The following is a 56,485-nucleotide window of genomic DNA, read 5'->3' as shown; positions in this document are numbered from 1 at the left end:
GCGTCCGGCGTCGGGGTCTTGGTCGTCTCGGTCATGTGATCACGCCCTGTCCGCGACGCGCTCGCCGAGCAGGCCCTGTGGCCTGAAGAGGAGCACGAGGATGAGGAGGCCGAAGGCCCAGACGTTGGCCCAGCTCTGGCCGCCGAGCTGCTGCATGCCGGGGATCTCGTCGATGTAGGCGGAGGCGAGGGTTTCGGCGACGCCGAGGACGACGCCGCCGAGCATGGCGCCGTAGATGTTGCCGATGCCGCCGAGGACGGCCGCGGTGAAGGCCTTGAGGCCCATGAGGAAGCCCATGCGGTAGTCGACGTTGCCGTACTTGAGTCCGTAGGCGACGGCGGCGACGGCGGCGAAGAAGCCGCCGATGGCGAAGGCGATGACGATGATGCGGTTGGTGTCGATGCCCATGAGCTGTGCGGTGTCGGGGTCCTGCGCGGTGGCCTGCATGGCGCGGCCAGTGCGGCTGCGGCGCACGAAGAAGGCGAGGGCGGACATGCAGAGGACGGCGGCGAGGATGAGGAAGATGTCGGCGTCCTTGATGGTGACGGAGCCGATGTCGTGGGTGGCGTCGAGGCCGGGGAAGGCGCGGGCGCGGTCGGCGCCGGGGTAGAAGTTGCGTACGACCTCCTGGAGGGCCAGGGAGAGGCCGATGGCGGTGATCAGCGGTGCCAGGCGTGGTGCTCCGCGCAGTGGTCGGTAGGCGAATCGTTCCGCTCCGACGGCTATGAGGATGGCCACGAGGGCTCCGCCGAGGAGCATGAGGGGTACGGCGAGGGCCATCGAGGTGCCGTCGGGGAGGATGTAGAAGTAGACCGTGAGGGCGCCGAAGGCCCCGGTCATGAAGATCTCGCCGTGCGCGAAGTTGATGAGCTGGACGATGCCGTACACCATCGTGTAGCCGATGGCGATCAGCCCGTACATCGAGCCTAGGAGCAGCCCGTTGGCCAGCTGCTGCGGCAGGGTGTTCACCGCGTGGCCTCCATGTCGCTGGTGGTCGTGTGCACTGGATGCGTGCGTGGTCGCGTTCTGTGTGGGGGTGTGAGAACGGGCCGCGCGGTCGGGGTCCTCCTTCCGCGCGGCCCGTGGTGAGGCTTGCTGGGGGGCCGGTGTTACTGCAGGTCGGCGGTGCCGGTCTCGACGGCCTTCCAGGCGCCCTTCTCGACCTGGTAGACGGTCAGCTGCTTGTTGGTGGTGTCGCCGTACTCGTCGAAGGCGATCTTGCCGGTGAGGCCTTCGAAGTCGGCCTTCTGGACACCGTCGACGACCTTGGAGCGCAGGTCGTTGATGTCGGTGGGCACCTTGCCGCCGTTGGCGTCGGCGGCGGCCTTTACGGCCTTGATGATGGCGGTGGTGGCGTCGTAGGCGTAGGCACCGTAGGCGCCGTAGTCGCCCTTGTAACCCTTGTCCTTGTACGTCTGAATGAAGGTCTTGGCGGCGGGCAGGGTGTCGGCGGGGACGCCGATGGCGGTGGCGAGGTCGCCTTCGGAGGACTTGCCGGCGGCCTCGATGTAGGTGGTGGCGAACATGCCGTCGCCGCCGAACAGCGGGATCTTGACGCCGGCGTCCTTGAGCTGCTTGGTGATCAGTGCGGACTCGTCGTACTGGCCGCCGTAGTAGAGCAGGTCGGCACCGGAGTTCTTGATCTTGGTGACGAGGGAGCCGAAGTCCTTGTCGCCGGTGTTGACGTGGTCGGTGCCGACGACCTTGCCGCCGAGCTTCTTGTACTGCTCGTTGAAGATCTTGGCGAGGCCGGCGCCGTAGGTCTGCTTGTCGTCGACGACGAAGGCCTTCTTCTTCTTGAGGCCGTTGTAGGCGTAGCCGGCCGCGAAGCTGCCCTGCAGTTCGTCGGTGGTGGCGGTGCGGAAGTACGTCTTGAAGGGACGCTTCTTGTCCGTCTGCCAGTTCTTGCCCTGGGTCAGCTCGGGGGCGGTGTTCGCGGGGGAGATCTGGACCATGTTGGCCGAGGCGAACACCTGCTGCATCGTCTGGGCGACGCCGGAGTTGAGCGGGCCGACGGCGCCGACGGCGGTCTTGTTGCCGACGATGTTGGTGGCGTTGGTCTGGCCGGTGGCGGGCTGCGCCTTGTCGTCCAGGGCCTGGAGCTTGAATTTGACGCCCGGGACCCAGTTGTTCTTGTTGGCGTCGTCGATGGCTATCTGGGCGCCGTACTGGATGCCGAGGCCGGTGGTGGAGTTCTCACCGGAGAGGGGGGCGTCGACGCCGATGGTCAGCGTGGTGCCGCTCCCGTTGTCTCCGCCCTTGTCACCGCTGTCGTCTCGGGAGCCGCAGGCGGTGAGAGTCAGAGCTCCGGTCGTGAGCACGGAGGTAAGAATCACCAAGGAACGCTGTCGCACAATCAGTCCTTTCACAGGCAGGCCCCGCCCTGGTCGGGGGGTGAGTGCCGCGCTGGTACCGAACTCCCGATGGAGGCGGTGACTGGCCGTGACTCTAAGCCCGGGGTAAGGGCAGGGGCAGCGGCGTGGGCTGGCTTGTGACTTTCTTGTTATGACGGGGTGGATGTCCGGTCTCGGCGGCGGGCCCTCTCGACGGGTTTGGGGGATTTTCGCCGAGGTCCGCATTCTGAGAACTCGCACTTCCGGTTGGCCATGGCTGAGATCGTGCGGTACTCGGGCCGCGCGCGGCCGGGGAGGGATCGGAAAGGTCCCGGGCCATGGGCGCGACCGTGAATGGATCTGTGGCGTTGTTTTGCGTGCGCGTTACGGAGTGTTACGCCGAGAATTGGGACGGTCGGCGGCCGGGGGAAGTGCCGGGAAACGGAAACGGCGGTGCCCGGGGTGAATGCCCGGGGGTGTGGCGGCCGGTGCGGGCGGTGATCCCGGCGGTAGCGGCGCCGGGCGTGTCCGGTGGTCGGGCGAACCGGAACGGGCCGGCCTTCCAGGGGAGTTGAGAGGGCCGGAGCGGTGGCGCGCGGTGAGGCAGGCCGCCGCGGTGACGGCGAGGGCGCGTACGGAGGTCAGGACAGACCCTGGCGCGGGTGGGAGGGGTCTTCTCCCGTGGTGGGGGGGGGCGCCGGTGAAATGCCCGGGGGCGGTCGCGACAAGAACGCGACCGCCCCTCCTGGTTTTTCCCTGCGTCCGATCAGCCCGCGGAGCTGATGAGTTCCTCGTCGCCCGGCCGCACGTCGCGCAGCATGCAGGTCAGCCGGGCGGTGCAGACCCGCTTGTCGTCCTCGTCGGTGATCACGATCTCGTACGTGGCCGTGGAGCGCCCCCGGTGCACGGGTGTGGCCACGCCGGTGACCAGTCCGGAGCGCGCCCCGCGGTGGTGGGTGCAGTTCAGGTCGACGCCCACGGCGATCTTGGAGCTGCCGCCGTGCAGCATCGACCCGATCGAGCCGAGCGTCTCGGCCAGCACCGCGGAGGCCCCGCCGTGCAGCAGCCCGTAGGGCTGGGTGTTGCCCTCGACCGGCATCGTCCCGACGACCCGGTCCGCCGACGCCTCGGAGATCTGGACGCCCATCCGGTTGCCGAGGTGGCCCGCGGAGAACAGGGCCATGAGGTCCACGCCGAGCGCTGCGTACTCGTCGATGACCTCTTGCGGGAACTTCACATGCTGCTGCTCACCCATCGGGCCCGGCTCCGTTCGTCCTCGTCACTCGGCTGCCTGTGTCACTGAGCGAACGCTCAGTCGGTCGCCGATTGTTCCAGACGCACCACGACGGACTTGCTGGCCGGGGTGTTGCTGGTGTCCGCGGTGGCGTCCAGCGGCACCAGCACGTTGGTCTCCGGGTAGTAGGCGGCGGCGCAGCCCCGGGCCGTGGGGTAGTGCACGACGCGGAAACCGGGGGCCCGGCGCTCCACGCCGTCCTTCCACTCGCCGACCAGGTCGACGTAGGCGCCGTCCGCCAGCTTCAGGGCCCGCGCGTCCTCGGGGTGGACCAGCACCACGCGGCGGCCGTTGCGGATGCCCCGGTAGCGGTCGTCGAGGCCGTAGATCGTGGTGTTGTACTGGTCGTGCGAGCGCAGCGTCTGCAGCAGCAGGCGGCCCTCGGGCAGCCGCGGGTACTCCACGGGCGCGGCGGTGAAGTTGGCCTTGCCGGTGGCGGTGGGGAAGCGGCGCTCGTCGCGCGGGGCGTGGGGGAGCGCGAAGCCGCCGGGGCGGGCCACGCGCGCGTTGAAGTCCTCGAAGCCCGGGATGACGCGCGCGATGCGGTCCCGGATCGTCGCGTAGTCCTTCTCGAACTCCTCCCACGGCGTGCGGCTGTTCTCGCCCAGCACGCGGCGGGCCAGGCGGCTGACGATGGCCGGTTCCGACAGCAGGTGCCGGCTCGCCGGCTCCAGGCGGCCCCGGGAGGCGTGCACCATGCCCATCGAGTCCTCGACCGTCACGAACTGCTCGCCGCTGCCCTGCAGATCGCGCTCGGTACGCCCGAGCGTCGGGAGGATCAGGGCGCGCGCGCCGGTGACCGCGTGCGAGCGGTTCAGCTTCGTCGACACGTGCACGGTCAGCCGGGCCCGGCGCATGGCCGCCTCGGTGACGTCCGTGTCGGGGGACGCCGAGACGAAGTTGCCGCCCATGGCGAAGAACACCTTCGCCTCGCCGTCGCGCAGGGCACGGATGGCGCGTACGACGTCGTAGCCGTGCTCGCGCGGGGGCGCGAAGCCGAACTCCTTCTCCAGGGCGTCCAGGAACGCCGGCGCGGGCCGCTCGAAGATGCCCATCGTGCGGTCGCCCTGCACGTTCGAATGCCCGCGCACCGGGCACACGCCCGCACCCGGGCGGCCGATGTTGCCGCGCAGCAGGAGGAAGTTGACGACTTCCCTGATCGTGGGGACCGAGTGCTTGTGCTGGGTGAGGCCCATCGCCCAGCACACGATGGTGCGTTGCGAGGCCAGGACCATGCGGAGGGCCTTGTCGATGTCCTCCTCGGTCAGGCCGGTCGCCGTGAGCGTCTCGTCCCGGTCGGCGGCGCGGGCGGCCTCGGTGAACTCCTCGTAGCCGTGGGTGTGCTCGCGGACGAACGCCTCGTCGACCGCGCCGTCCGTCTCCAGGATCAGCTTGTTCAGAAGGCGGAACAGGGCCTGGTCGCCGCCGATGCGGATCTGCAGGAACAGGTCGGTGAGCGCGGCGCCCTTGACCATGCCCTGCGGCGTCTGCGGGTTCTTGAAGCGCTCCAGGCCCGCCTCGGGCAGCGGGTTGACGCTGATGATCTCGGCGCCGTTGTCCTTGGCCTTCTCCAGCGCGGACAGCATGCGCGGGTGGTTCGTCCCCGGGTTCTGTCCGGCGACGATGATCAGGTCGGCCTGGTAGAGGTCTTCCAGCAGGACACTGCCCTTGCCGATGCCGATCGTCTCGGACAGGGCCGAGCCGGACGATTCGTGGCACATGTTCGAGCAGTCGGGGAGGTTGTTCGTGCCGAACTCGCGGGCGAAGAGCTGGTAGAGGAACGCGGCCTCGTTGCTGGTGCGGCCGGAGGTGTAGAAGACGGCCTCGTCCGGGGAGGCGAGCGCGGCGATCTCCTCACCGATGATGTCGAAGGCGCGCTCCCAGGTGACCGGCTCGTAGTGCGTACCCCCCTCGGGGAGGTACATGGGGTGGGTCAGCCGGCCCTGCTGGCCCAGCCAGTAGCCGCTGCGGCCGGCCAGGTCGGCGACCGGGTGCGCGGCGAAGAACTCGGGCGTGACCCGGCGCAGGGTGGCCTCCTCGGCCACGGCCTTCGCGCCGTTCTCGCAGAACTCCGCCTTGTGCCGGTGCTCCGGCTCGGGCCAGGCGCAGCCGGGGCAGTCGAAGCCGTCCTTCTGGTTCACGCTCAGCAGGGTCAGCGCGGTGCGCTTCACACCCATCTGCTGCTGGGCGATCCGCAGCGTGTGCCCGATCGCGGGGAGCCCCGCGGCCGCGCGCTTCGGCTCGGCGACCTGCGGCGCGTCCTGAACCGGATCGCTCTTGGGCGGCTTCGACGCCATCGCACACTCCCCTTCGACTGCGCTGTGAGGTACGTCTCCGATCCTCGCACGGGCAGGTGACAACGGGCCCGGGCGGGACAGGGGGACCGGACGGAATCGGTGGTGCGCGGTGTCCCCGGCGAGGATGTGCCGGGCCCGGCACCCGCGGGACCGGGACCTACTGTCAGTGGGGCGTGGCAGGATCGGGGGCGTGGCAGAGACAGCATCGAAGACGACCGACCAGACCTCCGGCGGCAGCCGGCCGCGACTGATGCTCATGGACGGGCACTCGCTGGCCTACCGAGCGTTCTTCGCGCTGCCCGCGGAGAACTTCACCACCGCGACGGGCCAGCCGACCAACGCGATCTACGGCTTCGCGTCGATGCTCGCCAACACGCTGCGCGACGAGGCGCCCACGCACTTCGCGGTCGCCTTCGACGTCTCCCGCAAGACCTGGCGGTCCCAGGAGTTCACGGAGTACAAGGCGAACCGCTCCAAGACCCCCGACGAGTTCAAGGGCCAGGTCGAGCTGATCGGCGAGCTTCTGGACGCGATGGGCGTCGCCCGCTTCGCGGTGGACGGGTTCGAGGCGGACGACGTCATCGCCACGCTCGCCACCCAGGCCGAGGCCGAGGGCTTCGAGGTGCTGATCGTCACCGGCGACCGCGACTCGTTCCAGCTGGTCAGCGAGCACACCACCGTGCTGTACCCGACCAAGGGCGTCTCCGAGCTGACCCGCTTCACCCCGGAGAAGGTGTTCGAGAAGTACGCGTTGACGCCCGCGCAGTACCCCGATTTCGCGGCCCTGCGCGGCGACCCCTCCGACAACCTCCCCGGCATCCCCGGCGTCGGCGAGAAGACCGCCGCGAAGTGGATCAACCAGTTCGGCTCCTTCGCCGAGCTCGTCGAGCGCGTCGACGAGGTCAAGGGCAAGGCCGGCCAGAACCTCCGCGACCACCTGGAATCCGTCAAGCTCAACCGTCGGCTCACCGAACTGGAGCGCCGGGTGGAGCTCCCCAAGGGCGTCACCGAACTGGAGCGCGCGGCCTACGACCGCAAGGCCGTCGCGATGGTCCTGGACACCCTGGAGATCAGAAACCCCTCGCTGCGCGAGCGGCTCTTCGCCGTCGACCCCGGCGCCGAGGAGGCCGAGACCACCCCGATCAGCACCGAGGGTGTGCAGCTGGACGGCACGGTGCTCTCCACCGGCGAGCTGCCGGCCTGGCTCGCCGAGCACGGCACCCAGCCCCTCGGCATCGCCACGGTCGACACCTGGGCGCTCGGCGCCGGTTCCGTCGCCGAGGTCGCCCTCGCCGCGTCCGAAGGCCCCGCCGCCTGGTTCGACCCGTCCGAGCTGGACGAGGCCGACGAGCGGGCCTTCGTGGCCTGGCTCGCCGACGCCGCCCGGCCCAAGGTCCTCCACAACGCCAAGGGCGCCATGCGCGTCTTCGCCGAGCACGGCTGGAGCGTCGAGGGCGTGCGCATGGACACCGCGCTCGCCGCCTACCTGGTCAAGCCGGGCCGCCGCTCCTTCGACCTGGACGCGCTGTCCCTGGAGTACCTGCACCGCGAGCTGACCCCGGCCGCCGCGGCCGACGGCCAGCTCGCCTTCGGCGCGGAAGACGGTGCCGAGGCCGAGGCCCTGATGATCCAGGCCCGCGCCGTCCTGGACCTGGGCCAGGCCTTCGAGAGCCGCCTGGAGGAGGTCGGCGCCGCCGACCTGCTGCGCGACATGGAGCTGCCCACGTCGGCGCTGCTCGCCCGCATGGAGCGGCACGGCATCGCGGCCGACCGGCCCCACCTGGAGGCCATGGAGCAGATGTTCGCCGGCGCCGTCCAGCAAGCGGTCAAGGAGGCCCACGCGGCGGCCGGGCACGAGTTCAACCTGGGCTCGCCCAAGCAGCTCCAGGAGGTCCTCTTCGGTGAACTGGCCCTGCCCAAGACCAAGCGGACCAAGACCGGCTACACCACGGACGCCGACGCCCTCGCCTGGCTCGCCGCGCAGACGGACAACGAGCTTCCGGTGATCATGCTCCGCCACCGCGAGCAGGCCAAGCTCCGGGTGACCGTCGAGGGCCTGATCAAGACGATCGCCGCGGACGGCCGCATCCACACGACGTTCAACCAGACCGTCGCCGCCACCGGCCGCCTGTCCTCCACGGACCCGAACCTGCAGAACATCCCGGTCCGCACCGACGAGGGCCGCGCCATCCGCCGCGGCTTCGTCGTCGGCGAGGGCTTCGAGTCGCTGATGACGGCCGACTACAGCCAGATCGAGCTGCGAGTCATGGCGCACCTCTCCGAGGACGCGGGCCTGATCGAGGCGTTCACCTCCGGCGAGGACCTGCACACCACGGCAGCCTCCCAGGTCTTCGCTGTCGAGCCGACCGCGGTCGACGCCGAGATGCGCCGCAAGATCAAGGCCATGTCGTACGGCCTGGCCTACGGGCTGTCGGCCTTCGGCCTGTCCCAGCAGCTGAACATCGACGCGGGGGAGGCCCGCTCCCTGATGGACGCGTACTTCGAGCGGTTCGGCGGAGTACGGGACTATCTGCGCCGGGCGGTCGACGAAGCCCGGGCCACGGGCTACACGGCCACGCTCTTCGGGCGCCGCCGCTACCTCCCCGACCTCAACAGCGACAACCGCCAGCGCCGCGAGGCCGCCGAGCGGATGGCCCTCAACGCGCCCATCCAGGGCACTGCGGCCGACATCGTCAAGATCGCCATGCTCAAGGTCGACGACGCCCTGAAGGACGCCGGCCTCGCCTCCCGCATGCTCCTCCAGGTCCACGACGAGATCGTGCTGGAGATCGCCCCCGGGGAGCGGGCCGCCACCGAGGAACTGGTCCGCCGGGAGATGGCGAACGCCGTCGACCTCCGCGTCCCGCTGGGCGTCTCGGTGGGCTCGGGCCCGGACTGGGAGTCGGCGGCGCATTAGCCCGCCGGGCGGGTGGGCGCGGTGGCCCGGGTGGGCGGGGGGTTACCCCTGGCCCGGGCCCCGTGCCGGCCGGAGATGCCGAGGCTTTCACCCGCCCGAGGCACCGGAGTCTTCCCTCAGCCGGGCCCTGGGGACACGCCTCAGCCAGGACACCGGGTTGCCCCGGCCACCCGTACCGCCCCGCTTACGGAAACCGTCACTCGCGTGGCCCCCGAGAAGGCGCCTTCACCCATGCTGCTCGCAAAGATGCGGGGCATGGGTATACGCACGCTCCTCCGCCGCACGGCATCAGGCGTGGCACTGCCGCCGGTCCCGGCGTTCGAGGCCGCCGCGAGTACGGTTCGCGTCCCCGTCACCTTCACCTCGGCCCTGCGCCACGCGACGGCGGACCTCCGGCAGAGCCTGGCCACCCGCAGGCGGCGGCCCACCGGCTCCGCCGACACCGGCGCCCTGACCGCTGCCACGGTTCTTCCCGGTGCAGCCGACCTGCCCGCCGCTCTCGCGCTCGCCGACGGTGAAGCTCTGGCCGCCCTCACCGGTGTCGTCGACGGGGATGCTCTGGCTGCGCTCACCGGTGTCATGGACAGGGATGCTCTGGCTGCGCTCACCGGCCTCACCGGCACCGACGCTCTCGCCGCCCTCTCCGGCGTCATCGGCGCCGACAACACGCTGACCGTCGCCGATCTGTCCGCCCTCACCGGCAACGGACCCACCGACGCCCGGCCCCCCTGCAACCCCGATACCCCGGGCAAACCCTCTCGCCGCTGGGCCCGACTGGCCCGCGACTACCTGGCCCTAGTCCTCACCCTGCTCCCACGCCCCCGCCCCGCGCACACCACCATCACCGTGTACATCACGACGGACAGCACGCTCAGCGAGCGGCCGGGCGGCTCGGCTCCTTCTCGGCGGCAGGGGCCGGACCGGTGGGGACCGGAACCGGACGGCGCGCCCTGACCCCCATGGCGTAGAGCAGCAGCGCCGGGACGAGTCCCGCGCCCGCGCCGAAGCACACCGTCGGAATGATCTCCCACGGCTTCGCGGCCGAGCCCCAGTACGCCCACCACCGCGACGCCCGCTGCACCGCCCCCGCCAGCGCGAAGCCGCCGATCAGGGCAGCGGCCGCCCACCGGTCCCGTACCGCGAGGACGGGGATCCCCACCGGCTCGCGTACGGGGACCCGCCGCAGCGCACGCGCCACGAACACGGCGATCACGACCGCGGCCACCGCCGAACCGCCGTACTGCAGGTACCAGTACAGCGGCGAGCCCGCCACCTCCCGGCCCAGCACCGGAAACAGCCGCATGCCCCACCGGTCGAGATGCGTGAACGCGTCCCACACCACATGGGTCAGCGCACCGAGCACCGCGGACACGTACCACCGTGCCATCAGCGACGGCCGCACCCGCTCGCGCGGCGCCCCGCACCGCAGCAGGGCCGCCACCCTCCCCTGCCGGCCCCGGGGCAGCAACGCGACGAGCGGCTCACGCACCAGCAGCCACAGCCCCACCAGCGCCCAGGCGATGAGCACATCGACCGTGAAGACACCCGGGAGGGCGTGCGTGACGTCACCGAACTCCATCGCCTCGGACAGCACACTCGCCGCGTAGTAGGTCATGTCGGGCGCGAAAGAACCCGCCACGAGCACGGCGGGCACCAGCGGACCCCGGCCGGTGCCGTCGGTGCGTACGGCGGGCAGCACGGCTGCCGCATGGCTCAGTGTGAACGGCAACTCGGCTCCTCGCGACGGTCGTTGCACCAGGCCGGGAAGCCCGGCGGTCAGTGGCCCAGTATGCGGGATGCCGCTGCGCCGACGACGTCAAGCGGCACACATGACCAACTGGTGAAAATCGGTCACGAACGGGTGCCCGAGCAAACGAAGTTGCCGTAGGGTCGCCAGAGTCGCCGCGCGGGGAGCGCGTCGATCAGGTGAACGCGGTAAAGAGCAGAGCACGCAGGAGAACAGAGTTGTGGCCGTCGGAGGGCAACCCCTCGGGCGGTTGGATCGTCACAACAGGGCGAACACTGCAGACGTAGACCGGGCGCTCGGGCGTCCACGGGAGGGGTTCACTCTATGGCGGCGCAATTCGGCAGGAGGCTGCGCAAGGGGGCGGCGACCACCGCCGTGGCCGCGGTAGCGGTCGCGGCCCTGTCCGCTTCCCAGGCTCCGGGTGTGAACGACCACGGCAGACAAGCCGCTGCCGACGCCACCCCCTCACCCGAAGCGGGTGCCTCCGACGGCAGCGCCACCGGCAACTCGCCGTACTACACGGACCTGCCTCCGCTCAAGAGCCCGAACCCGTCACCGTCCACGGGCCCCGGCCCGGGCGGCACGGGTGTCACGGAAGCCGGCATCCCCGCGACCGTCCTCGACGCCTACAAGAAGGCCGAGACCGCGCTGCGCGAGGCCAAGCCCGGCTGCAACCTGCCCTGGCAACTCCTCGCCGCCATCGGCCGGGTGGAGTCGGGACAGGCCCGAGGCGGCCGCGTCGACGCCGACGGCACCACCCTCAAGCCGATCCTGGGCCCGCAGCTCGACGGCAACGGCTTCGCCCTCATCCGGGACACCGACGACGGCGCGTACGACGGCAACAGCTCGTACGACCAGGCCGTCGGCCCCATGCAGTTCATCCCCTCCACCTGGGCCTGGGCCGGCCGCGACGGCAACGACGACGGCAAGAAGGACCCCAACAACATCTACGACGCCGCGCTCGCCGCCGGCCACTACCTGTGCCGCAACAGCTGGGACCTGTCCCAGCAGGGCGACCTCGACCGCGCGATCCTCAGCTACAACAACTCGCGGGAATACCTGAACCTCGTCATGAGGTGGCTGGAGTACTACCGCAAGGGCACGCACGAGGTCCCGGACGGCACCGGCACCCTTCCCGGCAACCGCAGCGACGACGGCGCGGGAACGAGCACCACGCCCACCACACCGGGCGCCACCACACCGGGCGCCACCGCTCCCGGAAACTCGACGCCCGGGTCCGACCGCCCCGAGCCCGACAGGCCCGACAGGCCCGGCAAGCCCGGCGGCGGTACGACGCCCCCGAAGCCGCCCACCACTCCACCCACCACCCCGCCCGGCACGCCGTCCACGCCGCCCGCGACGACTCCCACCCCCACCGACACGGTGGACCACCTGGAGGACGCCGGAACCGCGAAGCTCACCGCCATGGCCGGCGACGCGTTCGGCAAGCGGATCAGCACCCGCGCCGAGACGGAGGCCGGCAAGGCCGTCGCCAAGGTCAGGGTCCGCTTCACGATCGTCGGCGACACGGACACCACCTTCACCGGCGGTGAAGGCGTGGCCACGGTCGCCACCAACAGCTCCGGCGTGGCCGTGGCGCCCGCCCTGCAGGCGGGGGAGAAGACCGGCGCCGTCACCGTCCGCGCCACCGTGGTGGGCCGTACCGTCCCGGGCCTCGACTACAAGGCCACCGTCACCGAGCGCGCCGCGGACGCCCTCGCCCGAACCGGCGACGCCGCACTGACCTGCGCCCCCGGCGGCGAGTTCGCCGACCAGGTCGAGGTGAAGGCCACGTACCAGGGCGCCGTCGCCGACGGTGTCGCGACCACCGCCACGCTGATCACGTCGGCGGACGACGCGACCGCCAACGACAAGGGCCCCTACTTCAAGGACGCCGACAACAAGACCGTCCGCACGCTCACGGGGCTGAAGACGGACGCGAAGGGCCTGCTGAAGCTGCCGAAGCTGTACGCGGACGACACGACCGGCACGTTCCTGCTCCGCATCACCACGGCCGGCGGAGCGACGCTCACCGTCGAACTGACCGTGGCGGCGGCCGAGACGTCCTCGCCGAGCCCGTCGGCCAGTCCGAGCGCATAGCTCTCAGGTACGACACACGACGCCCCTTCTTACGAGGAGGGGCGTCGTTGTGCGTGCAACGTGTTCTCATCTCCGCCGCGCGTTGCTACGGTGCCGAGAAACCTGACGGAGTATCAGTTCTCTTCGTCACCACCCGTGGGGAGGCTCCGTATGCGCGCTCTCATCGCCGCCGCCACCGGTCTCGCCGTCGCGTTCGCCGTGGTCCTGACGCTGACCGCCATCGGCACCCCATCGGGCGGGACGTCCCCGAAGCCGCTGCTGACGACCGTGCCCGCACACCCCTGACCGCCCGCCCGGGAGGGAGGCCGAGATGCGCCGCAAGGCCGGCCTGGTCCTGCTCGCCCTCGCCGTGTTCTTCGCGGCCCTGTCCCCGCTGCTGCGCTGGTACGCCTTCCCGCGCCTCGCCAAGGTCCCCGCCAACCAGTACCAGGACATGGTCCTGGAGGCGAAGGACGCAACCCTCCTCGACTACGGCACCATGCGGGCGAAGAAGGTCCCCAAGGTCACCATCGTCCAGACCCTCAAGGGCAACGTGGAGGCCTCCGAGCGGATCGAGGAGTCGGCCGGGCGGGACGTCGTCGTCTGGGACGGCCTGTCCTACGTCGTCGGGCCCGACGGCAAGATGGTCTCCAGGATCCCCGAGCGCTACATCTTCGACGCCCACACCCAGGAACCCGTCCACGCCACCGGCGAAATGGTCGACGGCGACCCGGTGCGCCGCACGGGCATCGAGTTCAAATGGCCGTTCCTGACGGAGAAACGGGCCTACGAGTACTTCGACGCCCAGGCCCGCGTCACCGCGCCCATCACCTACGAGGGCACCCAGGACTTCCGCGGCCTGGAGGTCTACTACTTCGAGCAGACCATCCCCTGGACCAAGGTGAAGATCCCGAAGACCCTGCCCGTCGAGGGCCTCACCCCCGAGGCGGTGGCACGGACCGGCACGACCCGCTGGTACACCACGGTCCGCAAGTTCTGGGTCGAACCCCTCACCGGCGCGCCCGTGTACGGAGAGGAGATCCACCGGGAGGAACTGCGCGGCGGCGCTCTCCTCGGCGACCGCGACAAGGTGACGGCGTTCGCCGGCCACGTGAAGATGCGCGAGGACTACATCACCCACACCGTCGACCTGGTGAAGTCCCAGCGCCTGCTCATCCTGCTGATGACGTCCTACCTGCCCTGGGGCTTCCTGACCCTCGGCGTCCTCCTGCTGGCCCTCGCGCTGTACCTGGAGGCACGCGGCCGCCGCCACTCGGGACCGGCTGCCACGGCGGCCGAGGAACCGTCGTCGGTCAGCGCCTGAGCCGTGCGTTGGTGTGCCGGGTCGGCTCGGCGCCCGCCGGGTCCTCGGGCCACGGATGCTTCGGATACCGCCCCCGCAGCTCCGCCCGCACGCCCCGGTAGCCGTCCCGCCAGAACGAGGCGAGATCGGCGGTGACGGCGGCCGGGCGCCCCGCCGGAGACAGCAGATGCACGAGCAGCGGCACCCCGGCGACCCGGGGCGACTCCTGCAGCCCGAACATCTCCTGCAACTTCACCGCCAACACGGGCTGCTCGGGCCGCGAGTAGTCGATCCGGATCCTCGAACCGCTCGGCACGCTCATCCGCTCCGGGGCCAGCTCGTCGAGCCGCCCCGCCTCTCCGGAGGCCCAGGGCAGCAGCCGGGCGAGCGCCTGCCCGGCGTCGATCCGGGCCAGATCGGCCCGCCGCCGCGCCCGGCCGAGCTCCGGCTCCAGCCACTCCTCCACGCGCGCGTGCAGCGCGTCATCGGACACGTCGGGCCAGGGCGCACCGACATGGAGCCGCAGGAACGCCAGCCGTTGCCGTAGGGCATCGGCCTCCGCCGACCACCGCAACAGCCCGAACCCCTCCCGCCGCAGCCCGTCGAGCAACGCCTCGCGCACGAGCCCGGAACCGGCGTCCTTCAGCGTCCGCACGGCCAGCTCCACGGCCCCCAGCCGCTCCACCCTCCGCGCCACGACGTCCCCGCCGTCCCACCGGACCTCGTCCCGCTCGTCGAGCAGCGCGCCCGCGGCGAGCCGGGCCACGTCCTCGTCCACGACCGCCCCCGACTGCACGCGCGCGTGCCCCTGGCCGACAGGACGGTCCGCCACGGCGACGGCCACCCACTCCGCGCCGCGCAGCCCACTCCCCGCGCCGGGCTCCGCCCGCGTCCCGGACACCATGAGATACGACCCGCCATCGGCCCTGGCGACCCGCTCGGGAAAGGCGAGAGCGGCGACGAGGCCCGCTTGCCGATCCTCCGACAGTGTCCCGAGGCCTCCTGTCCCGGCGGTCTCCGGATGCCGGGTACGGGCGGGCGTACGGGACATCTCCCCGACGGCGGCCCGCAGCCGCCGGACCTCACCGCGCCACCGCGAGGAATAGGCGTCACCCCCACGCCGCGCACGGCGCAGCGCACCGGCCAGATCATCGCCGTACTCCCGCGGAGCCTCCTCGCTCAACAGCGCCACGACCTCCGCAGCCCTCTCGGCTCCCAGGAACGGGACGGAGTCGAGCAGCGCCCGCCCCAGCCGGGGGTGCACCCCCACCCGGCCCAACCGGACGCCCCGCTCCGTGGCCCGCCCGGCGGAGTCCACCGCACCCACCGCCGTCAAGACGTCCCGCGCCGCCGCCATCGCCCCACTCGGCGGCCCGTCCAGCAGTGCCAGACCCGACGCATCCGGATCCCCCCAGCACGCCACCTGGAGCGCGAACGCCGTCAGGTCGGCCACCTTGATCTCCGGTGACGGATACCGCGGCAGGCGCGCATCCTCGGCCTCCGCCCAGCAGCGGTACACCGCCCCCGGCGCCTCACGCCCGGCCCGCCCCGCCCGTTGCCGCCCGGCCGCCTGCGACGCCCGCACCGTCGTCAGCGCACTCAGCCCGCGCGCGTGGTCCACCCGCGGCTCGCGCGCCAGCCCCGAATCCACGACCACGCGCACCCCCGGCACCGTCAGGGACGACTCCGCGACGGACGTGGCCAGCACGACCCGCCGCCGCTCCCCGGGCACCAGCACCGCGTCCTGTACGGCCGCCGGAGCCCGCCCGTGCACCTGGAGCACCTCCACGTCACCGAGTCCCCCGAGCTGCCCGGCGACCCGGGCGATCTCGCCCACACCCGGCAGGAAACACAGCACGTCCCCCTCCCGCTCGGCCAGCGCCCGCCGTACCACGGACGCCACATGCGCCGGCAGCGCCGGATCGACCCGCATCCCGTGCGGCGGACGTACGGGCCGCACCGGCGGCGCCCACACCACCTCAACCGGATACGCCGTGCCCTGCGCCTCCACCACCGGCGCCCCACCGAGCAGCCGCGCCCACCCCTGCGCGTCGGTCGTCGCCGAGGCGGCCACCAGCCGCAGCTCCGGACGCAGCGTCTGCCGTACGTCCCAGAGGAAGGCCGCCGCCGTGTCCGCGTCCAGGTGCCGCTCGTGGCACTCGTCGAGCACCACCACGTCGGCACCGGCCAGCTCCTGGTCCCGTTGCAGCCGCTGGACGAGCACACCGGTCGTCACGACCTCCACGCGCGTGTGCCGCCCGACGACTCGTTCCCCGCGCACGGTGTAGCCGACGCTCTCGCCGGGCTTCTCGCCCAGCAGCCACGCCATCCGCCGCGCCGCCGCCCGGGCCGCGATCCGCCGCGGCTCGGCGACGACGACCCGGTGCGCCGGTCCCTCTTCGAGCAGCCCTGCCAGGGCCAGCGGCACCAGGGTCGTCTTACCGGTACCGGGCGGGGCCACGAGCACCGCGACACCGTGGTCGTCGAGCGCGGTACGCAGTCCGGGCAGGGCGGAACGCACGGGCAGCTGGTCGAGAAGGTCACTGCGGATCACCCGCCCAGTCTCCTGCACAGCCGCTACCCTCACGGCATGCCGCTGCCGGATGAGGACATGACACTCATTGCGCACGCGGGTGCCCTCGCCGAGGCCGTGGGCGCCCGGGGCGCGGGAGCACGTTTCGTGACCCGGCGGCTGAAGAAGGATGTGCTGGAGGTCCGCCTCGGCACCGAACTGGCGCCGGACGCGGCGTCGGCCCTGGCGCAGCGGGTGCTCGCGAGCTGCGGACAACCGCTCGCCACCGTCGCCGTTCCCGGTGGCCGAGCCCTCCGCGGGGTGATGGGCACCGGCCTCGGCGGGCTCAACCCCGCCGTCGTCACGCTCACGGTCACCGCGGCCGACGGTGGCGGCACGGTACTGGTCAGGGGCGCTGCGAAGGAGGGCCTGATCAAGCAGCACGGCGGTCGGCGGGCCGCCGAGGAGATCGTCTCCCGGTGGCTGGCGGAGGACCCCACCGCCTGGCCCGAGACCACCCCGCCGGACTGAGCCCCCGGCTCCCTAGCCCCCGTCGCCCCGCTCGCACACGAAGATCGCCGTCCCCGGAATCAGGTTCCCGCGCAGCGGCGACCAGCCGCCCCACTCGGACGTGTTCCACACGGGCCACTCCGGCTCCACCAGGTCGACCAGTCGGAAGCCCGACGCCACGACGTCCCGGACACGGTCGCCCAGCGTGCGGTGGTGCTCGACGTAGACCGCCCGGCCCTCGTCGTCCTGCTCGACATATGGAGTGCGGTCGAAATAGGAAGCCGACACCGACAGGCCCTCCGGCCCCGGCTCGTCCGGGAAGGCCCAGCGGATCGGATGCGTCACCGAGAAGACGAGCCGGCCCCCGGGCCGCAGCACCCGGCGCACCTCCCGCAGGACCCGGCGCGGATCGGCGACGAAGGGCAGCGCCCCGTACGCCGAGCAGGCCAGGTCGAACGAGCCGTCCGCGAAGGGCAGCGCTGCGGCGTCGGCGCACACCAGCGGGAAGGAACCGCCGATGCGCAGCGCGTGCTGGAGCTGCCGGTGCGAGATGTCCAGGGCGACCGGGCGCGCGCCCTGGGCGGTCAGCCAGCGCGAGCACTGGGCGGCGCCGGCGCCGATCTCCAGCACGTGTCGGCCCTTGAGCTCTTCCGGCGGGCCGAGCAGCTCGGCCTCCACCTCGTCCAGGCCCTCGGGCCCCCAGACGAAGCGGTCGTCGCCGAGGAACGTGCCGTGCTCGATCTGGTACTCGTCCGCGTTGCGGTCCCACCAGCCCCGATTGGCCCGGGAGCTTTCCGCGTCATCGGCGGAACGCCGGGTGGCCTCGGGTTCGGACGCTTCGAACTCTTGGATGATCGGCTCCCTCGTATTAATCTGCGGGCTCTTCCGCCCAGCCGGTCCGGTGGTGACACAAAGGGGCACAAAGGGGGCGTCGTACGGCCTGCGTGGCCTCGGACGACATGACTTGTGCCGGGTATGCGGCGATCCGCCCCGCGTGGGCGGCTTCGCGCATTGACCCTGCCCGGCTGCCCCCGTATGCTACAAGTTGCGCTGCGGGCCTGCGCACCTCAGACGTAGCAGGCTGCGCTCGCATCTGTATGTATGTCCCCTCGGTTGTCGAGGCGTCACCGTTTCTGAGTGGCGCTTCCTTGGCTGTCCGGCTTCTGCAGAGCGAAACGGGCTCCCGGCGTAGCAGTACCTACGACTTCAATGTCCGTACCGGAGCCCTTTCCCACATGACGAGCAGCACCGAGACCACCGCAACCACCCCGCAGGTAGCGGTCAACGACATCGGTAACGAGGAAGCCTTCCTCGCCGCGATCGACGAGACGATCAAGTACTTCAACGACGGCGACATCGTCGACGGCGTCATCGTGAAGGTCGACCGGGACGAGGTCCTGCTCGACATCGGTTACAAGACCGAAGGTGTGATCCCGAGCCGCGAGCTCTCGATCAAGCACGACGTCGACCCGAACGAGGTCGTCGCCGTCGGTGACGAGATCGAGGCCCTTGTTCTCCAGAAGGAGGACAAGGAAGGCCGCCTGATCCTCTCGAAGAAGCGCGCCCAGTACGAGCGTGCCTGGGGCACCATCGAGAAGATCAAGGAAGAGGACGGGATCGTCACCGGTACCGTCATCGAGGTCGTCAAGGGTGGTCTCATCCTTGACATCGGCCTCCGTGGCTTCCTTCCGGCCTCCCTGGTCGAGATGCGCCGCGTCCGTGACCTCCAGCCCTACGTGGGCAAGGAGCTCGAGGCCAAGATCATCGAGCTGGACAAGAACCGCAACAACGTGGTCCTGTCCCGCCGTGCCTGGCTGGAGCAGACCCAGTCCGAGGTCCGCCAGACGTTCCTCACGACCCTCCAGAAGGGTCAGGTCCGTTCCGGCGTCGTCTCCTCGATCGTCAACTTCGGTGCCTTCGTGGACCTGGGTGGCGTCGACGGTCTGGTCCACGTCTCCGAGCTCTCCTGGAAGCACATCGACCACCCGTCCGAGGTTGTCGAGGTCGGCCAGGAAGTCACCGTCGAGGTCCTCGACGTCGACATGGACCGCGAGCGTGTCTCCCTGTCGCTGAAGGCGACCCAGGAAGACCCGTGGCAGCAGTTCGCCCGCACCCACCAGATCGGCCAGGTCGTGCCCGGCAAGGTCACGAAGCTGGTTCCGTTCGGTGCGTTCGTCCGCGTGGACGAGGGCATCGAGGGTCTGGTCCACATCTCCGAGCTGGCCGAGCGCCACGTGGAGATCCCGGAGCAGGTCGTCCAGGTCAACGACGAGATCTTCGTCAAGGTCATCGACATCGACCTGGAGCGCCGTCGCATCAGCCTCTCGCTGAAGCAGGCCAACGAGTCCTTCGGTTCGGACCCGGCCTCGGTCGAGTTCGACCCGACGCTCTACGGCATGGCCGCGTCGTACGACGACCAGGGCAACTACATCTACCCCGAGGGCTTCGACCCCGAGACCAACGACTGGCTCGAGGGTTACGAGACCCAGCGCGAGGCGTGGGAGACCCAGTACGCCGAGGCGCAGCAGCGCTTCGAGCAGCACCAGGCGCAGGTCATCAAGTCCCGCGAAGCGGACGAGAAGGCCGCTGCCGAGGGTGGCGAGGCTGCCGCTCCGGCCGCGTCCGGCGGTGGCGGCGGTGGCGGCGGTTCGTACTCCTCCGAGGGCCCGGACAACTCCGGCGCGCTGGCCTCGGACGAGGCGCTGGCCGCTCTGCGAGAGAAGCTGGCAGGTGGGCAGAGCTGACGCCCACTGAGCAGTAGCTGTTCCTGACTGAGGGCCCGCACCTTTCGAGGTGCGGGCCCTCAGTGCTGGCCGGGGTCGCACCTTCCGAGGTCGGGCCCTGAGTGCTTGCCGGGCTATCGGTCGGCTGCCGGCCGGTGGAGGCCGTCGCGCAGTTCGCCGGGCCCCTTGCCTCGGTGGTCGTCGCCCGCTGCCAAGATCGAAATTCCCCGCCTCCGGGAATGCCCACGCCCGCAACGGTGTTGTGGAGTGTGAACACGAGGAGGAGCGGTCACTGTGCTTGATCCGCAGGATTTGTACGCCTGGGAGCCGAAGGGGCTGGCCGTCGTCGACATGGCGCTCGCCCAGGAGTCGGCCGGACTAGTCATGCTCTACCACTTCGACGGATACATCGACGCCGGCGAGACGGGCGACCAGATCGTCGACCGGGTGCTCGACTCGCTGCCCCACCAGGTGGTAGCCCGCTTCGACCACGACCGGCTCGTCGACTACCGCGCCCGCCGCCCGCTGCTGACGTTCAAGCGCGACCGCTGGAGCGACTACGAGGACCCCGCCCTCGAGGTACGGCTCGTGCAGGACGCCACCGGCGCACCCTTCCTGCTGCTGTCCGGCCCCGAGCCGGACGTGGAGTGGGAGCGCTTCGCCGCCGCCGTGAAGCAGATCGTGGAGCGGCTCGGCGTCCGCCTCTCCGTGAACTTCCACGGCATCCCCATGGGCGTCCCCCACACCCGGCCCGTCGGCCTCACCCCGCACGGCAACCGCACCGACCTCGTCCCGGGGCACTCAAGCCCGTTCGAGGAGGCGCAGGTGCCCGGCAGCGCAGAGTCCCTCGTCGAGTACCGCCTCCTCCAGGCCGGGCACGACGTCCTGGGCGTCGCCGCCCACGTTCCGCACTACATCGCCCGCTCCCCCTACCCGGACGCGGCCCTGACGGTGCTGGAGGCCATCACGGCGGCAACCGGACTGGTCCTGCCCGGCATCGCCCACGCCCTGCGCTCGGACGCCCACCGCACCCAGACGGAGATCGACCGGCAGATCCGCGAGGGCGACGAGGACCTCACCGCGCTCATCGACGGCCTGGAGCACCAGTACGACGCCGTCGCGGGCGCCGAGACCCGGGGCAACATGCTCGCCGAGGCGGTGGACATCCCGTCGGCGGACGAGATCGGTCAGGAGTTCGAGAAGTTCCTGGCGGAACGAGAAGGCGACAACTGATCCCGGTACGGCCCGGACGAGGGCCCTGTCAGCGGCAGGGCCTAAGCTGCGGGACATGCTGAAGGTGGGCCTGACCGGCGGCATCGGTGCCGGCAAGAGTGAGGTGTCACGGCTGCTCGTCGAGTGCGGGGCCGTGCTGATCGACGCGGACCGCATCGCGCGGGAGGTCGTCGCACCGGGGACGCCGGGGCTCGCCTCGGTCGTCGAGGCCTTCGGGGAGGAGATCCTCGCGGCGGACGGCAGCCTGGACCGGCCCCGCCTCGGCGCCATCGTCTTCGCCGACGCGGAGAGGCTCGCCACCCTCAACGCGATCGTGCACCCCCTGGTGGGCACCCGCTCCCGCGAGCTGGAGCAGGCAGCCGCCGAGGACGCGGTCGTCATCCACGACGTTCCGCTCCTCACGGAGAACAGCCTGGCACCGCTGTACGACGTCGTGATCGTGGTCGACGCGGCTCCCGAGACCCAACTCGACCGGCTCGTGCGACTGCGCGGCATGACCGAGGAGGACGCCCGCGCGCGGATGGCCGCCCAGGCGACGCGCGAGCAGCGCCGGGAGATCGCGGACATCGTGATCGACAACGACGTCCCGCTGGAAGAGCTGGAGCAGCGCGTGAAGGACGTGTGGGCCGAGCTGGTGCGCAGGTCGCGGGCGTCCCGGCCGTCCGGTGCGGAATAGCGGCACCCCGTGGGGCGTTGAACCCGTGCAGTGAGGGAAGGACTCTGCCGTGCCCGAGACCAGCGGTTCGACCGGACGTACCCCGGAGACGCATGTCATCGACTTCCGTGCCGCCGAGCAACTGCTCGCGGCGCGAGACCCGCGGGGCGCGGTGAAGCTGCTCGACCGGGTCATAGCCACACACCCGGAGAACACCGCTGCGCGGCTGCTGCGGGCGCGTGCCTTCTTCGCCGCGGCGCAGCTGAGGCCGGCGGAGCTCGAGTTCCAGATCGTCCTGGAGCGGGAGCCGGACAACGCGTTCGCGCACTTCGCGCTCGCCCGTACCTATGAGCGTCAGGGCCGTCCCGACCAGGCGAAGCGCCACTTCCGCCTCGCGGCCGCGCTCGACCCGAAGCCGGAGTTCCTGAAGGCGGCGAACTTCGACTCGTGATCCGTCGTCGTCCGCTTCAGGGGCGTCGGTCCGGCGGCTGATAGGGCGGGATGCCGGGGCCCGGCTGGTAGTGCGGGCCCTGCCGGATGCGCCGGAGGACGACGGCCAGGTCGACCGTGACGATCAGCAGCAGCACACCGCAGGCGATGGCCCACCCGTTCCGCCCGGCGAGCGCGAACGCCACCGTCCCGAAGAGCGCCCAGACCAGCCCCCACACGCTCAGCCAGAAGCGCGCCCGCAGGGCACTGCGGGCGGTTCGCGGTTCACTGCCTGTACGCATCCTTCGATCACCACTCCTGCCTTCAACTTTACGGGAGAGGTAGAGGTCCCGCAGTGGCTCACGCACCACGTCCGGGGCCGGACGGCGGTGCGCCATTCTGGCTGCTCGACCCGCAGCTGAAGCACCGTCTTGCCCCGGACACCGACATTGTTCGGTCCCCGGAACGCTTCGCCCCCGGCGGCCACCGGCAGGTCAGGGTCTCCGAAGACTAGGACGAAGGCGACGGGCTCGGTGTCCGCCGGTTCCGGGTCTGCCGAGGCGCACGACGGTGGAGCGGGCGGTGGGGGACCACCTGTGGGCGGGCGGTCACTGGTACGTGTGGCCCGGCTGGTCGCCGCTGCATCCGTCGCGCTTCCGAATCCCCGCCCGCGTCGTTGCCTTCACTCGGTCGGGTGAAGACCGCGGTCACGGGAACGGGCGTGCGGATGCTGCCCGTTGGACGGGCATGGAGATGAAAATGCGTGAGGGGTACGAGGGGACGGGCCCAGGGGCCATCACCCCGGACGGCTGCGCGGTGGAGCTCTACTCCCGGCTGCCCGTCGGAGACGAACCGGATGTCATCGCCGCCGCTGTCCCCGAGGGCGCGCGCATCCTGGAGCTCGGGAGCGGGGTGGGCCGCATGACCCACGCACTGCTGGAGCGCGGGTTCACGGTCACAGCGGTGGACGAGTCCGCCCGCATGCTGGAGCGCGTGCGCGGCGCGCGGACCATATGCGGCCCGATCGAGGAGCTGGACCTGGGCGAGACGTTCGACGTCGTGCTGCTCGCGTCGTTCCTCGTGCACACGGGAGACGCCGAGGTGCGGCGCGGCATGCTGCGCACCTGCGCCCGTCATGTCGCGCAGGGCGGCTGCGTGCTGATCCAGCGGGAGGGCGAGGATTACCACGAGAACGTGCCGCGCGAGCGCAAGGACCCCAGCGGCTTCACCGTGCGGATCGCGTCGTCGGAGCCGGCCGGAGACGGAGTCAACTCGGTGCGCGCGGAGTACGAGTTCCCGGACGCGGTCTGGACCCAGACGTTCCGGGCGCGACCCCTGACCAGGGAGCAGTTCGAAGAGGCACTTCAGGAGGCGGGCCTGAAGGTGGACCGATATCTGACGGAGGATCGGATGTGGGTGCGGGCGGTGCGGGCGGTGCGTGCGGTGTCGGCGGTCTAGGCGGTGGGGGTGCGTGAAGGCCCCCCTGGGGGAGTGGATCCGGGGCGGCTGAGTGACTACGACACGGTCGCGACGTCCCTGGCGCTCCTCGGGGACATCGAGCTGCGCGAACTGGTCGACGGGGCCACGCCGTCGGGCACCGGCATCGGCGGACCATCGGCCCGGCTGGACGTGTCCGGCACTCCCGTCTTCGTGAAGCGCGTGCCCCTCACGGATCTGGAACTGCGGCCCGAACATCGCCGGTCGACGGCCAACCTGTTCGGACTGCCGATGATCTGCCAGTACGGCATCGGAGGGCCCGCGTTCGGAGCGTGGCGAGAGGTTTCCGCGCACACCATGACCACCAACTGGGTGCTCTCCGGGCAGTTCCAGGGGTTTCCTCTGATGTACCACTGGAGGGTGCTGCCGGAGGAGGAACCCCACCGGGCCGAGGAACTCGCCGATGTGGAGAAGGTCGTCGCCTACTGGGGAGGGAGCGCGGGCGTGCGGCGACGGGTCGAGGCCCTGCAACGATCCTCCGCGAGCGTCGCGCTCTTCCTCGAGTACCTGCCCCAAACCCTGCACTCATGGCTCACGACGCAGGTGCAAGCCGGTGACGAGGCGCTCGACCGGGCGTGTTCCCTGGCCGAGAAGGAGCTGGCGGCCGGCACGTCCTTCATGAACAGCCGTGGGCTGCTCCACTTCGACGCCCACTTCGAGAACATACTCACCGACGGCCGGCGCCTGTACTTCGCCGACTTCGGCCTCGCCCTGTCCACCCGCTTCGACCTCACGCGCCCCGAGGCCGACTTCTACGACGAGCACAGCGCCTACGACCGCTGCTACACGGCCAGCTACCTCGTGAACTGGCTGATCACCGCCCTGTACGGCGGAGACTGGGAGATCCGGGGAGAGCTGATACGGGCGTGGGCCGAAGGGCGGCAAGCCACCGGGGCGCCGCCCGGGGCCGCGGAGATCCTCACCCGCAACGCCCCGGTCGCGGCCGTGATGACCGACTTCTACCGCACCCTGCAGACGAAGAGCCGGATGACCCCTTACCCACGGGAAAGTCTCCAACGGCTCTGTCCGTGAGGGACGGCGGGAGCGAGGGCGCCCCGGTGACGGTCTGCTCGGCGTCGTCTCGGCGGCGATGAGTTCCGGGACGAGGGCCGGTCTACCTCTCCGACACCCCGACACCGCGACACCACACGGACCGCTTCACCCAGGAGACCTCCATGCCCGAGACCAACGCTGCCGTCACCGCCGACTCCACCCCGGCCGGCGTCGTCATCGCCGAATCAGCGACCGCTCGCGGGCGGCGTGCCCGCATCGCCCTGCGCGCTCTGCAGGTTCTGCTCGCCCTCTTCTACGCGATCGCCAGCGCCCTGCCCAAGCTGATGGGGCACGCGTCGGCTGCCGAGTCGTTCGAGCGGCTCGGCTGGGGCAGCGCGGGGATGTACACCATCGGCGCGCTCGAACTGGCCGGCGCGATCGCCCTGTTGACCCCGGTGCTCCAGTCGGTGGCGGCGATGGCGCTGGGCGCGTTGATGGTGGGCGCGTTCGTCGTGCAGATATCCGTCTTCGACGGGCAGTACGCGGCGACGCCGGTGATCTTGATCGTGCCGCTCACCCTCATCGCGTGGGCACGGCGGGGGCACAACGCGGATCTGCTTCGGCTGCTGCTACGGCGGGCGTGACCGGACGGAGCCGTGTCGCATACGGCTCCGTCCAGTCACGGCGGGGAGAAGCCGAGGGCCCGTCCCTGGTGCCGGTCCCTGGAGGTGGCGCCGGTTCTGGAGGTGGCGCCGGTTCTGGAGGTGGCGTCGGTCCTCGGTCTGTTCACGGCCTCGGTCTGTTCACGGCCTCGGTCGGCGTGAGCCGCTGCCGAAGCCCGCGCCAGGGCTGCCGCCCGGACCAGGGCCAAGGCCGGGCACGCCGCCGGGGCCCGTCGCGCCGCGGAGGCGCTCCATGTCGCGCCGGTCGCGCTTCGTCGGCCGGCCCGCGCCGCGGTCGCGGATGCCGGCGGGCGCGACGGCCTCGCGGGGCGGGGGCGGCGGGGAGTTGTCGACGTAGCACTGAGTGGCCACGGGCGCCCCGACCCGCTTGCGGATCAGCCGCGTGACGATGACGACCCGCTCGCGGCCCTCGTGCCGCAGACGCACCTCGTCACCGACGCGGACTCCGTGTGCTGGCTTCACCCGCTCGCCGTTGACGCGCACGTGGCCGCCCCGGCAGGCGGTGGCTCCCATGGAGCGGGTCTTGACGAGGCGTACGGACCAGATCCAGCTGTCGACGCGGACGGTCGTGCCGCCCTGCGGGCCCGCGGCCTCGGCAGCGGCGATCGCCGAGGCGGTCTTCGGGTCCGAGGGCTGGATATCGCCAACCGCTGAGTTGCCGGCGGACTTGGGGGACTCGGAGGACTCGGGGGACTCGGCCGCCGGGTCTTCGGTCCCGTCCGTCCTGCCGTACTGCGCACCCTGAGAAGCCATGCACCCGACCTTAGCCCTCCGAACGGCCCCACCGGGCGAAATATCGGTCCCCGAACGGACTCTGCCAAACAAATTTTGCAAAAACTCTTTTGTTAAGTCGTCCGGCGGCCTAATCTCCCGGCATGGACAGCGACGAGCACAAGCGCGTACTCGATCCCGAGCGCGACACCGCCGCCCTCAAGGCGCTCACCCACCCCCTGCGAATCCAGCTGCTCGGGCTGCTGCGGCAGGACGGGCCCGCCACGGCGAGTGAGCTGGCCGCGCGGACGGGGGAGTCGTCGGCGTCGACCAGCTACCACCTGCGGGTGCTGGCGAAGTACGCGTTCATCGCCGAGGCCGAGCACCGCGACGGGCGGGAGCGGCGCTGGCGGGCGCTGCACACCCTCACGTCCTGGAGCAACGAGTCGATGGAGTCCACCGAGGCGGGCCGGGCCTTCGTCGGCCTGGCGCGGCGGCGGCAGATCGAGCACCTGGAGAGATCCCTCGCCCGTTACGAGGCGGACCTGGCCGCCGGGCGGATCGGCCAGGAGTGGGTGGAGCCGTCCGGGATCACCGACCTCATGCCCCGGCTGACGGCCGCGTCGCTCACAGAGCTCTTCGACACCGTCGCCGGGAAGCTGGAGGAGCTGACCGCGCGGGACGCGGACGATCCACGGGCCGAACACGTCGTGTTCGTCGCAGCCGGACTCCCGCTCGCCGCCCACGAACCCGCCGCCCACGACCCGGAAGCCCGCGACCCGGAAGCCCGCGGGGTCAAGGACGGCGGCCCTGACGGCCGCGGGTCCGAAAACGTCACCCCCGAAAACGTCACCCCCGAAAACGTCACCCCCGATGACGTCACCCCCGATGACGGCGGCCCCGAAGACCGCGACGCCGAAGATCTCAACCCGTGACGCCGCTCATGACCGAGCCGCCCGGGGAACTGGCCGCTCGCCGCCGGTACGTCACCGTCTGCGCGCTCCTGTGGCTGCCCACGGGGCTGAGCATGGCCACGATGGTCCTGCTGTTCACCGAGCGCGGCATGTCCCTCGCCGCGGTCGCGGGGCTGTTCGCCGCGCACTCGCTGACCGTCGCCGCACTGGAGCTGCCCACGGGAGGCCTCTCGGACGTCCTCGGGCGTCGGCCGGTGCTGGCCGCGGCCGGTGGGCTCGGCGCCGTCGCCTTCGCGTTGATCGGCCTCGGTACCACCGCCTGGCTGCTCACCGCCGGCATGGTGCTCATGGGCGTGGCCCGGGCCCTCGCCAGCGGAACCGCCGAGGCCTGGTATGTCGACACCGTCCAGGCATGCTCCGGCCCGGACGCCGAGCTGCGCACGGGCCTGGCACGGGGCGGCTCCGCGACCTCCGCCGCGCTCGCGGCCGGCATCCTGCTGGGCGGTGCCCTGCCCTGGCTGCTCGGCCTGGGGCCCGACCTCGGTGCCCGGCTGAGTGAGGCGACGTCGGGGGCGGTACTGCCGCTGTCCGTCCCCCTGCTGCTGGGAGCCGCGCTGAAGACCGTGTTCGTCGCCTACGTGCTGGCCGCCCTGCGGGAGCCCCCGCGGGCGCCGACCACTCTGCGTTCGGTGCTGCGCGGCGTCCCGGTCACGATCGCCGACGGACTCCGGCTGGGCGGACGTGACGCGCTGGTCCGCCGGATCCTGCTCGCGGCCGCGGCCGCCGGAAGCGCCCTGGCCGCCATCGAACTGCTCATACCGGGCCGTACCACGGCGCTGACCGGCTCGAACGCCTCCGGAGCGATGGTCTATGCCGCACTGTCCTGCGTCGGTTTCGTCTGCTCCGGCCTCGGCAGCCACCTCGCGCCGCTCACCGCCCGGATCGCGGGCAGTGGCGAGCGTGCCGTGCTGGTCAGCCTCGCGGCCGGTGCGGGCGGCCTGCTGCTGCTCGGGGTCACCGCCTCCTCCGTCCACCCGGCGGCCACGGCCCTCGCGGCCTTCGGCTTCGGGCTGGTCTACCTCGGTCTCGGCGCGGCGGCCCCGAACGAGAACGCCCTGCTGCACCGCCGGGTCGCCGGTGCGGGCCGCGCCACCGCCCTGTCCGTCCAGTCCCTCGCCCAGCAACTGGTCGGAGCGCTCACGGGGCTGGCCGTCGGGGTGCTGCGGCCGGGCCCCCTGCCCTGGCTCCTGACGGGCGCCGTACTGCTGGCCGGGGCCCTGCTCTGGCTGCGCCGGAGCGACGAACGGGCCGTGCAGGTCACCGGCGTCTGAACGGCGGCGGAGGGCGAGTCCGCACCGGCCCGCGTGGATCTGGCCCTCGTGACGACTGTGCCCCCGCCTGCGCCTACGGTGGAGTGATGGATGCCAGCGGACTCACCCTCCTCGACCGGCGCATCGCCGACTGCCGGGCCTGCCCGCGGCTGGTCTCCTGGCGCGAGGAGGCGGCCCGTGCCAAGCGGGCCGCCTACGCGGACTGGACGTACTGGGGCCGGCCGGTGCCCGGCTTCGGGCCCGCGGACGCCAGGCTGCTGATCGTGGGACTCGCCCCCGCCGCCCACGGCGGCAACCGCACCGGCCGGATGTTCACGGGCGACCGCTCCGGAGACGTCCTCTACGAGGCGCTGCACGACGTGGGCCTCGCCTCCCAGGCGACCGCCGAGCACGCCCACGACGGCCTGGAGCTGTACGGCGTGCGGGTCACCTCGCCCGTGCACTGCGCCCCGCCCGCCAACAAGCCCACCCCCGAGGAGCGGGACACCTGCCGCCCCTGGCTGGTGCAGGAACTGCGGCTGTTGCGCCCGACGCTGCGGGCCGTGGTCGTACTCGGCGCCTTCGGGTGGCAGGCCGCGCTGCCCGCGTTCGCCGCAGCCGGCTGGTCCGTGCCCCGGCCGCGCCCCGCCTTCTCCCACGGCGCCCGCTACCCCCTCGACGGCCTGGAACTCTTCGGCTGCTTCCACGTCAGCCAGCGCAACACCTTCACCGGCCGGCTCACCCCCACGATGCTGCGCGAGGTCCTGCGCACGGCGGGGCGAGCGGCGGGCCTGTCCGCCGGCACTCCCTAGGGAGCCTCCTCGCCGAACAGGTGGCGGACCGTGGAGCGGTAGTTGGTCCGTACGTGCGTCAGCGCGTGAGCGCGGGCCCGGTCCGGATCGCCCGAGGCGATCGCCTCGTACAGCTCGCGGTGCTCCACGAGGAGCTGCGGCCACTCCTCGTTGCGCCGGGTCATCCAGCGCAGCCGGCCGGCGACCGGTTCCAGGGCCTCGGTCAGCAGGCTGTTGCCCGCCATCGCCATGATGCGGTCGTGCAGGCGGCTGTTGACGTCGGTGATCACCTCGGCGTCCCCGGCCTCGGTCGCGGTGGCCGCGCGGTCGACGAGTTCCTGGACTTCTGCCAGGTCCTCCGGTGTGGCGCGGGACGCGGCGAGTCCGGCGGCGTAGACCTCCAAGGCCTCTCGCAGTTCGAACAGTTCCTTGACGTCGGTCGGGGTGAGACGGCGTACTACCGTGCGTCGGGGTGTCTCGAAGTGGACGAAGCCCTCGGCCACGAGGGCCCGGATCGCTTCCCGGACGGGCACCCGCGAGACACCGAAACGCTCCGCCAGCTCGCGTTCGACCAGGCGGTCGCCGGGACGGAGGCTGCCCGCGATGATCTCCTGGCGCAGATCGGCCGTGACGCGTTCGCGTATCGCTCCGAGGGGTTCGATCTTCGTCATGCAGCCCATCTTCGTCGACGCGAGGTGTGTTTTACGCAGCGTTAACGAGAGCGACATCGGTCAGAACGGTTGACGGGGAGACCATGGCGCAGTTTGGTATACCAAAACGTCTCGCGGGGCGTCCCCTTACCGTCCTGCGGAGCAGTCCTCCGTCGTCCCCCTTGCTCGTGGAGGCCCCGTGTCCCTCGCCGACCGTGCCGCAGAGACCGGCACCCCAGCGTTCGTTCCCGATCCCCGGCTGACCAACGAAGACCTCGCGCCCGCCAAGAAGCGCAACTGGAAGGTCTTCGACCTCTTCGCCATGTGGATGTCCGACGTCCACAACCTCGGCAACTACACCTTCGCCGCCGGACTGCTCTTCCTCGGCATGAACGTCTGGCAGATCTTCACGTCCCTGCTCGTCGGGTTCGTGATCATCTACATCGGCATGAACTGGATGGGGAAGATCGGCCAGCGCCACGGCGTGCCCTTCCCGGTGGTCAGCCGGATCGCCTTCGGTATCTGGGGCGCCAACATCCCGGCGCTGATCAGGGCCGTGATCGCCATCATGTGGTACGGCATCCAGACCTACCTCGCGTCCGTCGCCGTCAACGTGATGCTGCTGGCGGCCTGGCCGAGCCTGGAGTCGTGGACGCACAACTCCTTCCTGGGCCTGGACGCGCTCGGCTGGGTCTCCTTCATCGCGCTGTGGCTGGTGCAGGCGGCGATCATCAGCCGGGGCATGGAATCGGTCCGCAAGTTCCAGGACTTCTGCGGCCCGGCGATCTGGCTGGTGATGATCGCGCTGGCCGTGTGGATCCTCTACAAGGCCGGCTGGACGATCTCGCTCACCTCCACCCCGCATCCGGTCTCCGTCGGCGAGCAGTGGCGCCAGTGGTTCGGCGCGATCGGCCTGGTCCTCGCCACCTACGGCACACTGATGCTCAACTTCTGCGACTTCTCCCGCTTCGCGCCCGACTACAGGTCGGTCAGGTGCGGCAACTTCTGGGGCCTGCCCATCAACTCCACGGCCTTCGTGATCGTGTCGGTCATCGTCACCGCGGGTGCCTTCGAGGTCTTCGGCAAGGAGATCACCGACCCGGCCTACCTGGTCGCCGAGATCGGCAACACCTGGGTGCTCGTGGTGGGCGCGCTGACCTTCGCCATCGCCACCATGGGCGTCAACATCGTCGCCAACTTCGTGTCACCGGCGTACGACCTGGCCAACGTGTGGCCGCAGAAGATCACCTTCAAGGTCGGCGGCATGATCAGCACCGTCGCGGCGCTGCTCGTCACCCCCTGGAACCTCTTCTCCAACCCGACGGTCGTCAACTACTTCCTCGGCGGCCTCGGAGCCTTCCTCGGCCCGCTGTTCGGCGTGATCATGCTCGACTACTACTGGGTCAAACGCGGCCGTGTGAACGTGGACGAACTGTTCGACGCCACCCCCGGCGCCCGCTACTACTACCGCAAGGGTGTCAACCCCAAGGCGCTGTGGGCGTTCCTGCCCGCGGCCGGTGTCGCGGCGGTGCTCGCGCTGGTGAAGACCTTCAGCGACGTGGCCCCGTACTCCTGGTTCATCGGCACGGCGCTGGCCGCCGGGCTGTACGCCGCCCTGTGCCGTCCCGAACGCGCCACCGCGGAGGTCTGAGAGACGTGCGAATCGTCGTCACCAACTGCAACACCACGCAGGAGATGACCGAGGAGATCGTACGAGGTGCCCGGGCCGCCGCGGGCCCGGGCACCACCGTGACCGGACTGACCCCCGCCTGGGGACCGGCGTCCGCGGAGGGCTGGCTCGACAGCTACCTGTCCGCCGCGGCCGTCCTGGACACGCTGCGAACCTATGACGGAGCGCCGTACGACGCCGTGGTCATGGCCGGATTCGGGGAGCACGGCCGGGAGGGCGTGCGGGAGCTGGTGGACGTACCGGTCGTCGACATCACCGAGGCCGCCGCGCACCTCGCCTGCCTGCTGGGCCGCCGCTACGGCGTCGTGACCACGCTGGAGCGCTCGTGCGGCCAGATCGAGGACAGTCTGGAGACGGCGGGCGTCAGGCGGAACTGCGCGGCGGTCGTCGGAACGGGCCTGAACGTGCTCGACCTCGGCGACGACGAACGCACCGAGACGGCGTTCCTGGCCGCCGCCGAACGGGCCTGCGCGGCAGGGGCGGAAGTGCTCGTCCTCGGCTGCGCAGGCATGACGGGGCTGCAACGGGCCGTCGGGGAGAAGCTGGGCCTGCCGGTCGTCGACGGGGTCGCCGCGGCGGTCAAACTGGCGGAGTCCCTGGTGGCACTGGGGCTGACCACGAGCCGGGTGGGGAGCTACGCCGAACCGCTCCCGAAACCGAGGACGTGGGGCAGGCCCGCCGGGCGGTAGCTCATGCCGGGCCGTCGAGGGTGACGTCGTCGTGATGGGCTCCGTAGAACCCCACCTGCCGGGCCATCACCTCCCGCATCGACGTGCCCCGCGGGATGCCGTACACCGTGCCGGGGAAGTCCAGCGCCTCCTGGATCTGCCAACTGGAGTACGCACGGGTTCCTGGGTGGACACCAGGAGCGCGATCGGGCGAAGTCGACAGGTAGGAGACCCGTGTTCGAGGCGTCCCACGTGAGCGTGAGATTCCCGCAATCACCCGCAGATTCTGCGAGTGGGACTCGTAAATCTGCGGGTTCATGGGGAATCCGAAACCCGTTCCCGGACTCCGGGACGCGATGCTGTCGGCCTGGCGGAGGTCTTCTCTCTCCACACCTATCGGTCGAACACCTTGTACCCCTCTCCGATGGCCGACGGCGGTTACGACGTCACCGACTACCGGGCCATCGATCCCACGTTCGGGAGCCTGCCCGAGGCCCGCGCACTGATTGAGGAGATCCACGCTCTGTGGCTGCGTATCCTGATCGACCTGGTGCCCAACCACGCCTCCTCGCAGCGCCCCTGGTTCAGCGAGGCGCTGGCCGGCGGTCCCGGCTGCGTGGGGCGCGACCGTTTCATCTTCAGGCCGGGCCTCGGGCCGGATGGTGACCTGCCGCCCAACAACTGGCGGAGTGTTTTCGGTGGTTCGGCGTGGACCCGGGTCGTCGAGCCCGACGGCATGCCCGGAGAGTGGTACCTGCATCTGTTCGCGCCTGAACAGCCCGACCTCAACTGGGACAATGCCGAGGTTCGCCGGGAATTCGAGTCGGTCCTCAGGTTCTGGTTCGATCACGGCGTCGACGGGATCCGCATCGACGTCGCGCACGCCATGATCAGGCCCCCGGTCTGCCGGACCTGGGCCCGGCAGACATCGAACTCATCGGATCGGCGGCCCATCCAGGCCATCCTCACTGGGACCGCGAGGGAATCCACACTGGGACCGCGAGGGAATCCACACTGGGACCGCGAGGGAATCCACGAAGTCTTCCGTGACTGGCGCGCGGTGGCCGACTCCTATGCCGAGCCCCGCGTGTTCGTCGCCGAGGCGTGTGCGCGCAATCCAGAACGCCTCTCCCGCTATACCCGGCCCGGGGAACTGCACACCGCCTTCAACTTCGACTACCTGACAACCCCTTGGCGCGCGGCGCACATGCGCACCGCCATCGACAGCTCCCTGACGACGATGGGCGCCGTCGGCGCACCGGCGACCTGGGTGCTCTCCAACCATGACGTCATACGACACCTCACCCGCTACGGGCGGCCGCAGACCAACGGCCCGGTGCACGACCTCGCCGATCACGTTCTCGCCGGTCCGTTCGACGTGGATCTGGGAACGCGTCGGGCCCGTGCGGCCGTTCTGCTCACGCTGGCTCTTCCGGGGTGCGCCTACCTCTACCAGGGCGAGGAACTTGGCCTGTGGGAAGTGGAGGACCTGCCTGATGAAGCGCTGCAGGACCCCATCGGGCGTCGCTCGGGGCATACCCACCGCGGTCGCGACGGCTGCCGTGTGCCGATGCCCTGGTCCGGCGATACCCCGCCCTTCGGCTTCAGTCCCGACCACGCCGGGGCAGCCCCGTGGCTGCCCGACACCCCGCTCTCCTGCTGTCGGACGAGCGACCCGGTGCCGCGCTCGCGTGAACTCGCAGCCGAGGCGGGCAGAATGAACCGAACGACGGACGGGTTCGTGCGCAAGGTGGTCCGGGAATCTACGAACCTGCGCGCTTCAGAGTTCGTCGTGCTCCCCGGGGGCGAAGAGCCGGGCCCGGGGCGCGCCCGCCGCGATCCAGCCGATGGGCAAGACGGTGCCGGGCGGCAGCACGGAGTTGACCTGCAGCACGCTGTGGATCCGCAGCTCAGAGCCGGCGCCCGCGACGGCCCCCGGGAAGACGCAGGCGCCGGTGGCCACGAAGACCTCGTCCTCCAAGGTCGCCCCGTTGACATGGGCGTGCGGGCCGACGAGCACCGCGTCACCGATCACGGCGGGGTGCGCGGACCGCCCCCGCACCAGCGCGTTCTCCATCACGACGACGTCCGCCCCGACCCGCACCTCGCCGTCCTCCGCGGTGAGCACGGCCCCGTGCAGCACCCGGCTGCGCTCACCGAGGACGACGGCCCCGCACAGGACGGCCGTCGGGGCGACGTACGCGGACTCGGGGACGACGGGGCGCCGCCCGCGGTGCTCGATCAACATGGCGGTCCTCGCCTACTCGGGAACGACGGCTGTCGCCGTGATCTCCACCAGCTGCCCCGTGTACCCGAGGCACGCCACGCCGATCAGCGTCGAGGAGTGCGGACCCGCGCTGAGGCCGGACGCCTCGACCACACTCCAGACGGCGGACAGTACGGCCGGCTCACCGCTCACCACGTACACGTCGGTCGCCACGACGTGCGCCAGATCGCTCCCCACGGCCTCCAGTTGCTCCCGCAGGTTGGCGATGACCTGCTCGGCCTGCCGCACCGGATCCCCCGGCCCGACGAGAGTGCCGTCCGGGCCCAGTGGGACGGAACCGGCGAGGAAGGCCAGCCGTGTGCCGGCCTCGACGACGGACACGTGGGAGTAGGTGGGCGGCGGGAAGAGGGCCGGGACGGTGACGCGGCGGATCACGTGAGGTCTCCGATCTGCGGACGGCGACAGGACAACCCACCGATCATGAGTGCCCCGGCACGCGCACGCACCCGTATTTCGGTTCCCGGCGGCCGGGCCCTCCCCCTACGCTTCCCCGGACCCCACCTGCCGAGGAGCCCGCCGCGGGACACGTCGTGCGGAACTGGCGGGACGGCCCGGCCGCGCTCAACCGGGCCGTCGCCGACGCGGAGACGCTCCTCGCCCGGGCCGTTCGCGCCGTCACCGCCGGGTGAACTGCACGCGGGTCGGCTGGACGGTGTCCGGGCGGACCGGGAGGCCGTCGACGGTGAGCTGTTCGCCGTAGATGTCGGTGAGCCTGAGGGAGCCGCCGCAGCCGGTGCCGCCGGGGGAGAGGAAGTAGTTGTACTCGGTACGCGTCAACCGGGTCCAGCCACCGCCGCTCCTGACCTCCAGCCGGGCCAGCGGGTTGCGGTGGCCGAGTGCCTGGATGCCGCACCAGTGGCGGCTGGAGCCGGTCTTGTAGCGGATCGAGACCGTGCCGGACGTGCCGGGGCTCAGCAGGCTCCAGGTGATCGGTATCCGGCCGGCGGAGAGACCGGCGAGTTTCGCGAAGGCCTCCTTGCTGAGGTCGAGTTGCCCGGGGGCGCAGGGCAGCGGGCACTCGTTGGTGACCCGGACGGTGACGGAGGCGCCACTCGCGGCGCGGACCAGGATGTACGCACCGCACGCCTGGGACGTCTCGTAGTCGGTGTGGTTCATCGCCGCGACCATCAGGTCGGGGCTCGGGCCGTACAGGCAGGCGCCGTCACCGTCCTTGGCGTCGTAATGGGTGGCGACGCCGGTGTAGGTGGTCCCGGGCTTGATCCGTCCCGCCAGGGGCGCGGTGCCGGACGCCGGACGCGGTGCGGACGAGCGGGTGGCGGCGGGCGAGGGCCGCGCCGGTGTGGCGGTCGCGGTGGGAGTGGCGGAGGACGGGGAGACCGTCGAGGACGGGGAGGTCGTGGAGGGCTTCGGAGCCGGTGCCGGATCGTGTGCCGTGCGCGAGGCGCTCGGCCGGGTTCCGGCGGACGCCTCGGCCGCCGTCCGTACCGTGTCCGGTTCGCCGCCCGGGCGCAGGGCGATCACGAACGAGACGAGGAGTCCGACGGCCGCCACGGCGACGGTCCAGGCGAGGGCCGTGCGCCGCTTGCGAAGGGGACGGCGATGGGATGCGGATGCCACGGATGAGTCCTTCGAGTCCTTGCGTGGTTCAGGAGAACGCGCGCTCACGACTCACCAGTGGTCGCCGGGGCCGGAAAGGTTGCCGGGCGTCCGCTTCCGGGTTGCGTACATAAAGAACGCCGGTTCCGGGCCGTCCGACACGTTCCGGAAACCTATTCTCCAGGAACCCCGCCTACCGTGGGCAGCCACACCCCGCCCCGGCCGCCGTCGCCCGAAGGCTTTCCCCTGCCCTCGTCGAGACGACAGGAGCCCCGTGTCCCGCCGCATCACCCCGCACCTTCCGCCCTGGCTCGCGCACGCCCTGAGCGCGCAGCGGGGGCCGGTTCCCTGGAGCGCGGTGACACGGGGGGCCCTGTCCGCCGGGCCGCTGCTGCTCCTGGCCGTACAGACCGGTCTCACCTCCCTCGGCGTCGTCGCCGCGATCGCCGCCATGCTGGCGGGCATCAACGACCGGCCCGGGAGCCGGCGCGTCTCCGTCCGGCGGATCGGAGTGCCCGCCCTGGGCGGTGCGCTGGGGCTCGTGGCCGGGACGTACACCGGGCAGCAGACCGGGGCGGTCGTGCTCACCGTGGTTCTCACGGTCGTCGGGCTCGTCGCCGGAGGGATGAGCGCCGTCGGGCCCGTCGCGTCCGCCGTCGGGACGCAGTTGCTGGTCGGCTCGGCGGTCGGCGCCGGGATGCCCCTGCCCGAGCCGGGCTGGGAGCGGGCGCTCGCCTATCTCGCCGGGGCGGGATGGCTGCTCGTGCTGCGGCTCGTCCTGCCCACGCCCGGCTCCCTCACCGGTGACTTCCGCTTCGACGGGGAGCGCGCTGCCGTGGCCCGCGTGTACGAGGCCGTCGCCGAACTGCTAGACGCCGTCGGCGGGCCGGACGCCATCCCCCGCCGGGCCGCCCTGACCGCCGCCCTCGACCACGCCCAGGACGCCCTCACCGGGCCCAGGCTGCGCAGGTACGCCTCCTCCTCCGCCGAGCGCCGGCTGCACGCGCAGTACGCTGCGGCTCTCCCCCTCGCCGAGGCCGCCACCGCACTCGCCTGGGCCGAGGAGGCCATCGCCGAGCGGGCCTCCCAAGGCCCCCGGCGGCTCGCCTCCGCCGTGCGCGGCAACACCCACACCGGGCCGCTGCCCGCCCCGTCCCGTTCGGCACCCGCCCTGCGCGCGCTCGACGACGCCCTCCTGCACGCCGCCGAGGTGTTCGACCAGGGCCGGGGCGGTGATGATCTGCACACCCGTCCTCGCAGTGCCGGGGACCGGCTGCGCGCCGTTCTCGGCAGTGCCGGACGCGAGTACGGGCTCCGCGTCGCCCTCTGCTTCGGCGCCAGCTCGGCGGTCGCCCAGGCCCTGCACCAGAGTCAGTGGTACGGGCAGCACGAGCACTGGTACTGGCTGCCCGCCACCGCCGTGTTCCTGGTCAAGCCCGATCTGGGACCGCTGGCCTCGCGGGTGCTGAACCGCGCCGCCGGGACCGTCCTCGGGGCGCTGCTCTTCGCGGGGCTCGCCGCAGTCCTGCCCCACCCGGAAGGGCTCATCGCGCTCGTCGCCCTCAGCGGCGCGCTCATACCCGTGGCCACCCGGCACTTCGCCGCCCAGACCGCCGTCGCCACCGTCCTGGTCCTCGCGCTCGTCATGGTCGGCGGCGAGCCCCAGGCCTCCGCCGGCCGGATCGGCGAGACGCTGCTGGCCTGCGCGATCGTGCTGATCGTCGGGCACCTGCCGATGCCGGGCCAGCGCGGCGGGGGAGTGCGCGCCCGGCTCACGGCGGCGAGTGACGCCGCGTACGCCTACCTCACGCACGTCCTCGACGAGGCCGACGCCCCGCGCATCGGGACCTCCGGCACCTCCTCCGACCACCGCGCCACCCGCTGGACCCTGCGCCGCGAGGCCTACCGCACCCTCGCCGAGGCCCGGTCTGCCGGCTCCCTGGCCGCGCACGAACTGCCCGCCCTCGCCCGGCACACCGAGGGCGCGGACGAGGTGACCGACCTTTTGGAACGCCTCGTCGACACCACGACCGCCTGCGCCGTGCACCTGGACGACACGGGCCGGATCGGGCCCCACCACAAGGAGCGCCTCGCGGCCGCCCTCACCGATCTCTCCCGCCGGGGAGAGCGGGTGGGACTACGCCCACCGCCCCGCACACCCCTGGCCGGCTAGCCCCGACCCGGGGGTCGCTGTGAGTGCAGGCTTGCCGGGCGTCCTGCGGGTCTGCGGTAACTCGGCCGCCGGTAGGTTCCAGGTGCCGAGGAGCATGCCGGGTTCCTTTCGGAAGCCGGCAGACGGGGATGGTGAGGCCAGGGGTGTGCGCCCGGCCCGCCCCACGACAGAGCCGTGACGGGATGTGCGGTTCGGCTCATGCCGCCCTACGACGCCGTCGTACGTTGGCGTGGTGACGCCTTCTGCCGCGGACAGTCCCGCCGAGCTCATCATCAGCGCATGTACCGTCCTCGTACACGACGATCAAGAGCGGATCGGGTTCGCCGAGGACGCCGCGATCGTCGTACGCGGCGGCATCGTCGAGGCCGTCACCACCGCGGCGGCGGCCGCGGATCTGCCCGCCGCCGAGCGGATCGACGCCCGCGGCCAGGTCGCCCTGCCCGGCCTGATCAACTGCCACACGCACGCGCCGATGGTCGCGCTGCGCGGCCTCGCCGAGGACCTGCCGACCGAGGAGTGGTTCAACGACGTCGTCTGGCCCGTCGAGTCCAACCTCACGGCGACGGACGTCGAGTTGGGGGCGCGGCTCGCCTGCGCCGAGATGATCAGAGCGGGCGTCACCTGCTTCGCCGACCACTACTTCGCCATGGACGCGGTGGCCCGGGTGGTCGAGGAATCCGGCATGCGGGCGCTGCTCGGCGAGGCCTTCTTCTCCTCGCAGGGCCCCGAAGGCCGGGAGCGGTCGCTGGAGTTCGCGCTGCGCCACCGCGGCGCGGCCGACGGCCGGATCACCACCGCGCTCGCACCCCACGCCCCCTACACGGTCGACGACGCCGACCTCGCCGCCACCGCCGAGCTCGCCCGCACGCACGGCCTGCCGGTGCACCTCCACGCCGCCGAGAACCGGGACCAGACCGAGACCAGCCTGGCCCGCCACGGCGTCACCCCGATCGAGGTCCTGGAACGCACCGGCATCCTCCACACGGACCTGCTCCTGGCGCACGGCACCGGCATCGTCGACAGGGACCTTCCCCTGCTGGAGCGGTCGGACGGTCGTACGGCCGTCGCCAGCGCGCCCCGCGGCTACCTCAAGTTCGCCTGGCCCGACACCACACCGGTCCGCGCCCTCGGCGACATCGGCGTCGACGTGGGACTCGCCACCGACGGCGCCGCCTCCAACAACAGCCTCGATGTGTGGGAGTCCATGGCCCTCACCTCGCTGGTCCAGAAATCGGCCGAGGGTGACCCTCGCTGGCTGACCTCACGGCAGGCCCTGCACCACGCCACACTGCAGAGCGCCCGTGCCGTGGGCCTCGGGGACAGCGCCGGCGGCATCGCGCCCGGCCGACGGGCCGACATCGTCCTGGTCGACCTCACCGGGCCGCACACCCAGCCCGTCCACGACCTCGCCGCCACCCTCGTGCACAGCGCCCGCTCCGCCGACGTCCGCACCACGATCGTCGACGGACGGATCCTGATGCGGGACCGGAAGCTGCTGACGATCGACGTGCCGGCGGTGGTACGGGAACTGGAGGAGCGCCTGCCCGCACTCGTCGACCGCAGCCACGGCCGGCGCATCCAGCAGTACGACACCTGACACCTGACACCCGACGGCACGCGCTCCGCGGACTTCCGCGATCCGGGAAATGCAGTTCATGTTCGCGCCCGAGTGGGACGGGCGCTGCCACAGCTGCTCCACATTCCGGTACCAAATGGTGCATTACTCGACATACGGGCGCGGCCTCGACGGCCTCGGCTCGGCCGCCGACCTGCCGGACCTCACCGCGCTGGGCCGTCAGGAGGAGTGGAAGGAACCCCGCAAGGGGCGCGCGTCGACCCGTGGGGCGCCTGCGAGAAGTGGGCGCATCCGACATCACGACGAGTGCGACGACCGATACGGAAAGTGAACATATAGGCCAAGAGGCTGAGAAGTTGGTCACACTTAGCGGTGAACGCATGTCAACTACGTCTCAGTACCGTCACTTCGCGAGCCGTTCACCCCATGGTTGGCGTTTAACTCTACGAGTACAGCGCTACATGGAGGTGCAGGGTGAACGGGCGAACGGTGCTCGAGCGCTTTCCCGCCGGTGGGCCGCGTGGCTCCTGGCCTGCGGAGGAGTTCGCGCAGGCGCGGCGCAGCGAAGGCCTGCCCGCCGAGGTCGTCATGGACCTCGCCACGGACATGTTCCTGGTGATCGTGCGCAGCGGGGACGTGGCCGACGCCACCGCCTGACGTGTGCCGTCAGCCCGCCTTCGGCGCCGGCACCTTCCTGGCCGACGGGGGTGACGAGGCGAACTGCTCCGCCTGGAGCGCGTACAGCTCGGCGTAGACGCCGCCGGTGGCCAGCAGCTCCTCCGGTGTCCCGGACTCCACGAGCCGCCCCTGGTCCAGGACGTGCACCAGATCCGCGTGCCGTACGGACGCCAGCCGGTGGGTGATCAGTACGACCGTCTGGCCGCTGTCGGCCAGGGCGCGGATCCGCTCGAAGACCTCCAGCTCGGCCCGGGCGTCCAGGGCCGCCGTCGGCTCGTCCACGATCAGGATGCGGCCCCTGCGGTAGGCCGCCCGGGCGATGCCCAGCCGCTGCCACTGGCCGCCCGACAGTTCGTGACCGCCGCTGAAGTTGCGGGCGAGCAGCGTGTCCAGCCCGCGCGGCAGGTCCGCGACCACCGTCTCCGCCCCCGCGTCGGCGACCGCCGCGCCCAGCCGGTCCTCGCACACGGGCACCGAAGGGCGCCCCAGGGCGACGTTCACCCGCGCCGTGAACGGCCACCGCTTGAAGTCCTGCGCCACCATCGCGATCCGCTCGGCCAGCCGGTTCCGGTCCGCGGTCGCCGCGTCCACGCCGTCCCACAGGATCCGCCCACGCTCCGGCTTGTAGAGCCCGGCGAGCAGCTTGACCAGGGTCGTCTTGCCGGAGCCGTTCTCGCCGACCAGAGCCACGATCCGGCCCAGCGGCAGGTTCAGCGTCACGTCGTCGAGAGCGGGGCGGGCCGAGTCGCCCGGGTAGCGGAAGGTGACGTTCTCGAAGCGGATCTCACGCGGATCCTCCGGCAGCGGCGCACCGCCCGCCGGGATCGCCCACTGGTCCGCCTCGGTGTACAGCCGGTGCAGGTCCCCGACGAAGAGCGCCTCCTCGTGCAGCGCGTTGACCTCCACCACGAGCGTGTCGAGGCTCTGCGAGCCGGTCCGGATCGCGATCACGGCCGTGCCCGCGACCGACAGGGCCATCGCGCCCGCCAGCAGCAGCCCGCCCAGCGTCGCGTACGTGGCCACCGTCGCCAGGCCCGTCAACGCCGCCGCGATCAGGCCCGTGCGGGCGGCGAGCCCCGCCAGGCGGGCCTGTTCGGCCTCGGCCGTCTCCGACATCGCGCGGAAGTGCCGCAGCAGGAAGGAGCCGACCCCGTGCACCCGGATCTCGGGGGCCGCCTCGGGCTCGATCAGGAGGTTCCCGAGCAGCCGGCCCGCGCGGGCGTGCTGCACCCAGGCGTGGAAGGACTCGTAGCGCCGCCGGGCGACGGTCAGCGCGCTCCAGGCGCTCGGCAGGGTCATCGTCACCAGCAGCGGCAGCAGTGCGGGGTGCAGCACGGTCAGCACGCCCGCCGCCGCGACCAGCGAGATCATCGCGTTGATCACGCGGGTCCCGTAGGAGATCATCCGGCGTGCCGAGGCGGCGCCGTACTGTGCGGTGTCCAGCAGCTTGTGGAAGGCGTGGTCCTCGATCGCGGCCAGCTCGACGGCCGCTGCCCGCTCCAGATACCGCTCGGTCGCCACCCGCTCGACCTTGGGCTCCAGCCGGCCGGTGGCGTAGGTGCTGGCGGCCCGCAGCAGGGCCGCGAGGAACATCACGACGGCCACCGTCACCAGGGCGGGGACGGCCCCGCGCAGGCGGTCGCCGATCTCCCCGCCGCCCATCAGCCGGGCCAGCACCGTGTTCACCGCGAGCAGACTCACCGCCTGCGCCGCGCCCCGGCCGGCCTCGGCGGCCAGCACGATCCGCGCCGCGCCCCGGTCCGCCTGCCGGGCGAGCCGGAGGCTGGACGCGAGCAGGGACGGCAGCCGGGTGATCATGGCGCGGAAGTTCAGCTCGAGGAACGCGTCGGCGTGCTGGTTCCAGCCCATGTCGTAGCGCAGTGGTCCGCCGAACAGCAACCGCTCCGACTCGGACACCTCCGGCGCGGTCCGCTTCTTCCCCACCGTCGACCGACCTCCCCGCCTCGTGCCCCGTCCGTGAGCGGCCCACTATTGCGGGGCGGAAACCGCCCCGGGCAGGGCGCAGCCCGGGGCGCCGGATGCGCGCGGGCGCACGACCTGGCCGGAAGGAGGTGCGGGGCGGCGCGCGGGGTGCGGGGTGGTGCGGGGGTGGTGGTGTGCAGGCCGGCTGTACGGGGGCGGTCGTTCGCCGGGGCCGGAACCGCGTCCGGGGGCCGGAGCCGGGCCGGGATCAGTCAGGGCGCGTCTACGCGCTGACCGGACGCGACCAGGACGGGGCCGTCCCCGTCGCGCGGCACAGCGCCAGGTAGAGGGGGATCGGCGGCGTGTACGGAAGGGTGCCGTCCGGGCGGTGGATCAGGTCGGGGACCTCCACCAGGTCCGGGACGGCCGCGCCGGTGGCGTACCGCGCCGGTGCGGGCCACTCCAGGGCGTGGTCGGAGTCGGACGGCACCAGCCACCACCAGTGCGTCTCGTCCGCGTAGACGCAGCCCACGCGGGGCAGCCGGGGCATGATCAGCGGGCCGACGTGGGCGGGGACCGCGACCGCGTCGCAGCCGAGCGGGGCGGTCATGCCGTCGGGCACGGGCAGCCGCAGGGCCGGGCCGGACGTCCGCAGCCCGCGCCGGACGCGCACCAGCGTGTCCAGGTTCAGCATGATGCCTCCCCGTGCGGGACTCACGCGTGCCCCCGCTCTCGGCGGCGCTCTTGCGAGGGAACCCCAGGGACGCCCCTCGTGTGCCGTGCCCGGTGGGTCCCGTCCCTGTCGTCCGGGTCGTCGGACGGGCCGCGCTTGGGTCGGGCGCCCCAGCCCAGGTCGCCCCGAGGTCCGTCCGGCTCGTGCGAGGTGTCCGCCGTGCGGGGCAGCTCCGCCCAGACCAGCAGTCCGGGGCCGTTCTCGTGGGCACCCCAGGAATGGCAGAGGGCGTCGACGAGAAGCAGTCCCCTCCCGTGCTCCTCCTCGGGCCGGGTCCGGCTCGCGGCGTGCGGCTGGCCAGGGGCGCAGCCCTCGTCGTGCACGGCTATCCGCACCAGGTCGTCACCGTCGTGCAGCTCGCACACTATGTGGGTGCTCGCCGTGTGCACGATGGCGTTGGTGACCAGCTCGGAAACCACCAGGGCCGCGCTGTCGCACGTGTCCTCGCACACCGACCAGCCGGTCAGCCGGGCTCGCGTCAGGCGTCTGGCCTGGGCGGGAGAACCCGCGTGTGCGGCCAGCTCGAAACGGAACCGGCGCCTGGCAGCGGCCCCGAGGGAGGCCTCTTCCATGGCGGCGCCGAGCCCGGGAGGGCCTGCGGCGGCGTCTGTTCCTAAGGGCGCGGCGGACGGAATCACGCTTGCCACTATCGCCCCGCCGTGAACACTTGGCAAGTGTCACTCTGAAAATTGCAGAGTGCTGGGTGACGGTTTGGAAGGCCGTGGCACACTGCTCGCAACAGCACCCGGCGCGGCGCCAGTTGAGATCGTCGAAGGTTCGTTCGAAACGTTTGTTCGGATCGATTCTTCGAAAGGGATCCTCGAATGGCGCCGCCGGGCTGTCAGCGTTCCTTCGTGGCCGGCTCGTCAGAACTCTTCGTGGAGGTGGAGCGTGAGTGAACCGCGGTCCGCACCGACGGTCGGTCAGGTCGTGCTCGGCCGACGCCTGTTGGACCTGCGGGAACGCACGGGCATGAAGCGCGAGGAGGCCGCGCGCATCCTCCGCGTCGCCCCCGCCACGGTCCGCCGTATGGAGATGGCCGAGGTCGCGCTCAAAATCCCCTATCTGCAACTGCTCCTCAAGGCCTACGGAATCTCCGACGAGGAGGCAGAGGCCTTCGTCCAGCTGGCCGAGGAGGCCAACCGGCCCGGCTGGTGGCAGCGTTTCCACGACATCCTGCCCGGCTGGTTCTCGATGTACGTGAGCCTGGAGGGCGCGGCAAGCGTCATCCGCAGTTACGAGCCCCACTTCGTCCCCGGGCTGCTGCAGACCGAGGACTACGCGCGCGGGGTGCTCCGGTCGGGCGCCATCGGCCAGACCCGGCCCGAGGACATCGAGCGTCATGTCGCCCTGCGCATGCAGCGCCAGGACCTGCTCACCCGCGAGGACGCGCCCCGACTGTGGGTCGTGATGGACGAGACCGTGCTGCGTCGCCCGGCCGGCGGCCCGGAGGTGATGCGCGCCCAGATCGACAAGCTGCTCGACGCCACGAAGCTGCCCAACGTGACGCTGCAGATCGCCCCGTTCGCCAGCGGGCCGCACCCGGGGACCTACGGGCCGTTCGTGCTGTTCCGATTCGCCATGCCCGAACTGCCGGACATGGTCTACAGCGAGTACCTGACCGGCGCGGTCTATCTCGACGCGCGCACCGAGGTGGCGACCCACCTGGAGGTCATGGACCGCATGGCGGCGCAGGCCGCTACGGCACATCGCACGAAGGAGATCCTCCGGGATCTCCGCAAGGAGCTGTGAATGGATCGCATCAAGCCGCGCAAACACGTCTACAACGGCATGCCCGCGCGTGACTTGGGCAGCGAGGGCTGGCACAAGCCGTGGAGCGGCGGAAACGGAGGCAACTGCCTGGAGGCGATGAAACTCGCCGACGGCCGGATCGCCGTCCGGCAGTCCACCGACCCCGACGGCCCGGCGCTGATCTACACCACCGACGAGATGACGGCCTTCATCGAGGGGGCGAAGTCGGGGAAGGCGGACTTCCTGCTGTCCTGACGTGATTGCCTCTGCTGCCGCTCGACGTCCTACGCTGCCATTCATCGCTGGTGCTGAATTGACCACCCTCTGTGCCCTACGGAGTGCCTCATGACCGGGCAGGACCCCACGTCGGCCGTCCAGATCGACACGACCAGACCCCATCCCGCGCGGATGTACGACTGGTACCTCGGAGGCAAGGACAACTACCCGGTCGACGAGGAGATGGGCCGGCAGATGCTCACCCTCGACCCGCGGGTGCCGGTGATGGCCCGGGTCAACCGCGCGTTCATGCACCGGGCCACGCGTTGGCTGGCCGGCAGCGGGGTACGGCAGTTCCTGGACATCGGCACCGGCATCCCCACCGAGCCCAACCTCCACCAGATCGCCCAGGAGACCGCGCCCGGCGCCCGGGTCGTCTACTGCGACAACGACCCCATCGTCCTCGCCCACGCGGCGGCCCTGCTGCGCGGCACGGACGAGGGCGCGACCGAATACCTCCAGGCCGACGTGCGTGACCCGGACGCCATCCTGGAGGGCGCGCGGAAGGTCCTGGACCTCACCCGGCCCGTCGCGCTGTCGCTCGTCGCGCTGCTGCACTTCGTCTCCGACGAGGACGGCGCCCACGACCTGGTCCGGCGGCTGCTCGCCGAACTGCCCTCCGGCAGCTACCTGGTGATGACCCACGCGACCGCCGACTTCACCCCGGAGGAGTCGAAGGCGGCCACCGAGAAACTGCGCGCCGCGGGCGTCACCCTGGCCCTGCGCTCCCGCGAGGAGTTCACCCGCTTCTTCGACGGCCTCGACCTCGTCGAGCCCGGCGTCGAGGTGCCCCACCGTTGGCACCCGGAGCTGGGGCAGCCCGTGCCCGGGCAGGACGACGGGGTGATCCCGGGATACGGGGCGGTGGGGCGCAAGCCGTAGTGCTTGCGGAGGCCGGGGGGCCTACGGGGCGGTGGGGCGGTGGGGCGCAAGCCGTAGTGCTCATGTACGCCCGCGGGCCTACGGGGCGGGGGCGCAAGCCGTAGCACTCACGGAGGCCCCGGGCCGGTCACGGTGGCGGCAGCGCACCGCACAGCGCCTCCAGGGCCGGCCCATAGGCGTGCTCGGAGGGGGTCGCGTACCCCACGACGAGCCCGTCGCCCACCGGCATGTCCGTCTCCGGGTGCCGGAACGCGGCGAGGCCGTCGAGGGCGACGCCCTGCCAGGCGGCGGCCTTGACCGCGGACGCCTCGGTGCCGGGCGGCAGCCGCAGCACGGCGTGCAGCCCGGCCGCGATGCCGGTGGCCTCGACGTGCGGCGCGTGCTCGGCGAGCGCCGCGACGAGCCGGTCCCGGCGGCCGCGGTAGCGCTGCCGCATCCGGCGTATGTGCCGGTCGTACGATCCCGAAGCGATGAAGTCCGCGAGGCTCAGCTGGTCGAGGACGCTCGCCCACGCCTCGCGCTCGCCCTTGGCGGCGAGAACGACCTCGACATGCCGCTCCGGCAGTACCATCCAGCCCAGCCGCACCGCCGGCGACAGGCTCTTGCTGACCGAACCGATGTGGATCACGCGCTCGGGGTCGAGCCCCTGGACGGCGCCGACCGGCTTGCGGTCGTAGCGGAACTCCCCGTCGTAGTCGTCCTCCAGCACCAGACCGTCACGCGCGCGTGCCCAGTCGATCACGGCGGCCCGGCGCGTGGGGTGCAGCGGGCCGCCGGTCGGGAACTGGTGCGCCGGCGTGAGCAGCACGGCCCGCTCGCGCGCCAACCGGTCGATCCGCGCGCCGTGTTCGTCGAGGGGAAGCGGTACCGTCCGCACTCCGGCCGCGGCCAGGACGTGCCGGTGGAACCCGAGCCCGTACGCCTCCACCGCCAAGGGACCGCGCAGGACGCCGCCGAACAGCAGCCGCAGCGCGTGCGCGAAGCCGGAGCAGATCACGATCCGGCCCGGCTCGGTCCGCACGCCACGCGCCCGTGCCAGGTACTCCGTGAGCGCTTCCCGCAGTTCCGGCCGGCCGGCGGGGTCGCCCGGGCCGAACACCTCGTTGGGCGCCTGCTGCAGGGCCCGCCGGTAGGAGGCCAGCCAGGCGGTGCGCGGGAACGCCGAGACGTCCGGTGTGCCCTGCGTCAGATCGTGCCGGGGGCCACGCGCGCGTGGTGGTGCCTTCTTGGGCACGCGGGCGGCGGGCCGCAGCGGCTCGGCGCGCTCCGCGACCCGGGTGCCGGAGCCTTGCCGGGCGGTGAGCCAGCCCTCCGCGACGAGCTCCGCGTACGCGTCCGCCACCGTGTTGCGGGCGACGCCGAGGTCCGCCGCGAGCGAGCGGTACGGCGGCAGTCGCGTGCCCGGGGCGAGCCGCCCACTGCGCACCGCCTCGCGCAGGGCCCTGATCAGCGCCGCCCGCCGGCCGCCCGGCCCGGTCAGCTCCAGATGCAGGTCGGACCCGATCCGCTCCGCGGAATTGACCCAGGATGTCACCATGAAAGTGCACCCTACAGCGGGTCTTTCCAGCTCGTAACTTGAAGGGTATGACGACGACCGCGAACACGAGCAGCATCCACCCGACGTCCGCCCGGCCGGAGTTCGGCGCCTCCGCCCCGAAGGCCTTCCGGGCCCTCATCGCCTTCGACGCCGCCGCCCGCGAAGGCATCGACCCGGCCCTCGTCGAGCTGATCCAGATCCGCTCCTCGCACCTCAACCACTGCGCGTACTGCCTGCACATGCACACCAACGACGCCCGCAAGGCCGGCGAGAGCGAGGACCGGCTGCACATGGTCGCCGTGTGGCGCGAGGCCCGTCACTTCTTCACCGAACGGGAGCAGGCGGCTCTCGCCCTCACCGACGCGGTGACCCTCATCGCCGACGCCGGCGTCCCGGACGATGTGTACGCGCGCGCCGCCGCACTGTTCGACGAGCGGGAACTCGCCCAGGTGCTCGCCCTGATCTTCGCGATCAACACCTGGAACCGGCTGGCGCTGTCGACGGGGAAGGTCGCGGGGACGGACGATCGATGACATCCGTGGGCGGCCCCTGCGGCCCCTGCGGCCCCTGCGGCCCCTGCGGCAGGGTGCTACGCGGCCATGGGCCGGTCGTACGGCCCGATCGGCGTCGGCAGCCTCGCAGTGCCCGTCAGATGACGGTCGACGGCCGCGGCCACCGCCCGCCCCTCGGGCCCGGCGGCCCAAGGCGGCCCGGCGGCAGGGTGCTACACCGTCTTGGGCCGGTCGTACGGCCCGATCGGCGTCGGCAGCCTCGCAGTGCCCGTCAGATGACGGTCGACGGCCGCGGCCACCGCCCGCCCCTCGGCGATCGCCCACACGATGAGCGACTGCCCCCGGGCCGCGTCCCCCGCGGCGAAGACCCCGGGCACGTTCGTGGCGAACCCGGAGTCCCGCGCGATCGTCCCGCGCGGCTCCATCTCCAGCCCCAGCTGGTCGACGAGCCCGTCCTCCCGGTCCGGCCCGGAGAAGCCGAGGGCCAGCAGCACGAGGTCGGCGGGGAGCGTCCGCCCCGTGCCTTCCATCGGACGGCGCCGGGCGTCCACCTCGACCAGGTGCAGCGAGCGCACCCGCCCCTGCGCGTCGCCGTCGAAGCGCAGCGTGGACGCCGCGAACAGCCGCGCATCCGCGTCCGCGACCGGGGCGGTCCGCAGGTCACGTGCCTCCTCATGGGCGGCGGACAGCCGGTAGATCCGCATCGGATACGTCGGCCAGGGCTCGGTGTCCTCGTCGCGCTCCGCGTCCGGCAGGGCGTAGATGTCCAGCTGGGTCACGGATGCGGCGCCCTCCCGGACGGCCGTGCCCAGGCAGTCCGCCCCGGTGTCGCCGCCGCCGACGATGACGACGTGCTGACCGGCTGCCGACAGCGGAGACGTCTCCAGATCACCTTCGCGCACCCGGTTGGCCAGCGGCAGGTACTCCATCGCCTGGTGAATACCCGTCAGCTCCCGTCCCGGCACCGGGAGCTCCCGCCACGCGGTCGCCCCCGTGGCCAGCACCACGGCGTCGTAGCGGGTCCGCAGTTCGCCGGCCCCGATGTCCCGCCCGACCGCCGTCGACGTCCGGAACTTCGTCCCCTCGGCCCGCATCTGCTCCAGCCGCCGCTCCAGATGACGCTTCTCCATCTTGAACGAGGGAATGCCGTACCGCATCAGCCCGCCGAGCCGGTCGTCCCTCTCGTACACGGCGACCGTGTGCCCGGCCTGCGTCAGTTGCTGCGCCGCGGCCAACCCGGTCGGGCCCGAGCCGATCACCGCGACCGTCTTCCCGGACAGCCGCTCCGGCGGCCTCGGCGGCGCGAACCCCTCCTCCCAGGCCCGGTCGGCGATCGCGCACTCGACGTTCTTGATGGTGACGGCCGGCTGGTTGATCGCCAGCACACAGCCCGCCTCACACGGCGCGGGGCACAGCCGGCCGGTGAACTCCGGGAAGTTGTTCGTGGCGTGCAGCCGGTCGGCGGCCGCCCGCCAGTCCTCCCTGGACACCAGGTCGTTCCACTCGGGGATCAGATTGCCCAGCGGACAGGCGTCGTGACAGAAGGGGATGCCGCAGTCCATGCAACGGTCGGCCTGTTTGCTGATGATCGGCAGCAGCGCCCCGGGGACGTGGACCTCGTCCCAGTCGTGCGCCCGTTCCTCGACCGGCCTGCGCGGCCAGTCCTGGCGGGGTGTGGTCAGGAAACCCTTGGGATCGGCCATGGCCGTCTTCCTTGCGTGCGCGTGGGACAGGCCGTGTGCCGTCGGGCGGCATACTTCACTCGTCGGCGGCACTCTTTCGCCACGATACGTCCGCCTCCCGGCCGGTGCCCGCCCGCCGCGTGGCACGGGCGTCAGGTGAGCGCCAGCACGTACGCCAGCGCCGCCGCGGCCGAGGCCGCCGTGCGGACGTGGTTCCACAGCGTCCACCCGCGCAGGTACACCGGCCAGTACGCCGCTGCCTCCGGAGTGCCCGGCTCCAGCCCGGCCAGGGCGTCGTTGCGCGGCACGTTCGCGACCATGGTCAGCCCGAACGACCCGAACAGGTACAGCGCGCTGCCCACCAGCAATTCCACCGTCCCCTCGTCCGGCCACAGCACGAACGTCACCACGGCGATCACCGCGCACAGCACGGCCGACCCCAGGAACACGATCATGAAGGGCAGCGTCACCGCCGCCACGTTGACCGCCTGCATCGCGGCGACCCCCTGCGCGGGCGGCAGCATGCCCAGGCCCCGCATCACGAAAGTCGAGAACCCGCAGAACACCCCGGCCACCAGACCGGTCCCGAGCGCCCCCAGCACCGTCAGCACGAAATACGGTCCGTCGATCATGTCTCTCTCCCGCTGTCCAGCCGGAATCCCGCCCGGCACCCTTCCTCGCCCCTAGTGAATGCCCGTACGAGCACGGTGACCATGGCCGAACGGCGCGGCGGCATAAGCGAACGTCCACGCGCGATCGAACGGCCGTGCCGACGGCATGACGCACGCCCCGGTGCCTCTCACGTCGGTCACCCCGCGGAACCGAGCGACGCCTCGGTCCACCCCCGCAGCACCGCCGCCACCGTCGCCGCGATCCGCCGCCGCGCCTCGTGTCTGGGCACGCCGCTCATCAGCAGCCGGTCGTACGGCGTGTCCAGATGTCGTACGGACGCCACGACCGCCGAGGCCACCGCGCTCTCGGTCAGCGCACGCCCCGCCGCGCTGCGGCCCACCCGCCCGCTGCCCCGCTCCGAGGCGTGCAGGGCGATGGCCCGCGCCCGAGCGGCAGGGCACCCGGGGAACAGCCGGAGTATCTCCGCCGCGAACGCCTGCGCGAACAGGGCGTCCTGAGCCGTCCGCCGCCGCGCGTCCCGCACCCGGCGCCGCCGTCGCGCCTCGGCGTCCGCGAGACACCGCTGCTCGGCCCGCGCGAGCGCCGCCTCCTCGACCAGCACTCCCTGCCGTTCGTACCGGCTCTTGCGCCGGTTGAACCGCACGACCACCGCCGACAGCGTGCTCTCCTCCCGCGATCTGCGCGTCAGTGCGGTGTCGCCGCTCGGCAGGAACACCAGATGCCCGAGGTCGGCGCAGTCGAGGCAGCGGGGGGCGCCGTCCTCGAGGACGAGCAGCGGCAGCGGTCCTCGCCGGCACTCGGCGCAGTACCGCCGCGTGAGGGGCTGGAAGACGAGAAGTCCGGTGAGAGGCGGAAGCGTCGCGCGGGGGACCATAGGGGGTTCATTCCCCCTGACGGCAGCGCGAACTACGCACGCCACGACAGACCCTGGCGATCCGGTCCGCGCCTCTGGACGGCACCCCCGGGGCGGGACGCCTCCTGCCCCGGCCTGACGCATCATGGGCCGTGTGCGATTCGAAGCGATCACCTGGGAACGGCTCGGCGACCTGCTCGCCGAACGCCTGCTCGACCTGAAGCCCGCCGACGGCAGTCCCTGGCCACGCATCGCCATCGACGGGGCCCCCGCCGCCCGCCCGGGAGGCCTCGCCCACCGCGTCAGTGAGGCGCTGCGCATACGCGGCCGCGCGGCGCTCGTCGTGGGCACGGAGGGCTTTCTCCGCCCCGCCTCCGTACGGCTCGAATACGGACACCAGGACGTCGAGACCTACTACGGCGGCTGGTACGACACCGGCGCCCTGTGGCGCGAGGTGTTCGGCCCGCTCGAAGCCGACGGCGACGGCCGCGTCCTGCCCGACCTGTGGGACCCGGCCGCCGACCGCGCCACCCGCAGCCCCTACGTCGAACTCCCGCCGGGCGGCGTGCTGTTGCTGCACGGGCCCTTCCTCCTTCGGCACTGGTTCCCCTTCGATCTGAGCGTCCACGTCCTCCTCTCCCCGGGCGCTTTGCGCCGCCGCACCCCCGAGGCGGAGCACTGGACCCTCGCGGCCTTCGAGCGCTACGAGGACGAGAGCGACCCGCTGAGGACGGCGGACGTCCTGGTGCGGGCCGACGATCCGCGCCGCCCGGCGTGGGGCGGCTGAGCCAGGGGCTCGACCCCCGGCGCCGGGCGGATGACGAGCTTGCGGCCGGGCCTGGGCGGGCCCCCTCCCGGCCTCCGTGTGCGGTCATCGCGCGGCCCGGCGAGAATGAGGGGCGCCGGGACTCGCGGTGCGGCCCGCGCCGCGCCGGCCGTCCGGCACCGGGAGGTACTCCATGACCACCGCCGGAGACATCATGCACCGCGGCGCCCAGTGGATCCCCGCCCACGAAACCCTCGACCGCGCAGCCCAGCTCATGCGCGAACTGAACGTCGGGGCCCTGCCCATCAGCGACGAGAACGAGCGGCTCTGCGGCATCCTCACCGACCGCGACATCGTCGTCGGCTGCGTGGCCATGGGCCACGACCCCGCCCGGGTCACGGCAGGCGAGATGGCCAAGGGAACGCCCCGCTGGATCGACGCGGACGCCGATGTCGGCGAGGTGCTGCGCGAGATGCAGGACTACCGGATCCGCAGACTGCCCGTGATCCGGGACAAGCGCCTGGTCGGCATGATCAGCGAAGCCGACCTGGCCCGGCACCTCGCGAAGGACCAGATCGCATCCTGGGCGCAGAGCGTCTACGCCACGACCGCCATGCACTGACCTCGCTCATCACCCCGCCGGCGCTCCGGAGTCCCTCGCGGGTCACGCCCCGCCTCAGAGCCAGCCGCTGCGCCGGAACCCCCGGTACAGGGCAAGACACGCGACGGATATCAGGCCGATCACCATGCCGTAGCCGTACCGCCAGTGCAGTTCCGGCATGTGGTCGAAGTTCATGCCGTAGACCCCGCAGACCATCGTCGGCACGGCGACGATCGCGGCCCACGCCGTGATCTTCCGCATGTCCTCGTTCTGCGCGACCGTCACCTGCGCGAGGTGCGCCTGCAGGATGGAGTTCAGCAGTTCGTCGAAGGCGGCGATCTGCTCCTTCGCCCGCAGCAGATGGTCCGAGACGTCACGGAAGTACGCCTGTATCTCCGGGTCGACCGCCCGGATGGGCCGGGTGGCGAGATCCTCGAGCGGCCGGCTGAGCGGCACCACCGCCCGCTTCAGCTCCAGCAGTTCACGCTTGAGCTGGTAGATGCGCCCCGGGTCCGTCCGCGCGCCGGTCTCCGAGAACACGTCCGTCTCGACCTGCTCGATGACCCCCTGCACCGAGTCCGTGACGGTCAAATAGTCGTCGACCACGTGGTCCGCGATCGCGTGCAGTACCGCCGACGGGCCCTTGGCCAGCTGGCCGGGATCGGACTCCAGCTCCTCGCGCAGCGGGCCGAGCGAGCCGTGCCGGCCGTGCCGCACCGTGATCACGAAGTCGGCGCCGACGAACAGCATGATCTCGCCGGTGTTGACCACCTCGCTGGTGGCCGTCAGTTCCTCGTGCTCGACATAGCAGACCGTCTTGAACACGGCGAAGAGTGTCTCGTCGTAGCGCTCCAGCTTGGGGCGCTGGTGAGCCTCGATCGCGTCCTCGACGGCCAGCGGGTGCAGGTCGAAGAGCTCGGCGATGCCGGCGAACTCCTGGTCGGTGGGTTCGTGCAGACCGAGCCAGACGAAGCCCTCCCGGCTCTTGCGCACCCGCTGCACGGTGTCCACCAGATCGCCGCGCGCGGGGGTGCGGACGCCGTCCCGGTACGTCACGCAGTTCACCACCGAGGAGCCCAGCGGGGACCGGGCCGGGTGACTCAGGTCGACGCGCGGGCGCCGCCGGGCCAGCCGGGCCACCCTGCGAAGACCGCCGACGCCGCCGAGGCTCGTGACCTTCCGCAGATTCCCTGCCATGGACATCCGGATCTCCTTGCGTGGAACCTCTCGCGCCGTTCCTGCGCCTTGCCGCGCCAGTCTGCCAGGCCTGCGTGAGCTGCGGGTAAGCCTGTGGAAACGACTCGTTCCGCTTGGTTCCCGGCTGTGGACGGACGACGCTCTGAGGCCCGTGGCCCTTGTGCGTCGACGCATTCCCGTGCCGGGCGGTTCTCGGCGGGGAAGCGCCCGAAGCGGCCTTCCGCGCCGAAGCGGGTCTCCCGGGCGAAGCGGGGTTCCGTGCCGGAGCGTCGACGAGTACGGATAAGTCGGACAACTGGGATGATTGTGGCATGACGCGAACCGACGGGTACCTCCTCGACCACCGGCAGACCGAGGCGGCAGAGCACTTCAGCGCCTTCGCCGCTCTTTTCGATCCCACGACCTTCCGGCACCTCGAAGCGCTCGGCATCGGATCCGGCTGGCGGTGCTGGGAAGTCGGCGCCGGCACCACCGTAATGTCCTGGCTGGCGAAGAAGGTCGGCCCGACCGGACGCGTCGTCGCGACCGACACCGACACGTCACGGCTCGCCTCCGCAGCCCGGCCACCCGTCGAGGTGAAGGCCCACGACCTCGGCGCCCAGGAGCCGCCGGGGGAGGGGTTCGACCTGGTGCACGCCCGCCTCGCCCTCGTCCAGGTGACCGACCGGGGACGGGCGTTGCGGTCCATGGTCAAGGCGCTGCGCCCCGGCGGCCGCCTCCTCGTCGAGGACGCCGACCCCACCCTCCAGCCCCTGCTCTGCCCCGACGAGTACGGCCCCGAACAGCAACTCGCGAACCGGCTGCGGCAGGGCTTCCGCAGTCTGCTCGCCGATCGCGGGACCGACCTGCCGTGCGGCCGCACCCTGCCGCGGCTGCTCCGGGACGCCGGACTGGCCCGGGTCCAGGCCGACGCCTACTTCCCCCTCACCTCGCCGGCCTGTGCGGCCCTGGAGTCCGCCACGATCCGGCAGATCCGCGACCAGCTCGTCACGGCCGGCCTCGCCACGGACCAGGAAATCGACCGGCACCTCGGGAATGTCACGTCCGGCGCGCTCGATCTGACGACGGCGCCGATGATCTCGGCGTGGGGGCGGAAGCAATAGCAGAGCGAGCGGCAGGGTCGTCAGCCGGGCAGCGGCGGTCGGCCGCCCACCCGCTCCACCGCTCGCGCGCCCGCCCGGCACCCCTCCGCCGCGGCGTCCTCCGGCCCGGCGCCCGCGAGCAGGGCGGCGAGGAACGCGCCGGTGAAGGCATCACCGGCGCCGGTCGTGTCCCGGGGCGTCGCCGGTGCGGCCGGGACGCGGGCGCGTACCTTCCCCGAGCGTGCCACGACTGCTCCCTCGTGCCCCTGCTTGGCGACGACCAGCGGCACGCGCAGGCTCAGCTCGGCCGCCGCCTCGGCGGGGTCCGCCAGCCCGGTCAGCAGGCACGCCTCGTCCCGGCTGGGCAGCAGTACGCCCACGCCCTCGACGAGCTCCAGGAACCGCTCGGCGCCCAGCTCCGCCAGGAACCCGGCCGAAGCCGGGTCAAGACTCACCGGCACTCCACGCGCGCGTGCGGCTGTCAGGGCCACCGTCACCAGAGCCCGGCTCGACTCGGAGAACAGGAGGTAACCCGACAGGTGCAGCCTGGCCACGCCGTCGAGCAGCGCGTCCGACCAGTCTGCTGGTGCGAGCCGCATCGACGCTCCGCCGTCGGTGAGGAACGTCCGCTCCGCGGCAGCGCCCCCGTCGACCATGCAGATCACCGTGCCGGTCGGCACCAACGGGTCGACGACGAGCTGCGGCCGCACCCCCTGGGCGGCCAGCTCCCGTTCGTGCCAGGCAGCCGCATCCGTCCCGACCCGCCCGAGCAGCCGTACATCCGACGCTCCCCGGTGAGCCGCCCAGCACGCGACATTGGCGCCCGCACCGCCCGCCACCGTCCGGATCGACGCGGTCGTGTCCGTGCCGGCCGCGAGCGGCCCCGCGTGCCGCGCGACGACATCCGTGATGACGTCCCCGACGACCAGCAACCCCCGGCCCGCGCCCGTACCCACGGAGTCCGTTCCCCCTGAGCCCGTTCCGCCTCCCCGTCCAGGCCCGCCGTCCGCCGTCATCCCCGAGCCCAGGCCGCCGCGATCCGCGCCGCCAGGCGTACGTTGCCGCGGACCGCCGCCAGGTTGGCGCTCAGGGAGGCGCCGTCCGTGTGCCGCACCAGATAGTCGAGCAGGAAGGGCGTGACCGCCTGGCCGGTGACCCCCTGCTCCTCACAGGCGCGCAGCGCGTCCGCGAGCACGCGTGCGTGCAGGTCCGGATCGAGCTGCTCTTCCTCGGGGACGGGGTTGGCGACGATCAGCGCCGACCCCGGCCCGTCCAGTGCGTCCTGGGCCACCATGACGCCCGCCACCTGCTCCGGCGTCCCCAGCGTCCAGTCCACCGGATGCCCCGAGTCCGAGAGGTAGAACCCGGGGAACCGGTCCGTGCCGTAACCGGCCACCGCGACACCCAGCGTTTCCAGCCGCTGCAGGGTCGCCGGCACGTCCAGGATCGACTTCACCCCGGCACACACCACCGTGATGCGCGTGCGCGCCAGCAGTCCCAGGTCGGCCGACTCGTCCTGCGTCAGCGTCCACTCCCGGTGCACCCCGCCGAGCCCACCCGTCGCGAAGACCCGCACGCCGGCCAGCGCCGCCAGCAGCGCGGTCGCCGACACCGTGGTCGCCCCGCTCGCCCCGGACGCCACCGCGAGCGGCAGGTCACGGTGGCCGAGCTTGCGGATCCCGTCCTCGTTGGCGACCCGCTCCAGCTGCTCCTTGTCCAGGCCCACATGAGGACACCCGTCCAGCACGGCGATCGTGGCGGGCACCGCGCCCTCCTGCCGCACGGCAGTCTCCAGCTCCAGCGCCACCTTGAGATTGCGGGGCCGTGGCAGCCCATGGGCGATGAT

General features: G+C 71.8%; 52 protein-coding genes and 2 pseudogenes (2 of these 54 cut by a window edge). 30 read left to right on the top strand and 24 right to left on the bottom strand.

Annotation, left to right across the window (positions count from 1 at the left end):
* From ACFY9S_RS14245 to ACFY9S_RS14225, 5 genes are all read right to left on the bottom strand, one after another.
* A protein-coding gene (locus ACFY9S_RS14245; protein ID WP_391127288.1) for a branched-chain amino acid ABC transporter permease crosses the window boundary here: on the bottom strand, positions 1–35 show its 5' portion. Its footprint begins 1,780 nt before the window's first position; the window shows 35 of its 1,815 coding nt (coding positions 1–35); it begins with the start codon at positions 33–35; the stop codon falls past the left edge of the window.
* A 4-nt stretch (positions 36–39) separates the two neighbouring features.
* Positions 40–969 (bottom strand): branched-chain amino acid ABC transporter permease, encoded by a 930-nt coding sequence (locus ACFY9S_RS14240; protein WP_391127285.1) that lies wholly within the window; start codon positions 967–969, stop codon positions 40–42.
* Between the two features lie 140 nt (positions 970–1,109).
* Positions 1,110–2,339 (bottom strand): ABC transporter substrate-binding protein, encoded by a 1,230-nt coding sequence (locus tag ACFY9S_RS14235; protein ID WP_391127282.1) that lies wholly within the window; start codon positions 2,337–2,339, stop codon positions 1,110–1,112.
* Positions 2,340–3,099: 760 nt separating this feature from the next.
* Positions 3,100–3,588: a hotdog fold thioesterase gene (locus ACFY9S_RS14230; RefSeq protein WP_391127279.1), complete on the bottom strand. Its 489-nt coding sequence runs from the start codon at positions 3,586–3,588 to the stop codon at positions 3,100–3,102.
* A 56-nt stretch (positions 3,589–3,644) separates the two neighbouring features.
* On the bottom strand, positions 3,645–5,924 hold the full coding sequence (locus ACFY9S_RS14225) for an FdhF/YdeP family oxidoreductase (protein WP_391127276.1): 2,280 nt from the start codon (positions 5,922–5,924) through the stop codon (positions 3,645–3,647).
* A gap of 190 nt (positions 5,925–6,114) precedes the next feature.
* Between ACFY9S_RS14225 and polA the strand changes: the two genes are divergently transcribed.
* Together polA and ACFY9S_RS14215 are read left to right on the top strand one after the other, a co-directional pair.
* Positions 6,115–8,841 (top strand): DNA polymerase I, encoded by a 2,727-nt coding sequence (polA, locus tag ACFY9S_RS14220; protein ID WP_391127273.1) that lies wholly within the window; start codon positions 6,115–6,117, stop codon positions 8,839–8,841.
* A gap of 255 nt (positions 8,842–9,096) precedes the next feature.
* Entirely contained in the window at positions 9,097–9,795 is a 699-nt protein-coding gene (locus tag ACFY9S_RS14215) for a hypothetical protein (RefSeq protein WP_391127270.1), read from the top strand.
* On the opposite strand, the gene ACFY9S_RS14210 is transcribed toward ACFY9S_RS14215, so the two are convergent.
* Entirely contained in the window at positions 9,713–10,570 is an 858-nt protein-coding gene (locus ACFY9S_RS14210; RefSeq protein ID WP_391127267.1) for a DUF4184 family protein, read from the bottom strand. The two genes, ACFY9S_RS14215 and ACFY9S_RS14210, sit on opposite strands and share 83 nt — an antisense overlap.
* A gap of 342 nt (positions 10,571–10,912) precedes the next feature.
* On the opposite strand from ACFY9S_RS14210, the gene ACFY9S_RS14205 reads away from it, so the two are divergent.
* From ACFY9S_RS14205 to ACFY9S_RS14195, 3 genes are all read left to right on the top strand, one after another.
* Positions 10,913–12,688 (top strand): lytic murein transglycosylase, encoded by a 1,776-nt coding sequence (locus ACFY9S_RS14205; RefSeq protein WP_391127264.1) that lies wholly within the window; start codon positions 10,913–10,915, stop codon positions 12,686–12,688.
* A gap of 150 nt (positions 12,689–12,838) precedes the next feature.
* Entirely contained in the window at positions 12,839–12,973 is a 135-nt protein-coding gene (locus tag ACFY9S_RS14200) for an SPW_0924 family protein (protein ID WP_391127261.1), read from the top strand.
* Positions 12,974–12,998: 25 nt separating this feature from the next.
* Positions 12,999–13,991 carry a porin PorA family protein gene (locus ACFY9S_RS14195; RefSeq protein WP_391127258.1) on the top strand — a complete coding sequence of 331 codons (993 nt, stop codon included), beginning with the start codon at positions 12,999–13,001 and terminating at the stop codon, positions 13,989–13,991.
* Here the strand turns inward: ACFY9S_RS14195 and hrpB are convergent.
* The gene (gene hrpB / locus ACFY9S_RS14190) at positions 13,981–16,524 is read right to left on the bottom strand and encodes an ATP-dependent helicase HrpB (RefSeq protein WP_391127255.1); all 2,544 of its coding nucleotides are present in this window, start codon (positions 16,522–16,524) and stop codon (positions 13,981–13,983) included. The genes ACFY9S_RS14195 and hrpB overlap by 11 nt on opposite strands.
* A 36-nt stretch (positions 16,525–16,560) precedes the next feature.
* On the opposite strand from hrpB, the gene ACFY9S_RS14185 reads away from it, so the two are divergent.
* On the top strand, positions 16,561–17,013 hold the full coding sequence (locus ACFY9S_RS14185) for a hypothetical protein (RefSeq protein ID WP_391127252.1): 453 nt from the start codon (positions 16,561–16,563) through the stop codon (positions 17,011–17,013).
* A 12-nt stretch (positions 17,014–17,025) separates the two neighbouring features.
* On the opposite strand, the gene ACFY9S_RS14180 is transcribed toward ACFY9S_RS14185, so the two are convergent.
* The gene (locus tag ACFY9S_RS14180; protein ID WP_391127670.1) at positions 17,026–17,865 is read right to left on the bottom strand and encodes a methyltransferase domain-containing protein; all 840 of its coding nucleotides are present in this window, start codon (positions 17,863–17,865) and stop codon (positions 17,026–17,028) included.
* Positions 17,866–18,227: 362 nt separating this feature from the next.
* Between ACFY9S_RS14180 and rpsA the strand changes: the two genes are divergently transcribed.
* The 4 genes from rpsA (at position 18,228) to ACFY9S_RS14160 (ending at position 22,054) form a co-directional block, all read left to right on the top strand.
* Positions 18,228–19,736, top strand: coding sequence for a 30S ribosomal protein S1 (rpsA, locus tag ACFY9S_RS14175; RefSeq protein WP_102912629.1), 1,509 nt, complete (start codon positions 18,228–18,230; stop codon positions 19,734–19,736).
* A 273-nt stretch (positions 19,737–20,009) separates the two neighbouring features.
* A complete protein-coding gene (locus ACFY9S_RS14170) occupies positions 20,010–20,948 on the top strand; it encodes a PAC2 family protein (protein WP_391127248.1) in 939 nt (312 codons plus the stop codon).
* A gap of 55 nt (positions 20,949–21,003) precedes the next feature.
* The gene (gene coaE / locus ACFY9S_RS14165) at positions 21,004–21,624 is read left to right on the top strand and encodes a dephospho-CoA kinase (protein WP_391127245.1); all 621 of its coding nucleotides are present in this window, start codon (positions 21,004–21,006) and stop codon (positions 21,622–21,624) included.
* 49 nt (positions 21,625–21,673) lie between these two features.
* Positions 21,674–22,054 (top strand): tetratricopeptide repeat protein, encoded by a 381-nt coding sequence (locus tag ACFY9S_RS14160; RefSeq protein WP_391127242.1) that lies wholly within the window; start codon positions 21,674–21,676, stop codon positions 22,052–22,054.
* Between the two features lie 16 nt (positions 22,055–22,070).
* On the opposite strand, the gene ACFY9S_RS14155 is transcribed toward ACFY9S_RS14160, so the two are convergent.
* Positions 22,071–22,334, bottom strand: coding sequence for a DUF6343 family protein (locus ACFY9S_RS14155; protein ID WP_102912633.1), 264 nt, complete (start codon positions 22,332–22,334; stop codon positions 22,071–22,073).
* Positions 22,335–22,791: 457 nt separating this feature from the next.
* Between ACFY9S_RS14155 and ACFY9S_RS14150 the strand changes: the two genes are divergently transcribed.
* From ACFY9S_RS14150 to ACFY9S_RS14140, 3 genes are all read left to right on the top strand, one after another.
* The gene (locus ACFY9S_RS14150; protein ID WP_391127239.1) at positions 22,792–23,490 is read left to right on the top strand and encodes a methyltransferase domain-containing protein; all 699 of its coding nucleotides are present in this window, start codon (positions 22,792–22,794) and stop codon (positions 23,488–23,490) included.
* Between the two features lie 33 nt (positions 23,491–23,523).
* Positions 23,524–24,561 carry a protein kinase family protein gene (locus ACFY9S_RS14145; protein WP_391127236.1) on the top strand — a complete coding sequence of 346 codons (1,038 nt, stop codon included), beginning with the start codon at positions 23,524–23,526 and terminating at the stop codon, positions 24,559–24,561.
* 143 nt (positions 24,562–24,704) lie between these two features.
* Positions 24,705–25,166 (top strand): DoxX family protein, encoded by a 462-nt coding sequence (locus ACFY9S_RS14140; RefSeq protein ID WP_391127233.1) that lies wholly within the window; start codon positions 24,705–24,707, stop codon positions 25,164–25,166.
* A 159-nt stretch (positions 25,167–25,325) separates the two neighbouring features.
* Here ACFY9S_RS14140 and ACFY9S_RS14135 read toward each other — a convergent pair whose 3' ends face one another.
* Positions 25,326–25,958, bottom strand: coding sequence for a S4 domain-containing protein (locus tag ACFY9S_RS14135; protein WP_391127230.1), 633 nt, complete (start codon positions 25,956–25,958; stop codon positions 25,326–25,328).
* 122 nt (positions 25,959–26,080) lie between these two features.
* Between ACFY9S_RS14135 and ACFY9S_RS14130 the strand changes: the two genes are divergently transcribed.
* The 3 genes from ACFY9S_RS14130 (at position 26,081) to ACFY9S_RS14120 (ending at position 28,952) form a co-directional block, all read left to right on the top strand.
* Complete coding sequence (locus tag ACFY9S_RS14130; protein ID WP_391127227.1) at positions 26,081–26,851, top strand: helix-turn-helix domain-containing protein; 771 nt, start codon at positions 26,081–26,083, stop codon at positions 26,849–26,851.
* An 8-nt stretch (positions 26,852–26,859) separates the two neighbouring features.
* A complete protein-coding gene (locus ACFY9S_RS14125; RefSeq protein ID WP_391127668.1) occupies positions 26,860–28,161 on the top strand; it encodes an MFS transporter in 1,302 nt (433 codons plus the stop codon).
* 86 nt (positions 28,162–28,247) lie between these two features.
* Entirely contained in the window at positions 28,248–28,952 is a 705-nt protein-coding gene (locus tag ACFY9S_RS14120; RefSeq protein ID WP_391127225.1) for a uracil-DNA glycosylase family protein, read from the top strand.
* Here ACFY9S_RS14120 and ACFY9S_RS14115 read toward each other — a convergent pair.
* Complete coding sequence (locus ACFY9S_RS14115; RefSeq protein WP_102913577.1) at positions 28,949–29,602, bottom strand: GntR family transcriptional regulator; 654 nt, start codon at positions 29,600–29,602, stop codon at positions 28,949–28,951. The two genes, ACFY9S_RS14120 and ACFY9S_RS14115, sit on opposite strands and share 4 nt — an antisense overlap.
* 178 nt (positions 29,603–29,780) lie before the next feature.
* Here ACFY9S_RS14115 and ACFY9S_RS14110 point away from each other — a divergent pair, with 178 nt between their 5' ends.
* The 3 genes and pseudogenes from ACFY9S_RS14110 to ACFY9S_RS14100 form a co-directional block, all read left to right on the top strand.
* The gene (locus ACFY9S_RS14110) at positions 29,781–31,232 is read left to right on the top strand and encodes a cytosine permease (RefSeq protein ID WP_391127222.1); all 1,452 of its coding nucleotides are present in this window, start codon (positions 29,781–29,783) and stop codon (positions 31,230–31,232) included.
* Positions 31,233–31,237: 5 nt separating this feature from the next.
* On the top strand, positions 31,238–31,960 hold the full coding sequence (locus ACFY9S_RS14105) for an aspartate/glutamate racemase family protein (RefSeq protein ID WP_391127219.1): 723 nt from the start codon (positions 31,238–31,240) through the stop codon (positions 31,958–31,960).
* Between the two features lie 403 nt (positions 31,961–32,363).
* Positions 32,364–33,365: pseudogene (locus tag ACFY9S_RS14100) on the top strand (alpha-amylase family glycosyl hydrolase); the annotation flags it as partial.
* A 354-nt stretch (positions 33,366–33,719) separates the two neighbouring features.
* Here the strand turns inward: ACFY9S_RS14100 and ACFY9S_RS14095 are convergent.
* The 3 genes from ACFY9S_RS14095 to ACFY9S_RS14085 all read right to left on the bottom strand — a co-directional run bounded on the left by ACFY9S_RS14095 (position 33,720) and on the right by ACFY9S_RS14085 (position 35,804).
* Positions 33,720–34,187 (bottom strand): gamma carbonic anhydrase family protein, encoded by a 468-nt coding sequence (locus ACFY9S_RS14095; protein WP_391127216.1) that lies wholly within the window; start codon positions 34,185–34,187, stop codon positions 33,720–33,722.
* Positions 34,188–34,199: 12 nt separating this feature from the next.
* Positions 34,200–34,601, bottom strand: a complete 402-nt coding sequence (locus tag ACFY9S_RS14090) for a Rid family hydrolase (RefSeq protein ID WP_391127213.1) — start codon at positions 34,599–34,601, stop codon at positions 34,200–34,202.
* Between the two features lie 240 nt (positions 34,602–34,841).
* Positions 34,842–35,804, bottom strand: coding sequence for an expansin EXLX1 family cellulose-binding protein (locus ACFY9S_RS14085; protein WP_391127210.1), 963 nt, complete (start codon positions 35,802–35,804; stop codon positions 34,842–34,844).
* 253 nt (positions 35,805–36,057) lie between these two features.
* On the opposite strand from ACFY9S_RS14085, the gene ACFY9S_RS14080 reads away from it, so the two are divergent.
* The 4 genes and pseudogenes from ACFY9S_RS14080 (at position 36,058) to ACFY9S_RS14065 (ending at position 40,189) form a co-directional block, all read left to right on the top strand.
* Entirely contained in the window at positions 36,058–37,956 is a 1,899-nt protein-coding gene (locus tag ACFY9S_RS14080; protein WP_391127207.1) for an FUSC family protein, read from the top strand.
* A gap of 232 nt (positions 37,957–38,188) precedes the next feature.
* Entirely contained in the window at positions 38,189–39,553 is a 1,365-nt protein-coding gene (locus tag ACFY9S_RS14075) for an amidohydrolase family protein (RefSeq protein WP_391127204.1), read from the top strand.
* Between the two features lie 124 nt (positions 39,554–39,677).
* Positions 39,678–39,863: pseudogene (locus tag ACFY9S_RS14070) on the top strand (DUF899 domain-containing protein); the annotation flags it as partial.
* Positions 39,864–40,006: 143 nt separating this feature from the next.
* Positions 40,007–40,189, top strand: coding sequence for a hypothetical protein (locus ACFY9S_RS14065; RefSeq protein WP_010039591.1), 183 nt, complete (start codon positions 40,007–40,009; stop codon positions 40,187–40,189).
* A gap of 9 nt (positions 40,190–40,198) precedes the next feature.
* Here the strand turns inward: ACFY9S_RS14065 and ACFY9S_RS14060 are convergent, their stop codons facing one another.
* From ACFY9S_RS14060 to ACFY9S_RS14050, 3 genes are all read right to left on the bottom strand, one after another.
* Positions 40,199–42,154: an ATP-binding cassette domain-containing protein gene (locus ACFY9S_RS14060; protein WP_391127200.1), complete on the bottom strand. Its 1,956-nt coding sequence runs from the start codon at positions 42,152–42,154 to the stop codon at positions 40,199–40,201.
* 262 nt (positions 42,155–42,416) lie between these two features.
* Positions 42,417–42,827, bottom strand: coding sequence for a hypothetical protein (locus ACFY9S_RS14055; RefSeq protein ID WP_391127197.1), 411 nt, complete (start codon positions 42,825–42,827; stop codon positions 42,417–42,419).
* A gap of 20 nt (positions 42,828–42,847) precedes the next feature.
* Positions 42,848–43,513 (bottom strand): ATP-binding protein, encoded by a 666-nt coding sequence (locus ACFY9S_RS14050; protein WP_391127194.1) that lies wholly within the window; start codon positions 43,511–43,513, stop codon positions 42,848–42,850.
* Between the two features lie 244 nt (positions 43,514–43,757).
* Here ACFY9S_RS14050 and ACFY9S_RS14045 point away from each other — a divergent pair, with 244 nt between their 5' ends.
* From ACFY9S_RS14045 to ACFY9S_RS14035, 3 genes are all read left to right on the top strand, one after another.
* Positions 43,758–44,618, top strand: a complete 861-nt coding sequence (locus ACFY9S_RS14045) for a Scr1 family TA system antitoxin-like transcriptional regulator (RefSeq protein ID WP_391127191.1) — start codon at positions 43,758–43,760, stop codon at positions 44,616–44,618.
* Positions 44,619–44,873 (top strand): DUF397 domain-containing protein, encoded by a 255-nt coding sequence (locus ACFY9S_RS14040; protein WP_102913846.1) that lies wholly within the window; start codon positions 44,619–44,621, stop codon positions 44,871–44,873. It abuts the gene before it with no gap.
* A 90-nt stretch (positions 44,874–44,963) separates the two neighbouring features.
* Positions 44,964–45,776, top strand: a complete 813-nt coding sequence (locus ACFY9S_RS14035; RefSeq protein WP_391127188.1) for an SAM-dependent methyltransferase — start codon at positions 44,964–44,966, stop codon at positions 45,774–45,776.
* 127 nt (positions 45,777–45,903) lie between these two features.
* Here the strand turns inward: ACFY9S_RS14035 and ACFY9S_RS14030 are convergent, their stop codons facing one another.
* Positions 45,904–47,313: an aminotransferase class I/II-fold pyridoxal phosphate-dependent enzyme gene (locus ACFY9S_RS14030; protein ID WP_391127185.1), complete on the bottom strand. Its 1,410-nt coding sequence runs from the start codon at positions 47,311–47,313 to the stop codon at positions 45,904–45,906.
* 47 nt (positions 47,314–47,360) lie between these two features.
* Between ACFY9S_RS14030 and ACFY9S_RS14025 the strand changes: the two genes are divergently transcribed.
* Positions 47,361–47,846 (top strand): carboxymuconolactone decarboxylase family protein, encoded by a 486-nt coding sequence (locus ACFY9S_RS14025; protein WP_391127182.1) that lies wholly within the window; start codon positions 47,361–47,363, stop codon positions 47,844–47,846.
* Between the two features lie 191 nt (positions 47,847–48,037).
* Here the strand turns inward: ACFY9S_RS14025 and ACFY9S_RS14020 are convergent, their stop codons facing one another.
* The 3 genes from ACFY9S_RS14020 to ACFY9S_RS14010 form a co-directional block, all read right to left on the bottom strand.
* The gene (locus ACFY9S_RS14020; RefSeq protein WP_391127179.1) at positions 48,038–49,528 is read right to left on the bottom strand and encodes a glutamate synthase small subunit; all 1,491 of its coding nucleotides are present in this window, start codon (positions 49,526–49,528) and stop codon (positions 48,038–48,040) included.
* Between the two features lie 131 nt (positions 49,529–49,659).
* Positions 49,660–50,139: an anthrone oxygenase family protein gene (locus ACFY9S_RS14015; protein WP_391127176.1), complete on the bottom strand. Its 480-nt coding sequence runs from the start codon at positions 50,137–50,139 to the stop codon at positions 49,660–49,662.
* Between the two features lie 176 nt (positions 50,140–50,315).
* Positions 50,316–51,014 (bottom strand): DUF2293 domain-containing protein, encoded by a 699-nt coding sequence (locus ACFY9S_RS14010; RefSeq protein WP_391127173.1) that lies wholly within the window; start codon positions 51,012–51,014, stop codon positions 50,316–50,318.
* Between the two features lie 124 nt (positions 51,015–51,138).
* Between ACFY9S_RS14010 and ACFY9S_RS14005 the strand changes: the two genes are divergently transcribed.
* On the top strand, positions 51,139–51,780 hold the full coding sequence (locus ACFY9S_RS14005; protein WP_391127170.1) for a uridine kinase: 642 nt from the start codon (positions 51,139–51,141) through the stop codon (positions 51,778–51,780).
* Positions 51,781–51,952: 172 nt separating this feature from the next.
* A complete protein-coding gene (locus ACFY9S_RS14000) occupies positions 51,953–52,381 on the top strand; it encodes a CBS domain-containing protein (RefSeq protein ID WP_180989858.1) in 429 nt (142 codons plus the stop codon).
* A 54-nt stretch (positions 52,382–52,435) separates the two neighbouring features.
* On the opposite strand, the gene ACFY9S_RS13995 is transcribed toward ACFY9S_RS14000, so the two are convergent.
* Positions 52,436–53,563 carry a CorA family divalent cation transporter gene (locus tag ACFY9S_RS13995; protein ID WP_391127167.1) on the bottom strand — a complete coding sequence of 376 codons (1,128 nt, stop codon included), beginning with the start codon at positions 53,561–53,563 and terminating at the stop codon, positions 52,436–52,438.
* Between the two features lie 305 nt (positions 53,564–53,868).
* Here ACFY9S_RS13995 and ACFY9S_RS13990 point away from each other — a divergent pair, with 305 nt between their 5' ends.
* Positions 53,869–54,660 (top strand): methyltransferase, encoded by a 792-nt coding sequence (locus tag ACFY9S_RS13990; RefSeq protein WP_391127164.1) that lies wholly within the window; start codon positions 53,869–53,871, stop codon positions 54,658–54,660.
* Between the two features lie 20 nt (positions 54,661–54,680).
* Here the strand turns inward: ACFY9S_RS13990 and ACFY9S_RS13985 are convergent, their stop codons facing one another.
* Positions 54,681–55,655: a PfkB family carbohydrate kinase gene (locus ACFY9S_RS13985; protein WP_391127161.1), complete on the bottom strand. Its 975-nt coding sequence runs from the start codon at positions 55,653–55,655 to the stop codon at positions 54,681–54,683.
* Positions 55,652–56,485, bottom strand: the 3' portion of a protein-coding gene (locus ACFY9S_RS13980; RefSeq protein ID WP_391127158.1) for a pseudouridine-5'-phosphate glycosidase. 75 nt of this gene lie beyond the right edge of the window; only the last 834 of its 909 coding nucleotides appear in the window; the start codon falls outside the window, past its right edge — the gene reads right to left on this strand; the stop codon is at positions 55,652–55,654. The genes ACFY9S_RS13985 and ACFY9S_RS13980 overlap by 4 nt, the downstream gene beginning before the upstream one ends.

Source organism: Streptomyces sp. NPDC012474 (assembly GCF_042955185.1).
GTDB classification, from domain to species: domain Bacteria; phylum Actinomycetota; class Actinomycetes; order Streptomycetales; family Streptomycetaceae; genus Streptomyces; species Streptomyces cahuitamycinicus.
This window is presented reverse-complemented; position numbering and strand designations above follow the sequence as displayed.

Excerpts from the sequence above, each read along its gene's own strand:
- ACFY9S_RS14230 (WP_391127279.1), bottom strand. The coding sequence starts at position 3,588 with ATGGGTGAGCAGCAGCATGTGAAGTTCCCGCAAGAGGTCATCGACGAG.
- ACFY9S_RS14225 (WP_391127276.1), bottom strand. The coding sequence starts at position 5,924 with ATGGCGTCGAAGCCGCCCAAGAGCGATCCGGTTCAGGACGCGCCGCAG.
- ACFY9S_RS14215 (WP_391127270.1), top strand. The coding sequence starts at position 9,097 with ATGGGTATACGCACGCTCCTCCGCCGCACGGCATCAGGCGTGGCACTG.
- ACFY9S_RS14205 (WP_391127264.1), top strand. The coding sequence starts at position 10,913 with ATGGCGGCGCAATTCGGCAGGAGGCTGCGCAAGGGGGCGGCGACCACC.
- ACFY9S_RS14200 (WP_391127261.1), top strand. The coding sequence starts at position 12,839 with ATGCGCGCTCTCATCGCCGCCGCCACCGGTCTCGCCGTCGCGTTCGCC.
- ACFY9S_RS14195 (WP_391127258.1), top strand. The coding sequence starts at position 12,999 with ATGCGCCGCAAGGCCGGCCTGGTCCTGCTCGCCCTCGCCGTGTTCTTC.
- ACFY9S_RS14185 (WP_391127252.1), top strand. The coding sequence starts at position 16,561 with ATGCCGCTGCCGGATGAGGACATGACACTCATTGCGCACGCGGGTGCC.
- rpsA (WP_102912629.1), top strand. The coding sequence starts at position 18,228 with ATGACGAGCAGCACCGAGACCACCGCAACCACCCCGCAGGTAGCGGTC.
- coaE (WP_391127245.1), top strand. The coding sequence starts at position 21,004 with ATGCTGAAGGTGGGCCTGACCGGCGGCATCGGTGCCGGCAAGAGTGAG.
- ACFY9S_RS14155 (WP_102912633.1), bottom strand. The coding sequence starts at position 22,334 with ATGCGTACAGGCAGTGAACCGCGAACCGCCCGCAGTGCCCTGCGGGCG.
- ACFY9S_RS14150 (WP_391127239.1), top strand. The coding sequence starts at position 22,792 with ATGCGTGAGGGGTACGAGGGGACGGGCCCAGGGGCCATCACCCCGGAC.
- ACFY9S_RS14140 (WP_391127233.1), top strand. The coding sequence starts at position 24,705 with ATGCCCGAGACCAACGCTGCCGTCACCGCCGACTCCACCCCGGCCGGC.
- ACFY9S_RS14135 (WP_391127230.1), bottom strand. The coding sequence starts at position 25,958 with ATGGCTTCTCAGGGTGCGCAGTACGGCAGGACGGACGGGACCGAAGAC.
- ACFY9S_RS14130 (WP_391127227.1), top strand. The coding sequence starts at position 26,081 with ATGGACAGCGACGAGCACAAGCGCGTACTCGATCCCGAGCGCGACACC.
- ACFY9S_RS14125 (WP_391127668.1), top strand. The coding sequence starts at position 26,860 with ATGACCGAGCCGCCCGGGGAACTGGCCGCTCGCCGCCGGTACGTCACC.
- ACFY9S_RS14120 (WP_391127225.1), top strand. The coding sequence starts at position 28,248 with ATGGATGCCAGCGGACTCACCCTCCTCGACCGGCGCATCGCCGACTGC.
- ACFY9S_RS14115 (WP_102913577.1), bottom strand. The coding sequence starts at position 29,602 with ATGACGAAGATCGAACCCCTCGGAGCGATACGCGAACGCGTCACGGCC.
- ACFY9S_RS14095 (WP_391127216.1), bottom strand. The coding sequence starts at position 34,187 with ATGTTGATCGAGCACCGCGGGCGGCGCCCCGTCGTCCCCGAGTCCGCG.
- ACFY9S_RS14055 (WP_391127197.1), bottom strand. The coding sequence starts at position 42,827 with ATGCTGAACCTGGACACGCTGGTGCGCGTCCGGCGCGGGCTGCGGACG.
- ACFY9S_RS14040 (WP_102913846.1), top strand. The coding sequence starts at position 44,619 with ATGGATCGCATCAAGCCGCGCAAACACGTCTACAACGGCATGCCCGCG.
- ACFY9S_RS14035 (WP_391127188.1), top strand. The coding sequence starts at position 44,964 with ATGACCGGGCAGGACCCCACGTCGGCCGTCCAGATCGACACGACCAGA.
- ACFY9S_RS14030 (WP_391127185.1), bottom strand. The coding sequence starts at position 47,313 with ATGGTGACATCCTGGGTCAATTCCGCGGAGCGGATCGGGTCCGACCTG.
- ACFY9S_RS14025 (WP_391127182.1), top strand. The coding sequence starts at position 47,361 with ATGACGACGACCGCGAACACGAGCAGCATCCACCCGACGTCCGCCCGG.
- ACFY9S_RS14020 (WP_391127179.1), bottom strand. The coding sequence starts at position 49,528 with ATGGCCGATCCCAAGGGTTTCCTGACCACACCCCGCCAGGACTGGCCG.
- ACFY9S_RS14015 (WP_391127176.1), bottom strand. The coding sequence starts at position 50,139 with ATGATCGACGGACCGTATTTCGTGCTGACGGTGCTGGGGGCGCTCGGG.
- ACFY9S_RS14010 (WP_391127173.1), bottom strand. The coding sequence starts at position 51,014 with ATGGTCCCCCGCGCGACGCTTCCGCCTCTCACCGGACTTCTCGTCTTC.
- ACFY9S_RS14005 (WP_391127170.1), top strand. The coding sequence starts at position 51,139 with ATGGGCCGTGTGCGATTCGAAGCGATCACCTGGGAACGGCTCGGCGAC.
- ACFY9S_RS14000 (WP_180989858.1), top strand. The coding sequence starts at position 51,953 with ATGACCACCGCCGGAGACATCATGCACCGCGGCGCCCAGTGGATCCCC.
- ACFY9S_RS13995 (WP_391127167.1), bottom strand. The coding sequence starts at position 53,563 with ATGTCCATGGCAGGGAATCTGCGGAAGGTCACGAGCCTCGGCGGCGTC.
- ACFY9S_RS13990 (WP_391127164.1), top strand. The coding sequence starts at position 53,869 with ATGACGCGAACCGACGGGTACCTCCTCGACCACCGGCAGACCGAGGCG.
- ACFY9S_RS13985 (WP_391127161.1), bottom strand. The coding sequence starts at position 55,655 with ATGACGGCGGACGGCGGGCCTGGACGGGGAGGCGGAACGGGCTCAGGG.